The sequence below is a fragment of the Mycobacterium sp. 852014-52144_SCH5372336 genome (genome assembly GCF_001665615.1).
Taxonomy (GTDB): domain Bacteria; phylum Actinomycetota; class Actinomycetes; order Mycobacteriales; family Mycobacteriaceae; genus Mycobacterium; species Mycobacterium neumannii_A.
Genome location: NZ_LZSW01000057.1, coordinates 223,743 through 265,354 on the forward strand (window position 1 = coordinate 223,743; position 41,612 = coordinate 265,354).

Genomic DNA, 41,612 nt, shown 5'->3' on the forward strand with positions numbered 1-41,612 from the left:
CCACGGTGGCGCGCAACGGACAGGACGTGGTGATCGAAACCGACGACGGAATCCGTTTGGACGCATGGTATTTCCCGGTTGAGGGGGACGGTCCCGCCGTGCTGGTACTGCCGGGCAACGGCGGAGACCGGTCGATGCGCGCGCCGCTGGCCGTGGCGCTCAACCGAATGGGCTCCTCGGCGCTGCTCGTGGATTACCGCGGCTTCGGGGGCAATCCGGGCCGCCCGTCGGAAGACGGTCTGGCCGCCGACGCGCGGGCCGCGCAGTCGTGGCTGGCCGCACAGGACGGGGTTAACGAGATCGCCTACTTCGGCGAATCTCTCGGCGCCGCAGTCGCTGTCGGCCTCTCCGTCGAGCGACCGCCGCATGCGTTGATGCTGCGTTCACCGTTCACCTCGCTACCCGACGTCGGGGCGGTGCACTATCCGTGGCTGCCGGTGCGGTGGCTGCTGCTGGATCGCTACCCGTCGCTGGAGCGGATCCCGTCGGTGCGCGCGCCGCTACTGGTGATCGCGGGGGACCGCGACGACGTCGTGCCCGAGCCGATGAGCCGACGGCTTTACGACGCCGCCAACGAGCCGAAGAGCTACGAGCTGGTGCCCGGCGCCGGGCACAACGACCTCGAGCTGCTCGCCGGCAAGCAGATGCTCGACGCGATCCGGCGGCTCCTGTCTCGGGGGTGACCCGGGGTAGCCATACTGGCCGGGTGAAACCAGCGATTTGTGAGCAGTTCGGCATCGACTTCCCGTTGTTCGCGTTCAGCCACTGCCGCGACGTGGTGGCCGCGGTGTCCAGCGCGGGCGGCTTCGGCGTGCTGGGCGGAACGGCGTACACACCCGAGCAGCTCGACCAGGAGCTGTCCTGGATCGACGACCACGTCGGGGGCAAGCCGTACGGCGTCGACCTGATCGTCCCGGCCCGCTACGAGGGCAAGGGCGAGGATCTGACGATGAGCGACCTCGCGGGCCGGATCCCCGACGAATACCGCGGCTTCGTCACCGAGCTGCTGGCCGCACACGACATCGAGGCCGAGGAGGCGCCGCGGTTCGGCAACGCCGCCCTCTCGGGCAACACGGGCAAAGACCTGCTGGACGTGGCGATGAACCACCCCATCCGGTTGATCGCCAACGCGCTGGGCGTCCCGCCTGACTACATGATCAAGGCCGGCAAGGAGAACGGCGTGCCGGTGGCCGCGCTGGTCGGTGCCAAGGAGCACGCCGTCAAGCAGGCGCATGCCGGCGTCGATGTGATCGTCGCACAGGGCACCGAGGCCGGCGGGCACTGCGGTGAGGTGACGACGCTGGTGCTGGTGCCCGAGGTGTTGGAGGCGCTGGCGGCGATCGGCAGCGACATCCCGGTGCTCGCCGCGGGGGGAATCGTCACGGGCAGGCAGATGGCCGCGACGGTGGCGATGGGCGCGGCCGGCGCCTGGACCGGTTCGGTCTGGCTGACGACCGAAGAGGCCGAGACCGCGCCCTACACCAAGGAGAAGTTCCTCGCCGCCTCGTCACGCGACACCGTCCGTTCGGCGGGCAGGACAGGAAAGCCTGCGCGCCAACTGGTTTCGGATTGGACCCAGGCGTGGTTGCCGAACGAAGGCGGCCAGAAGCCGCTGCCGCTTCCTCTGCAGTCGATGCTCGCCGAGCCCGTCGTGCGTCGCATCGATGTGCTGGCCGCGCAGGGGCATCCCGGCGCCCAGGCGCTGGCGACGTACTTCGTCGGACAGGGTGTCGGGCTGATGAACAAGGTCAAACCGGCGCGCGAGGTGGTGCGTGAGTTCATCGAGGACTACGTCGCCGCGACCGAACGGCTGAGCAACTCGCTACCCGACTAGTGGGGTGATTTCGGTGCGCTACGTATCGCAGAGCGATCGATAATGCACCGAAATCACCGAGCATCGAAGGTGATCCGCACCGAGATCGGGTCGCTTTCCATAGCCCGCATCGTCAACGCGGTTGCCGACTGGCCGAGCCTGCCCGCGCCGCCGAAGGTGCGGGCGCGGGCGCGCACGTCGTCGTCGGGCTCGAACGTCGCGGTGCCCGTGCGCCATTCGCCGTTGATGCGGACGCGCACCCTGGGGTTCGACGCGATGTTGTAGGCCCAGCCCGCGCGGCGACCGTGTTGCGAGATCACCCATACGCCGGTGTCGTCGGAGCGGCCGGCCAGCGGTACGAGCCGCGGCTGCCCGCTCTTGCGTCCGATCGTCTCGAGGTCGACCACAAGCGACGACCGGATACCCACGCGGTCGAGCGCGGCGACCACGGGGTTCATCAGGACGCGTCCCAGCTGCCGCTCGAACTTGAACTTGCGCACCGCCTTGTCGGCACTTCGTGTAGTCATCGCGAACCTCCTCGGGGGATGAGGTCAACGACTTTACTTGAGTGATCACTCAAGAACAAGGCCCCAAGCGGTCGAGCGAGAAGCCACGGTCGTCGAACGCGCCGCTCAACGACCAGCGACGGTGTAAATCAGTCCGTCGCCAGCGGCAGCCGCACCTCGAAGCGTGCGCCCGTGCCCAGGTTGCGGGCGGAAAACGTCCCGCGATGGGCCTGCACCAGGCCCGCGGCGATCGCGAGCCCCAGCCCCGACCCACTGGGCAGCGACGAATCGGCACGCGGCACGCGATCGTTGGACCCGCGATAGGCGACGTCGAAAACCCGCGGGAGGTCGGCCTCGTCGATGCCGACGCCGGTGTCGTCGACGCGCGCCCACGCACCGTTCTCGTCCGAGCCCAGCGACAGCGACACCCGGCCCCCCTCCGGGGTGTGGGCGATCGCATTGGCCACCAAGTTGGACAGCACACGCACCAACGCGCGGTCGCTGCCCAGCACCCGCACCGGCGCCTCCGGCAGTTCGGCCGTCAACGCCACTCCCGCGCGCTCGGCGGTGATCCGGTGTGCGGTGAGCACATCGTCGACCACCTCGTCGAGCGCCACCTTGTCGAACACCGGTTGGACCGCACCCGCGTTGATTTTCGACATCTCGAACAGGTCGTCGACCATCTCGGAGAGCCGAACCGACTCTTGCTCAATGGTTTTGGCGTGTACACGGACCTCGGCGTCGGGCACCACGCCGTCGGCGATCGCCTCGGACACCGCCCGTATCCCGGCCAGCGGGGTCCGCAGATCGTGGCTGACGAACGCGACCAGCCTGCGGCGCGACTGCTCGGCGGCCCGTTCGGACTCGCGGATCTCCTGCTCCCACACGGTGCGACGGGCCTGATAGCGCGCGAGCATCACCGCGGCGGGGATCGTCACCACCGAGACGATCACCAGGACGATCGCGGTCTTCTCGAAGGTTTCGGTGATCATGAAGCGGCTTGCGCCGAGCACACCGGTGAACGTCGCCAACACCGGGATGAGCACCAGCGCCACCATGCTCACCGCCAGCGACCACGACCGGGCCAGGCGAATGACCAGTGCGCCCGCGAGCACCACGGGAACCGAACATGCCAGCGCCAACCCGATGATGTCCCAGAGGTCGGACGGCACTAGGCGCTCTGCCCTTCCGGCGAGCGGGCCTCGCTGCTCCACAGATAGCCTCGGCCCCACACCGTATGCACCCTGTGGTGCTCACCGAGCTTCGACCGCAACCGCTTGACGTGCACGGTCACCGTCGACAGGTCGCCGAAATCCCAGTGCCACACCTGTTTCAACAGTTCCTCGCGGCTGAACACGACGTCGGTGTGGGTGAGGAAGAACAGCAGCAGGTCGAACTCGCGGTTGGTCAGTGACACCGGCTGCCCGGCGACGGTCACGGTGCGCGCGGCCGTCGACACGGTCAGGCCGCCGACCGCGATGTCCAACGCCCGCCGGCCCGTCGGTGCGGGCGCGCGCCGCAGCACCGAGCGCACCCGCAGCGCCAGTTCGCGCGGGCTGAACGGTTTGGTCAGGTAGTCGTCGGCGCCGGCCTCCAGGCCCGCGATGCGGTCGTCCTCCTCGCCGAGCGCGGTCAGCAGGATCACCGGCATCGTGTATCCGCCGCGCTGGCGCAAGTTGCGGCACAGCGTCAGCCCGTCCGGGCCCGGCATCATCACGTCAAGCACCGCGACATCGATGTGCTGGGAGCCGAGCAGCCGCAGGGCCTCGGCTCCGTCGTGGGCGATTGCGACGTCGAGCCCGTCGCGCTCGAGGTAGCGACGCACGACATCACGCACGACGCTGTCGTCGTCGGCGATCAATACCCGCGTCACAGTTTCCGAGAGTAGTCCCGTGCGGCGACTACCTGCGCCGATGTCACGGATCCGTCATTGATCCACTGGTCGGCGCGGTCAGGGGCTGGTTAGCCTCGAACCCATGCCCGACTGTTCGGTGACCGTGGTGCTGCCGTGTCTCAACGAGGCGCAGTCGCTGCCGGGCGTGCTTGCGGCAATCCCGGACGGATATCGGCCGCTGGTGGTCGACAACAACAGCACCGATGCGACCGCGGACGTCGCCCGGGAGCATGGAGCGCAGGTGGTACCTGAGAAGCGGCCCGGTTACGGCGCCGCAGTGCACGCCGGGGTGGTAGCGGCGACGACGCCCATCGTGGCGGTGTTGGACGCCGACGGTTCGCTGGATCCCCGTGACCTGCCCGCTCTGGTCGACGACCTCCACCACGGGGCCGACATGGCGATCGGGCGGCGCCGGCCGGTGCCGGGGCTGAAGTGGCCGTGGCATGCCCGCCTCGGCACCGCGGCGGTGTGCTGGCGGCTACGGCAGCGCCACGGCCTGGCGGTACACGACATCGCCCCGATGCGGGTCACCCGCCGCGACGCCCTGCTCGCTCTCGGCGTCAGCGACCGCCGCTCCGGGTACCCCCTCGAAATGCTGGTTCGGGCGGCGGCCGCCGGGTGGCGCGTCGTCGAGCGCGATGTCGACTACCGCGCGCGCACCGGCGGCAAGTCCAAGGTCAGCGGATCGGTGCGCGGCAGCGCTGTGGCCGCCTTCGACTTCTGGCGTGTGATCTCGTGACGGTGCTGGCGGTGACGGTGTTGGTGGTGGCGAAGGCGCCGGTGGCGGGGCTGGCGAAGACCCGGCTCGCGGCGACGATCGGCGACGCCGCCGCGGCCGACCTCGCCGCCGCCGCGCTGCTCGACACCCTCGATGCCGTCACCGCCGCGCCGGTCGGACGCAGGGTCGTCGCGATGACCGGCGATCTCAGGCAGGCGAGCCGAGGTGACGAAATAGCCTGCAGTTTAGCGGGATTCACGGTGATACCTCAACGTGGCGCGGACTTCGCCCAGCGACTGGCCAACGCGCACGCGGACGCTTTTGCCGGCGACCCGGTACTGCAGATCGGCATGGACACCCCACAGGTCACCGCCGGGCTACTCGCCGAATGCGGCCAAGCGCTGATCGGAAGCGACGCGGTCCTGGGACCCGCTACCGACGGCGGGTGGTGGGTGTTGGGTGTCTCGCACCCGTCCATGGCCGAATGCCTGCAGAGCGTGCCGATGTCGCGGTCCGACACCGGCGCTTTGACTCTGGAGGCGTTGCGCGGCAATGGCATAGACGTCGGTCTGCTCGACGAGCTCGCCGATTTCGACACCATCGCCGACATCGACGCGGTGCGCCGGCGATGCGCGCCGGACAGCCGGTTCGTTCTGGCCGCCGAGTCGGTGCTCGCCTGATGCTGGGCAACCTCTACGACTGCGCGCTCGACGGTGAGCAGTGCTGGATCCGAAGCGACGACGGTGAGGTACGTGCCCTTCCCGTGCATCGTTGGATCGGAGGCGTGCACGCCGATTGCCGCTTCGACCGCGCCGTCGTCGGGCTGTGCGAAGGGCCGACGATCGACTTGGGCTGCGGCCCAGGACGATTGGTGATAGAGCTGATCCGCCGGGGCATACCTGCGCTCGGTGTCGACCAGTCCGCGACCGCGGTCGGGCTCGCGCGACGCAACGGCGCGCCCGTCCTGCGCCGCGACGTGTTCGGGCAGCTGCCCGCGACCGGGCGGTGGCAGACCGTGCTGCTGGCCGACGGCAACGTGGGCCTCGGCGGCGACCCGTTCCGGATGCTGCACAGGGCAGCGGAGTTGTTGCGCCGAGGCGGTCGATGCATCGCCGAGTTCGAGGCTCTGACACAGGGTGTGCGCAACCGCTGGGTCCGGCTCGAGTCGTCGCGTGTCGTCGGCCCGTGGTTTCCGTGGGCGTCGGTGGGCATCGACTGCGCCGCCGAGGTCGCCGAGACCGCGGGCCTGGCGTTAACCCGCGTCCATCCGATCGGCAAGCGGGTGGTCGCCAGCCTGACGCTGGCTTAGTTCCTGGCCGTCGCCAGCCGTACGGCATAGACGACGGCGCCGACCCCGAACATCGTGGACGTTCAAGAGCGACCAGCCGGGCTACGCCAGCGGATAACCCGCTGCACCCGGGCGGCGCCGGGTTGCACGGTTCCAGGGTCCCGGCAATGTCCTACGGATGTGCGTGGCGACCAGCGTCCGTTACCAATTCGTCAGAATGAAGTGGTTGAGCAGCAGGGCGCCCACCACGTTGACGCCGAGCCACCAGCGGTGTGACCGCGGCGGTAGCAGTGCGCCGGCGGCGGTCAGCCAGACGGTGAACGGCAGCCAGATGCGTTCGGTCTCGGCCTTGCTCAGCATCGACAGGTCGGCGAACAGGATCGCCAGCAGCGCGCCGAGAAGAAGCATGGGCAGGCCGGGCCGACGCCGGATCGCCGCGATGTCGAACACCCTGCCGAGACCGGCCACACTGCCGAGGCCGATCGCGCACACGACGGAGGCGAAGTTCGCCCACCCCCAGTACTGGAACGGCCGGTCGTTGGCGATGCCCTGCCAATAGCGTTCCTGCACCAGCTGATAGCCGTCGAACCACCAGAACCCCATCACCGCGAAGGCCGCCACCACGGCGAGGACGACCCCGACCGCCGGAACCGCGGCACGGGCCGCGGCCCGCCAGTCGGTCGCGCACATCAGCACCGCGAGCGCGGGTAAGGCCATCAGAACCAGGCCGTAGTTGAGGAACACGCCCCAGCCCAGCAGCAGACCGGCTCCTGCCGCAGCGAGGACGGGCCATCTCGCGGTGCCCCCGACGGCGATCGCCAGCAGCGCGATACCCCACGCCGCGACTCCCGCGAAGTAGCCGTCGGCCGACACCGCGATCCAGATCGCTGTGGGCGCAACGGCGACGAACGGGGCAGCCAGCCGCGCGGTCGCTTCCCCCGACAGTGCGCGCACCGCGACGAGGATGGCGGCTGCGGCGCTGGACCCCACCAGCAGGCACAGCAGGCCGGCCCACGCGCCGCCACCGAGGCCGATGCGGTCAAGCCAGACGAAGCTGAGCAGCGCCCCAGGGGGATGGCCCGACACATGGGTGATCCACGAATCCGGTTGGTAATCAAGGATTCTGTCGGAGAATGTGCGCAGCGCATGGGGTATGTCAGTGACGGTGGGAACCTGACGCAGATACTCGTGGCGAGCGACCAGCCTGCCGGCGAAACCACGCTGCCAACCGTCGATCATGGCCAGCGAGAACGCCCATCCGCACGCCGTCACCCATGTCGCCCACGGCAACGCACGCCACGACATCCGTTGCGCGGCCTTCGGCCCCCACCACACCACCGCGGCGCCGATCACGACCGCGGGGACCGTGCCCCACCCGACGTGTGCGTTCCACCATCCGAAGATCGGCGCGGTGTCGGCGAACTGGCGTAGGCGCCCTGGCGTCGCGTTGATCAGTGGCGTGACGATCCCCAGGTCGAGATGCGGCACCACGAACGCGGCGACCACCAGCAACACACCGACGGCGACCGCCACGATTTCCTTGCGACTGGTCGGCATTCCATCACCCTATTCGCCGAGCCGCACCCAGATCTGAGTGATTTCGGTGTAGTTTCGTCGCATTCACCGCGACGGACTACACCGAAATCAGTACAGCCGGGTGCGGGTGTTGGCCTCGCTGTAGTACTCGTCGAGTTTGGCCTGGGTCCATTCGGGCCGGATCGCCTTGAGTAGCTGCGCGACGCTCGGCAGCGCCGATGGGTTCCACGTCGACGGGTCCCAGGTCTCCGAACGCAGAAAAGCCTTGGCGCAGTGGAAGAACACCTCTTCGACCGCAACCTCCAACGCAAGGATCGGACGCTTGCCCTTGACCGCGAGCGCGTCGAAATAATCGGCGTCCGAGACGATTGTGGCGGTGCCGTTGATGCGCAGGGTGTCGCCACGGCCGGGGATCAGGAACACCGTGCCCACATGCGGATTCTGCAGGACGTTGAGATAGCCGTCGACACGTTTGTTGCCCGGCCGCTCGGGGATCGCGATCGCGGTGTCGTCAATGACGTGCACGAAGCCGGGCGGATCGCCCTTGGGTGACACGTCGACTCGACCGCGCGCATCCGTCGTCGCGACGAAACCGAGCGGCGAGTGGGCAAGCCAGTCGCGCTGTACCGGCGACAGGCGGTCCTTGACCTTGTTGGCGACGTAGTGGTCCGGTCGCCCGACGACGGCTCGCAACTCGTCGACCGTGTTGACTTCGCGACGCATGGGTCCATCATGCTCGACCGCGCAATGGGTTAACCCCGTCGGTCGCCGGGTAGCCGAACGGGCGGAGGTGAGTGCAATGGCACACCACGTCGAGGTCGATGCCGCGCTGTGGGACGAATTCCACCGCGTGGTCAACATGACGTCCCGCGAACTACTGGACTGGCTGCGCACCCGGTCGGCCACTGAAGACTCCGAAGAGATGCCCGACCAGGCGGGCACCGAGACCGGCCGCGCCGTGCTCGAGATCCTGCAGAAGCGCTCGGTCGACCTCACCGACGAGGACGTGCGCGTGATGCGCAAGGTCGTCGACCGCGTCCACGCCGAACGCGGCGTCGACCTAGAGCCCAAGGCCGGTCAGGAGAACTGGCGGCACAGGCTCATGACGATCGGTCACGACCCGCTCAAGCCTGTGGCTTAACTGGAGAACTCGGCCGCCAGCGCGCGCCGGTCGACTTTGCCGATGCCGCGGCGCGGTATTTGGTCCACGACGTGGAACTCGCGCGGTGCCGCGGTGGCGTCCAGGGTCGCGGTGACATGCTCGCGCAGCTCGGCGGGCGTCGGGCAGGCGTGTCCGGTAGCGAGCACGACGGCCGCGGCCACCCGCTGGCCCAGCCGCTCATCGGGCACCCCGAACACCGCGCATTCGGCCACCGCATCGTGGGTTGCAAGGGCGGCCTCCACGATCTGCGGCATGATCGTCAACCCGCCGCTGCCGATCGCGTCGTCGACCCGGCCGAGCACCGTCAACCGGCCCTCGGAGTCGACGGCTCCCACGTCGTCGGTGCGAAACCAGCCCGCATCGGCGAAGGGATCGGGGTCAACCGGGTTGCGGTAGCCCTTCGCAAGCGTCCGGCCGCCCAACACGATTCGGCCCCCATCGGATGTCACCGGCCGCGTGCTGTCGCGAATCCGGACCCGCACACCGTCCAACGGCACACCGTCGTACACGCATCCGCCTGCGGTCTCGCTCATCCCGTAGGTGCGGACGATCGAAATCCCCGCCGCGGCAGCACGTTCGGCCAGGCCCGCCGGCATCGGCCCCCCGCCGATCAGGACGGCGTCCAGCGTGGCCAGTGCGTCGGCCGCCCTCTCGTTGCGCAGAGCTTTGTCGAGTTGCACGGCCACCAGCGAGGCGTAATGCCGTCCGGGGCCCAAAGCGTCGACGGCAGAGGGCAATTCGTCCGGATCGAACGTCGGCGCCAAGGCCACCGGGGTCGTACCTGCAACGACGCTGCGGACCAGCACCTGAAGCCCCGCGATGTGATGGGCCGCCAATGCCAGCAGCCAGCGCCCCTGCCCGCCGAGCCGGTGATGTGTCGACTCGGCGCTGGCGGTCAATGCGGCAGCGGTCAGCATCGCACCCTTGGGCGTCCCGGTAGTACCCGATGTCGGCACCACCACCGCCACGTCGTCGTCGATCTCCGCGCCGCACCGCAACGCCTCTGACAGAAAAGATGATTCGCGATCGTCTCCGGCAGGCACCGGCAGCACGGCGGCACGGCCAGCCAGCATGTCGTGCACGACGGGCAGCAATGACAACGCCGCGGCACCGGACCCGACCGCGACCGCGCGCAGGACGCCTATGGGTCACCCTCCCCGTCGCGTGGATCATCGAGGGGCCAGCCGCGGACCGCCAATCGTTGGCGAACTCGCTCCACATCCTCAGACGTCGGCAGCGCATCGGTGATCTGGGTGATGAGGACTCCGATATCGGCGTCGTCGAAGTCGCCGTTCCGCTTGAGCTCCATGGCGACGGTTCGCACCTCGTCCTCGGTGAGGCGCCGCCGCAGGAGCGAGAACAACGGCACCCGGTCCGGACCGGGCACCCCTTCGGGGTATCCCGCTGTGATCCACGCGACAATTTTGGCCAGAAACTTCGTCACTGCGCCCTCCCGCGTGTCGCATCGGGTCTACCCACTTCCGATTGGATGATGCTAGTGCGCGACCGGACAAGACGAGTTCGGCGTCGCCGGCAAACGCTCGACCGCCGGCGGGTGAACAATGGATGAACACATGGCCCGAGAAGGCGAAATGCCAGATGACACGCTGGTCCAAGAGCGTTGCAGATTAGGTGAATCGAACTCTATGGCCGCAGAATTAACGCCGTGAGCGCTGAGTTGATCGTCCTCGTGCTGTTGATCACAACCGCACTGGCCTTCGACTTCACCAACGGCTTCCACGACACCGGCAACGCGATGGCCACGTCGATCGCCACCGGTGCGCTCAAGCCCAAGACCGCGGTCCTGTTGGCGGGCATCCTCAACCTGGTCGGCGCGTTCCTGTCGGTCGAGGTCGCGGTCACGGTGACCACCTCGGTGCTCAACGTCCAGGATGGCCAGACCGGCGCCCTGCTGCCGTCGATCGATGCGTCGACCGGTTTGACGATCATCTTCGCCGGGTTGATCGGCGGCATCCTGTGGAACCTGCTGACGTGGTTGTTCGGCATCCCGTCGAGTTCCTCGCACGCGCTGTTCGGCGGGCTCATCGGCGCAGGCCTGGCCGCCATGGGCACCGCAGGCGTCAACTGGAGCGGCATCAGCCAGAAGGTGCTCATTCCCGCGATCGCCGCGCCGCTCATCGCGTGCCTGGTGGCCGCCTGCGGCACCTGGCTGGTGTACCGGATCACCCGCAAGGTGACAGAGCGCCGCCGCCGGGAGGGCTTCCGCTGGGGCCAGGTCGCGACGGCCTCGCTGGTCGCGCTGTCGCACGGCACCAACGACGCGCAGAAGACGATGGGTGTCATCGCGCTCGCGCTCATCACCACCGGGCACCTGAGCGGCGACGTCAAGGAGAACGGCCTGCCGTTCTGGGTCATCTTCAGCTGCGCGGTCGCGATCGGGCTCGGCACCTACCTCGGTGGCTGGCGCGTCATCCGCACCCTGGGCAAGGGTCTGGTGGAGATCCAGTCACCGCAGGGCTTCGCCGCCGAAGCATCCTCGGCCGCAATCATTCTCAGCTCGAGCGCCGCCGGTATGGCGTTGTCCACCACCCACGTCGCCACCGGTTCGATCCTGGGCAGCGGCGTCGGCAAGCCGGCCGCCGAAGTCCGCTGGGCGGTGGCGGGCCGGATGGCTGTGGCCTGGCTGATCACCCTGCCGGCCGCGGGACTCGTTGGCGCACTGTCCTTCTGGCTGGCCCATGGCGTCGAGGCGCTCACGGGATCGGGCCTCGCGGGTGACGGGTTCATCTTCCTGGTGTTGGTGGGCCTGTCGTTCTACATGTGGTGGCGCGCTCAGCAGCAGAAGGTCGACCACACCAACGTCAACGCCGAGTGGGACGGTGCGACCAACTCCGTGGTCCCCGCCGAACTGCGGGCCGCCATCGAGGAAGCAATGCCCGAGCCCGTCAGGCCGCCGGCGACGGTGTAGCGGAGGAACATCGATGACCTATCTCGAGAGCATTCTGAAGGTACTGGTGGTCGGGCTGGTCCTGGGCGCGGGACTGCCCGCGTTGTTCGCCACCGGCTTGATGGCCTTTTCGAGCGGCGCCGGGGACGAGTCGGCCGACGGCACCGTGACCGCACCCAACCGGGTCCGCAAATACCTCGGCATCGGTCTGTTCGTGTTCGTCGGATGGGTGATCGTCACCGCGGTGCTGTGGATCACCAGGGGCACGATCATCCACCACACGGGGATCGACCTGTTCCCCTTCATGCCGCAGAAATGAGTTGCGCCACAACATGACCGAGAACCGCACCGTGCTGGACAGCGTGCTCAACTGGCTGCGCCGCGGGTATCCGGAGGGCGTGCCGCCCACGGATTACTTCCCGCTGCTCGCGCTGCTGAAGCGCTCGCTCGCCGAGGACGAAGTGGTCAGCGCCGCGCAGGCGGTGCTCAGGAGCGCGAACTCGGACATCGTCACCGAAGCCGACATCCGCGCGGCGATCCACCAGGTCACCGCGCAGGAGCCGAATCCCGAAGAGATGCATCAGGTTGCGTCGCGGTTGGCCTCGGTCGGCTGGCCGCTGGCCCCCGCGCGCTGAACTCTAGGGCGTCACCGCCGGGTGTCGCGGCGCAGCGGGTGCGTCTCGGGCACCTGAACGAAGATCAGCAGCACGCCGTCGGGATCCTCGATGTGCATCTCATGCAGGCCCCACGGTTCCTCACGTGCCTCACGCGCGATCGGTACACCCCGGCCCGACAGTCCCTTCTCGGTGGCGTACACGTCGCGCACCTGAAGCCACATCGTGCCGCCCGCCCGCGGGCCACCGTGGCCGGCGAGTTCGATCAACGACTGGCCGGCGTAGAAAACCGTGCCCGCACCGTAGTCGCGGGCGATCGCCAGCCCCAACTCGTCGCGGTAGAACGTCAGGGAACGCTGATAGTCCGCCGGCCGAATGAGCATCCGGCTGGCCAGAATCTCCATGACATCGTGTCTATCACGCTCAGCCGATCCGCCGCCCGACACCTTCCCAATAGGGTTCCCGCAGCGCACGCTTGAGGATCTTGCCGCTAGGGGTGCGGGGCAGGTCCTCGGCGAACGACACCGACTTGGGTAGCTTGAACCCGGCCAGCCGCTCGCGGGCGTACGCGATGAGGTCCGCCTCGCCGGGGAAGCAGCCCGCCGCGGGCACCACGACCGCCTTCACCGCCTCACCCCACGTCGGGTCCGGAACGCCGATCACCGCGACGTCGGCGACGTCCGGATGTGTCATCAGAACGTTCTCGATCTCGGTCGGGTACACGTTCTCGCCGCCGGACACGATCATGTCCTTGACCCGGTCGTGCAGGTACACATAACCCTCGGCGTCGACGTAGCCGGCGTCGCCGGTCTTCAACCAGCCGTCCGGGGTGACGGTGGCGGCCGTCGCAGCGGGGTTGTTCCAGTAGCCGCGCATGTTCTGGCGCGAGCGGGTCCACAGCTCGCCGACGGTCCCGGTGGGGACGTCGCGGCCGGCGTCGTCGACGATGCGTACCTCGACCCACCCGAACGGCTTACCGCACGAGCGCAGCAGTTCGGGGTCGTGACGGTCGAGTTGGGTGATGGATCCGGTGGTTTCGGTCTGCCCGTACACCTGCAGCAGATCGCAGTTGAACCGCTCCAGCGCCCGGACCAGGACGTCGTCGGTGATCGGCGATGCGCCGTAGACGATGGCGCGCAGGGCCGAGAAGTCCGTCTGCTCGACGCCCGGGGTTTCCAGTAGGCGCTGGATCACCACCGGCACCAGCAGCATATTCGTAATACCGTGCTGTGCAACGGCTTCGAGGATGGCGGTCGGGTCGACGTCGCGCAGCACGACCGTGCGCGCGCCCTCGCACAGACCCACCAGTGCCCAGCCGGAGCCCGCCATGTGAAACATCGGCATCACGGCCAGGCTCACACTGTCGGCGTCGAAGCGCCATTTGTCGGCGATCCCGGTGGCCTTGCAGAAGTAGTTGTCGTTGGTCAGCATCACGCCCTTGGGCGCTCCGGTGGTGCCGGAGGTGTACATCAGAAACGCGACATCGTCTGGTTGCGTTGCGACGCAGGGGTCGTCGGCGGGATAGGCGCCCATCCAGCGATCGAACTCCGGCCACCGGGGGTGCTCGCCGACGGCGACGACCAGTGCCGTCAGCCGGTCCTCGATCGCCTCGACGTGACAGAAGAAGTCGGCGCCGACGATCACCACCTTTACGTCGGCGTCGTCGATGATGTGCAGCATCTCAGGTGGTGCCAGTCGCCAGTTGACCGGCACCACGACCGCGCCGAGTTTGGACAGCGCACAGGCGACTTCGAAGAACTCGATGCCGTTCTTCTCGATGAACGCGACCCGGTCGCCGAACCCCACACCCGCCGCGCGCAGCGCCTGGGCTACCCGGCTGGACCGGGTATCGAGGTCACCGAACGTCGTGGTGCGATCACCGGCGATCAATGCGACCGCGTCCGGACGTTCGGCGCCGAAGACGCGTGCGATGTCGGCGACGGTCGCGATGTCGGGGTGGGGCATTTACTTGTTCGGTTGTAGGCGTTGCCGTTTCATCACGGCGTCGACGACCGCGGGTGCGAAGCTGTTGAGCACCTGGGCGCTGACAGCCATCCGCGGCGCGATCCGCACGGGCCGGGTCTTGGCGGCCGTGACCATCCACTCGGCGGCCTCGTCGGAGGACAGCCCCGGCAATCCGTCGTAGGCGCGAGTGGGGGCGATCATCGGCGTGCGCACCAGCGGATAGAACAGCGTGGTCGAGTGCACTCCGTCAGCGCTCCACTCGGTTTCGATGACTCGGCTCACCGCGGTCAGCGCCGCCTTCGACGCGTTGTACACCGAGAACAACGGCGACGACTCGCTGAGCACACCCCAGGTGGACACGTTGATGATGTGGCCGTCGCGCCGCTCGCGCATGCCCGGCGCCAGGCCGCGGATCAGTCGCAACGGCCCGTAGTAGTTGATCGCCATGGTGCGTTCGACGTCGTGCCAACGGTCCAGCGACTCGGCCAGCGGTCTGCGGATCGACCGGCCGGCATTGTTGATCAGGATGTCGACGCCCCCGAGCTCAGTGACGACACGTTCGACCAGCCCGTCGACCGCGTCGAGATCCGACAGGTCGCAGGCGTGTGCCCTGGCGTCCCCGCCGTCGTCGGCGATCCGGTCGACCAGCGCGTCCAGCAGCTCCTGTCGGCGTGCCGCCACCACGACGGTGGCGCCGCGGCGGGCGAACTTCTCCGCGGCTGCCTCGCCGATCCCCGATGACGCGCCCGTGAGCAGGATGCGCTTACCCCGCAGGTCAACGATGTCGCGGCCGGGCTGGTACTGCAGCAACTCGGGGACCACGGGCGGGCGCATGGTGGTCAGGACGAGTTGGTCGGCCAACCGCCGCAACGGGCTCTTGCTCACGAGCGGTGAGTCTAGGCGAGCGGCTTGTGCACGAAAACGCGCGCTCACCGCTCCAGAACGTGCACAAATCGCTCAGTTGCGGCCGGCGGCCAGCAGACCCGACGACGCGAACTTCAGCCCGGCGCGCAGTTCGTCCAGGCGGATCGGGTCGTCGGACTCGATGTACCGCAGGGTCGTCGCCACCGCCATGTTGAAGAACAACCACGCCAACGCTTTTGGGCTCAGCTCGTTGCGATACTGGTCGCGGTAGTGGTTCATGTGCAGCGTCGACATCGCCACGAGCGTGGCATTCAAACCCGAAATGCTCTCGAAAGCGCGCACGTGGTCCGGACGTTCGGCGAGGTACCGAAGCAGGCCGCGGTTGGCGATCGTGACGTCGATGAGGAAGTCGATGGAGGCCGCCATCGCCTCGGCGGGCTGGGCGAGCGTCACGGCCCGGAGGCGTTCCTCGATGGCCGGGGCCTGCGAGAGGGCGAGATGCTCGATGGCCGCTTCGAGGATCTCGTCCTTATCGGCGAAGTACTGGTAGATCGATCCTTTACTGACGCCCGCCCGGTCGGCGATCAGGTTCGTCGTCACCTGGGCAGGATCGGTGGTGAGGAGCAGACCGGCCGTCGTCTCGACGATTTTTGCGACCATCTCACGAGAGCGCTGCTGCTGCGGCGTCTTTCTCCGTGCTGACCTGTGCATATTCACGCTCACCAACGCCCCTTATGCGACTTGAATGCGACCTGTCGGTCATATTAGCCTCGCCGAACGACCTGAAATGGAGGTGGACGCCGCCCATGACCGCCACTTCGGACATCGATCTGTCTGTCGACGACGAACCGATCGAATTGGTACCGCCGGATTCGCTGACCGCCGAGCACACGGGCCGTTGGACGTTCCTGATCTTCGAGGGCGCGGCGTTCATGATGCAGGCGATGCATCCCGTCATCGCCGAGGTCACCGGCCGCTATTCCGCGTCGTTCCACGGCGATCCGGGCGGACGGGCGATCCGGTCCATTGACTCGGTGCTGCGGTGGACCTACGGCGGCACCGAAGCCGTGGCCGAAGGAAATCGGGTCCGGGCCATGCACCGGCCGATGACGATGAAGAGCGCGGAGACCGGCAAACAGATCAGCGCCCTGAATCCCGAGGCGTACCAGTGGGTTATCTGCACCGGCTACATCGTCAACGTCCACGGTGCTCGCTTGTTGATCGGGCGGGACTTCACCGACGACGAGAAGACCCAACTGCTGCGCGACAACCGCCGACTGGCGCGCCTGTTGCATGTGCCGATGCGCGACTATCCCGAGACCGATCAGGAGATGACCGACTACTTCGAGTCGATGATCGACAAACTCGAGGCCACGCCGCAGGCCCGGAAGCTGATGGACGACTTGATCACCGGCACGATGGAGCTGCCCCCGTCGGTGCCGAAGGTGTTCTATCCGCTGATCAAAGCCATGCTGCGGCCCGCATTCCGCTTCAATTACCTGTCGATCGTCGGGTTGCTCGACCCGCGTCTGCGCACCAAGCTCGGCGTGAGTTGGAGCCCCGAAGAGGAGCGCCAGCTCAACCGCATCTACAAGGCCATCCGCATCGCCTACCGCGTACTTCCCGACCGGCTGACGTACTTTCCGCTGGCCTACCACGCCCGCAAGCATCACCAGTGCCTGGAGAAGATGGCCGAGCGGCAGAAGAAGTCGTGGGCCTACCGGGTGCCGGGCGCCGTCGCACCTGAGTAGCGATTCCGGTGCGCTACCAGTCGCTCAGCGATTGCTAGTGCACCCAAACCGCCGCCTAAAAGTAGCGCGGGAAGCCGCTCCAGTCGGGGTCGCGCTTCTCCAGGAACGCGTCGCGGCCCTCGACTGCTTCGTCGGTCATGTACGCCAATCGTGTTGCCTCACCGGCGAACAGCTGCTGACCGACCAGACCGTCGTCGGTGAGGTTGAACGCGTACTTGAGCATCCGGATCGCCTGCGGTGACTTGCCGTTGATCTCCGAAGCCCACTGCAGAGCGACGGTCTCCAGTTCGGCGTGGTCGACAACGGCGTTGACCGCACCCATCGCGTGCATCTGCTCGGCGGTGTAGGGGCGGCCCAGGAAGAAGATCTCGCGGGCGAACTTCTGGCCGACCTGTTTGGCCAGATATGCGCTGCCGTATCCGCCGTCGAAGCTGCCGACGTCGGCGTCGGTCTGCTTGAACCGGGCGTGCTCGCGGCTGGCCAGCGTCAGGTCACACACCGCGTGCAAACTGTGTCCGCCGCCGGCGGCCCACCCGTTGACCAGACAGATCACCGGTTTGGGCATGAACCGGATCAGCCGCTGCACCTCCAGGATGTGCAGGCGCCCGGCGCGCGCCGGGTCGACGGTCTCGGCGGTCTCGCCCGACGCGTACTGGTACCCGCTGCGGCCGCGGATCCGCTGATCCCCGCCGGAGCAGAACGCCCATCCGCCGTCCTTGGGCGAGGGCCCGTTGCCGGTCAGCAGCACGACACCGACGTCCGATGACATCCGCGCGTGGTCGAGGACGCGGTACAGCTCGTCGACGGTGTGCGGCCGAAACGCGTTGCGCACCTCGGGCCGGTCGAACGCGACGCGCACCGTGGGCCGCGGAACGCCGTCGACGACGTGGCGGTGATAGGTGATGTCGGTCAGTTCGACGCCCTCGATGGACTGCCACAACGACGGGTCAAAGGGGTTGTCACTCACGGGGTTACCTTATCGATGCGGAAAACCGGGCAGCGACCGGCGAGCGCCTCGAACTCGTCGGGGTCGGGTCCGGTGACCAGTCCGGCGCTCTTGATGAAGTCGACCCCGGTGGGCACCTTCGACGGGAACTCCCGCAACAATGGTCGCGCCTCGTCGACGGGCATCTCCACCATCCGCACACGTTCGCTGCGGCGGCCGATGTGCAGCGTGACCTCACCGGCCGCCCTGACATTGGCGGCCCAGTCGGAGCCGGGTACCCCGCCGACCACATAGCGCTGACCGTCGACCTCCATCGGCGTGACCGGGGTGGACCGCATCTTGCCGGTCTTGCGTCCCGGTACGGACAGCACAACGGGTCCTTTCTCCCCGAGGATGCCGAGCTTCTGCAGGCCGATCATCACCTTGTTGACGTACTTCAGCCACCACGGCAGGCGAATGTCAGACATGGCGCAAACGCTACGTGATCGGATCGACGCGGAACACCGGCAGGCGGCCCGCCATCCCCTCGAGCTCGTCGGGTGTCCCGGTCTCCAATACCCAGTCCGCGCCATCCGTTGATGACGTAGCGGGCGCCGTCGACGAACATCGGCGTGATCGGCGTCGACCGCGGCTTGCCCGTCCTACGGCCCGGCACCGTCAACACCACGGGCGACTCGTGCCGCGAGATCGGCAGCCCGAGGCGCAGCAGCACCATCACCAACTTGTTGGCGTATTTGAGCCACCGCGGGGGCGTCATCCGATCGCCCATGCCGTGAGGCTATCGCTCAGATCGCGACGCCGTGGCCGGACAGCGCGGTTCGCAGACCGTCCGGGCGCTCGGTGGTCGGCAGCGGATCGACGAGGGCGAACCGGCAGCCCACCGCGCGGGCGCCACCGTCGGCCTCGTCGCTGTCCCCGATCATCAACGCGGACACGGCTTCCGCGCCCAGCCGGTCCAGCGCGATCTCGAAGATCGCCGGGTCGGGTTTGACCGCGCCGACTTCGAAGGACAACACGAACTCGTCGACGAATTCGGCCGCACCGAGGGAGACGAACGCCGGTCGCACGTCGAAGGCGATATTCGACACCACCGCCGCCCTGATGTGCCTGCGATGCAAACCCTGCAGCACCTCGGCGGTGTCGGGATACGGAGTCCAGTTCATCGGATCGATCAACAGCCCGTACAGCGACTCGGCGTGCTCGTTGGCCAACCCGGACTCGCGCAGCACGTGCAGATACGCCTCGCGATGGAGATGCGGGGCCAGATCGCGGTTCACCCATACGCGGTGAGCCTCCGGAGTCATCTCGACGTGCTGGCCCGTCGGCGCGGTCATCCGGCGCATCAACTCGGCCTGGACGTGGCCGTCGACCTCGCGGTCGTCGACCTCCATCCCGTGAAACCAGCTCTCGTCCTCCTCGAGCCGGAACAACGTACCCGAAAAGTCGAACAGGACGGCGTTGATCTCACTCATGGCACCGATGCTACCGACCAACTCGACTTGCCTTGTCGCGCAGCACTTCCCGTTCCCGCTCGTTGTCGGTCATGGCGGCTGCCCGGTCGAATTCGCCGGCGGCCTCTGCGCCGCGGCCCAGCCGGGCGAGCAGTTCGCCGCGCACGCTCGGCAACAGATACGAGCCCTCCAACCCAGTCAACGAGTCGACGATCTCCAGCCCTGCCTCGGGGCCGTCGGCCATCGCCACCGCCACCGCCCTGTTCAATTCGACGACCGGCGACGGCGCCGCGCGAGCCAACCCGTCGTACAGCGCGACGATGCGGTGCCAGTCGGTGTCGGCGGCGGTGGGCGCGGTGACATGGCACTCGGCGATCGCCGCCTGCAGCGCATAAGAGCCCCATCCAGCGCCCTTGCGCCGCAATGTGTTCGCGGCGCGCTCGAGCGCGGCCACCCCGCGTCGGATCTGCGCTCGATCCCATTTCGCCCGGTTCTGGTCCTCCAGCAGGATCGGCCTGCCGTCGCCGTCGGTGCGGGCGGCGAAGCGCGACGACTGCAGCTCCATCAGCGCCACCAGGCCGTGGACTTCCGGTTCGTCGGGCACCAGCGCGGCCAGCACCCGGCCGAGGCGAAGCGCCTCGGTGCACAACTCGTCGCGGATCCAGCGCTGACCGAACGACGCCGAATATCCCTCGTTGTAGATCAGGTAGATCACGCTCAGCACCGCCGACAGCCGCTCCGGATACTCCGAGCGATCCGGCACCTCGAACGGCACGTTCGCGGCCGCGAGGGCCTTCTTGGCGCGGGTGATCCGCGCGGCGACCGTCGCGGTGGACGTCAGGAAGGCGCGGGCGATCTCCTCGGTCGTAAGCCCGCCGACGACCCGCAATGTCAACGCGATACGGCCTTCGCGCGGCAGCACCGGATGCGCAGAGATGAAGATCAGCCGGAGCACGTCGTCGTCGATGCGGTCGGGGTCCCACGATTCCTCGACGTGGCTTTCGAGCTCGCGAGCCATCGCGGCGTATTTGCTGTCGAGATTGTCCTGACGGCGCCACAAGTCGATGGCCTTGCGTTTGGCAACGGTGGTCAACCATGCGCCGGCGTTGCGCGGTACACCCGTCGTCGGCCACTGCTCGAGCGCGTCGACGAGCGCGTCGGCGGCCAGGTCTTCGGCGAGCCCGACATCGCCGACCGAGCACGTCAGAGTCGCGACGATTTTCGCCGCTTCCATGCGCCACACCGCGTCGACGGTCGCCTGCACGTCGCTCACGCGTTCATTGTGCCGACGCGGGCCTCACGCCGGAGTTCGGGACGCGTAATCTACGTTTTCCTGCGGCGTGTCGCAGCGCTTTCGCCGAGCTCGCGACGGAAAGTTAGAAGGTATGACCCACAGGTTGGTCACAGCGTATTGGGAAGGCCGCAAGGCATTCCCGCACACGCTCGTCAACCCGTACGCGGGGCTGGGGGATCGGGCGATCGCGCGGATGTGGCGGCTGGGCTGGCAGCGGGCCGCCGACGAGCAGCGGGGCATTCCGAGCGAAGAGGAGCGACTTGCTCGCTTCGCCGCGGAAATCGATGCCCTCCTGGGCTAGTCGCCTCGACGCGCTGCGGCGCCGACAGCCCCGCGTCGTTCTCGGCGTCACGGGTGCGCCGGGCGCTGGCAAGTCGACACTGGCCGAGGCGGTCGCGACCGCGGTCGACGATGCGGTCTACGTGCCGATGGACGGCTACCACCTCGCCGACGCCGAACTGCAGCGGCTCGGCCGCCTCGACCGCAAAGGCGCCATCGACACGTTCGATGCCTACGGGTATCTCGCTCTGCTGCAACGCATCAGGGCACAGGGCGACGAGACCGTCTACGCGCCGGCGTTTCACCGCGATCTCGAACAGCCCATCGCCGGCAGCATCGCCGTGATGCCCGACCATCGCCTGATCGTGACGGAGGGCAACTACCTTCTCGACGACGAGCCCCCATGGCCGACGATCCGCGCCCTGCTCGACGAGGTCTGGTTCGTCGACGCCCCGCCCGACGTTCGCCGTCGTCGCCTCATCGCCCGCCACGTCGAGTTCGGTAAGTCACCCGAACAGGCCGAGGCGTGGGTGCGCGCCGTCGACGACCCCAACGCCGCGCGCATCGAAGCCGTCTGGGACAGAGCAGATTTCGTGGTCACTCCGTAGCGAACCCCCGCGAGCGACCGTGTCTGCCCGCCGACACGCCGTCAACCCGCGGGCAAAAGGGGTCGCTCGCAGCAAGAAAAGCTAGCCGACAGCGCGTTCAGAACCCTCCCAGAACTGCGCGCGCACGGCCTTCTTGTCCGGCTTGCCCAGCGCGGTCACCGGCACCGAGTCCACGACGATCACCTGCTTGGGTGACTGCACCGATCCCTTGCGCTCCTTGACCGCCGCCTGGATCTCGGAGGTCATCTGCGCGACGGCCGCCTCGGAGCGGTCGGCCTCGGGGCGCAGCACCACGACAGCGGTCACCGCCTCGCCCCACTTCTCGTCGGGCGTTCCGATCACACACACCTGGGCAACCGAAGGGTGCTCGGCCACAACGTCTTCCACCTCGCGGGGGAACACATTGAACCCACCGGTCACGATCATGTCCTTGGTCCGGTCGACGATGTAATAGAAGCCGTCCTCATCCTCGCGGGCCAGATCGCCGGTGTGCATCCAACCGTCGCGAAACGTCTCGGCCGTCGCCTCCGGCTTGTTCCAGTAGCCACCGGACACCAGCGGCCCGGACACGCAGATCTCGCCGACCTCGCCCTGGGACACCGGGTTGCCGTCACCGTCCAACAGCGCCACCCGCGCAAACACCGTCGGCCGCCCGCAGGACGTCAACCGCTTCTCGTCGTGATCGCCCTTGGCCAGGTACGTGATCACCATCGGCGCCTCGGACTGGCCGTAGTACTGGGCGAAGATCGGGCCGAACCGGTCGATCGCCTCGCGCAGCCGCACCGGGTTCATCGCCGAGGCGCCGTAGTACACCGTCTCCAACGACGACAGGTCGCGGGTGCGCGAATCCGGGTGGTCCATCAACGCGTAGATCATCGACGGCACCAGCATCGTCGCGGTGATCTTCTGCTCCTCGATCACCCGCAGCACCTCGGCCGGGTCGAACTTGGTCAGCACGACCAGCTCGCCGCCCTTGATGATCGTCGGCACGAAGAACGCCGCACCCGCATGCGACAGCGGGGTGCACATCAAGAACTTCGGGCGTTCCGGCCACTCCCACTCGGCCAACTGGATCGTCGTCATCGTCGTGATCGACTGCACGGTGCCGATCACGCCCTTGGGCTTACCGGTCGTCCCGCCGGTGTAGGCCATGCCGCCGATGTGATCGGGCGGCAGGTCCGCCGCCACCAAGGCCTGCGGCGAGTACTTGGCGGCCTCGGCGGTCAGGTCGACGCCGACGCCCTCCAACTCGGCAGGCACCGGACCGATCGTCAACACCTGCTTGAGCGTGGGCACCTTCTCCAGCAGTCCCTGCGCCCGCTCGACGAACATCGGGTTCGGGTCGATGATCAGCGACGTGACCCCGGCGTCGTTCAACACATACGCGTGGTCGTCCAGAGAGCCGAGAGGGTGTAGTGCGGTGCGGCGGTAGCCCTGGGTCTGCCCGGCGCCGATGATCATCAGCACTTCCGGCCGGTTCAGCGACAGCAGGCCGGTGGCCGTTCCCGAACCCGCGCCCAGCGCCTCGAACGCCTGAATGTACTGGCTGATCCGCTCGGCGAGCTGTCCACCGGTGAGCGTGGTGTCCCCGAGGAACAGCACCGGCTTGTCCTTGTTCCGCTTCAGTGCCCCGACGGTGAGATGGCCGGAGTGGATGGGATGGCGCAGCAGGTCGCCTGATGAGCGCTCGCGCGAAGAAGCAGCAGCCTGAGTCATGACCATCAGACTAGAACGTGTTCCAGTTCCAGTCACCAGGTCCCCGGGAATCGCCGCGCGAAGCGGTTCATCGACGAGCTCTCGCTGACGGCGAGCAGTCTACGAAACTCGAATGAACGAGAGCTCTCGCTCGTGTTGGTGATAGGTGCGGTAACGGCCTCCCCAATCGTCATAAGTTGACGTCCATCCTCTTCGAGTCATGTGTGGTGACGGATCCCGTCGTTGAAGCAACGGCGACAGCCACATCCGGCTGCTATCGGACATCGCGACGGCCAACGTCCGCGGAGGGGTGATCCGCGACTCCGGGGTCTGCGCGGGCGCGTAACGCGTAGGGTTCGGCCGGTGGGCACCGATGCCAGGCAGCGGCTGCGCGAGACGATCCTGAGCCTCGCCCGTGAACGCGGCCCGGACAAGACGATCTGCCCGTCCGACGCGGCCCGCGCCGTCGGCGGTGACGACTGGCGCGAGCTGATGGACGACGCCCGCGGGACCGCTCGCGACCTTGCCCGCGACGGTGACGTCGAGATCACCCAGAAGGGTGAGGTGCTCGACCCTAACGCGACGTGGCGCGGACCCATCCGGATCCGCGCCACCTAGCGACCGTTCAGCCCAACTTGTCGGCCTCCGCCCGTGCCTGCGCCGCGATCTTCTCGGCCAACTCGGCCTTCCACTGGATTTCCTTCTTGATCCACGGATTGTCTTGCGGGAACTGGTCGGTCTCGCCGACCAGCCGCACCTCGAGCTTGACGCCAGGTCCCAGGGGGCACTTCTGAGCCCACTGCTTGGCCTCCTGCTTCGAGGAGACGTCGATGATCCAGAAGCCATTGAACAACTCCTTGGCCTCGGTGTACGGGCCGTCGGTCACCACCGGTGGATCGGAGACGAAGTCGACGACGAAGCCGTCCTCCGGCCCGGTCAGGCCCTCGCCCGCGAGCATCACACCGGCCTTGATCAGCTCCTCGTTGTAACGGCCCATCGACTCGATGACCTCGCTGAAGTCGACATCGGCCTCGGCGAACGCGGCCTCGGCCTCCGGGGTGACTCGCATGATCAGCATGTATCGCGCCATTGTTCTTCACCTTTCGTCGGGAAGGGGCCGGCCGTGTCGTGGGGTGCCCCTCATGACTACGTCGAACGACCCTTCACCGAAATCGACACGCGGCGCGACATTTTTTCATCGGACTTCTCCTGCGACTGAGAAGATTGCCGTATGCCTGCCGCTGACCTGGCCATCCGCGGAACCGTCCTGACGGTCGACGACAACCAGCCGACCGCCGAGGCGCTTGCGGTGAGCGACGGCCGCATCGTCGCGGTCGGTAGCCGCAGCGATATCGACGGCTGGGTCGGCCCCGACACCGAGACTGTCGACGTCGACGGCTGCGTGATGCCCGGATTCGTCGAGGCGCACGGCCACCCGCTGATGGAGGCCATCGTGCTGTCGGAGCGGATGGTCGACATCCGACCGGTCACCCTGCCCAATGCCGATGACGTCGTTGCCGCGATCCGGGCCGAGGTCGCCAATTGCGGCGCCGATGGCGCGTACCTCAACGGCTGGGATCCGCTGCTGCAGGCGGGATTACCGGATCCGACGTTGGCCTGGCTCGACGACGTCGCACCGGACAACCCGCTGGTCATCGTGCACAACTCCGGGCACAAGGCTTACTTCAACACTGCCGCCGCCCGACGCTTCGGTCTCACTCGCGACACTCCCGACCCCAAAGGCGCCCGGTACGGTCGCGACGAACACGGTGACCTCGACGGCACCGCCGAGGAGACCGCCGCGGTGTTCAGCCTTCTGGCCGGCGTGATCGATCCGGCCGCCTACCCGGCGATGCTGCACGCCGAACTGCAGCGGCTCAACGCGGCAGGGCTGACCACGTGCTCGGAGATGGCCTTCGACCCGGTGTTCCGGCCCGTGATCGAAGCACTGCGCGGTGAATTGAGCGTGCGACTGCGGCTCTACGAGATTTCCAATGCCGAGATGTCCACCGACGCAGCACCGGCCGACGGCGACGACCTGCTCCGTCAGGTCGGCATCAAGATCTGGGTGGACGGGTCGCCGTGGATCGGCAACATCGACCTGTCGTTCCCGTACCTGGACTCCGACGCCACGCGCACCATCGGCGTCGCGCCCGGATCGTGTGGGCACGCCAACTACACCCGCGAACAACTCACCGAGATCGTGCACGCCTACTTCCCCAAGGGGTGGCCGATGGCGTGCCACGTGCACGGTGACGCCGGTGTCGACACCATCCTCGACGTGTACGAAGAAGCGTTGCGGCGCTGGCCCCGCGACGATCACCGGCTGCGGCTCGAGCACGTCGGCGCCATCCGTGACGATCAGCTGCAACGCGCACACGATCTCGGCGTCGTCTGCAGCGTGTTCGTCGACCAGATCCACTACTGGGGCGACATCATCGTCGACGGGCTGTTCGGTGCCGAACACGGAAGCCGTTGGATGCCATGCGGATCCGCGGTCGCCACGGGTATGCGGATTTCGCTGCACAACGATCCGCCGGTCACCCCGGAGGAACCCCTGCGCAACATCAGCGTCGCGGCCACCCGCACGGCGCCCAGCGGGCGGGTGATCGGCCCGGAGCAGCGCATCTCCGTCGAGCAGGCGATCCGCGCACAGACGGTGGATGCGGCCTACCAGTTGTTCGCCGACGATGTGGTCGGATCGCTGGAGGTGGGCAAGTATGCCGACATGGTGGTGCTGTCGGCCGATCCGCGCTCGGTGGCAGCCGAGGACATCGCCGACCTCGAGGTTCAAGCCACATACCTTGCCGGACGGCAGGTTTACCGGAAAGGCGCCTGATCAGACCGCGACGGTCGCTAGGCTTCGCCCATGTCTGACCTGCAAGACCCGCGATTTCTCGACGAACGGCTCGCGCATTGGGCCGAAACCAAACCCGACGCCGAGGCGATGACCTTCCTCGACCGCAGCTGGACATGGTCGGAATGGAACGAGCGGGTTCGCCGCCTGGCGGGCGCACTACAGCAGCGTGGCGTCAAACGCGGCGACGTGGTGGCCTTCCTCGACAAGAACCACCCGGCCTGCGTCGAGTTGACCATCGCCGCAGCGTCGCTGGGCGCCGCGACCGCGATCATCAACTTTCGGCTGGCCGCCGATGAGATCGACTACGTGCTCACCGACTCGGGAGCCAAGCTGTTGATCGTGGGCACGGAGTTGAAGCCGACGATCGAGAAGATCCGCGACAAGCTCACCCACGTCGAACATCTCATCGAGGTGACGCCCGAGGGCGGTGACGGTGACGAGTACGAGGCGATGCTCACCGACGCGACACCGGTCAACCGCAGCGCCGATGTAGAACCCGACGACGTCGCGATCATCATGTACTCCTCAGGGACGACGGGGCGCCCGAAGGGTGTGCAGATCACACAGGCCAACCTGATCGCGCACACCATCAACGCGCACAACGGCTGGGGCTTCGACGAAGGCGACAAGAGCATGGTGTCGATGCCGCTCTTCCACGTCGGCGGATCGTCCTACGTGCAGTTCAGTATTCACGACGGTGTGCCGGCGGTGATGACACGCGAGGTCGACGGCGCGGCGCTGGCCGGCGCAATCCTCAACGGCGCCAACCGAACGTTCTTGGTGCCCGCGGTGCTGGCCAAAGTGTTGGAGTCCGGCGAGGACGCGGTCAAGCTGTTCGGCGCACTGAAGACCTACGTGTACGGTGCGTCGCCGATGCCGTTGCCGCTGCTGCGCGCGGCGTTGCAGGCTTGGCCCGACACCGACTTCATCCAGGTGTACGGGCTGACCGAGGTATGCGGGGTGATCAGCCAGCTGCTGCCCGACGACCACCGCTCCGGTCCCGAGGACCGGCTGGTCAGCGCGGGACGGGTGATCCCCGGCGCCGAGGTTCGCGTGGTCGACCCGGACACACTGAACGACGTACCGGCCGGTGAGCAGGGTGAATTGTGGTTCCGCACACCGCAACTGATGAAGGGCTACCACAACAAGCCCGAGGCAACGGCAGAAGCGATCACCGACGACGGCTGGTTCCGCACCGGAGACATCGGCCGCATCGACGAGGACGGTTACATCTTCGTCGAGGACCGTCTCAAGGACATGATCATCTCCGGCGGCGAGAACATCTACTCCATCGAGGTCGAGCGCGTCATCGCCGAACATCCCGCCGTCACCGACGTCGCGGTGATCGGCGTGCCCGATGAGAAGTGGGGCGAGGTGGTCAAGGCCGTTGTGTCGGTCGAGGATCCGGTGGCGCCGGAAGACCTCATCGCGTGGTGCCGGGAACGGCTCGCGGCGTACAAGTGCCCGAAGACGGTCGACATCACCGATGAGTTGCCGCGCAATCCGACGGGCAAGATCCTGAAGAAGGAGCTGCGCAAGCCCTACTGGGAGGGCCGCGACCGCGCGACGGTCTAATCGGTGGGCCGCACCGGGATCGCGATCTCGTTGCGGCGACGGAACGGCAACGTCCAGGGCGGGTCGTAGAACCAGGACTGCGGCGGCCCTACGGCCTCGATTCCGTTGGCGCGCAGCGTCGCCGAGAGCTCCCGCGTGCGCTCGGCGACCGCGCGCGGACTGCGGTCGCCGGTGAACCTCAGCACCGCGACCGTTTCGCCCGGCACCTCCACCAACCGCACCTTGTCGTCGTCCGGAGTGGGCAACGTGTCCATCGTCCACTTCGACGGCATGTAGAAGCGGATCGTCGAGTTCTCGCCGTCGCGGGCCTGTGCGACCGGCGCCGTCATCGCGATCTTCTCGCGCGCCTGCTGGCTGACCGGGGCGGTCATCGCGATCGTCTCGTCGCGGTGGTTGCCACCGAAGATGTAGCCGGCAAGGCGCCGGAACCCGATGTTTCTGGCGCGGTCCTCGTCGGCGCTCACGGTGGTCTCGGCCGCGATCCGGGGGCCGTATCGGCGTATCTCCACCTGCTCGGACAGCTTTGTGGCCAGATAGTGCGGCTCCTCGGTGCCCACCCGGATCCCGACCATCGAGAACACCGACTCCGCGACCTGGCGGGGGATCTCCAGTAGCCGCATCATCGGCGGTTCAGGAACCAGATGTGCGACGACAGCACGGTCGCGAACGCACACCACAGCGGATACAACGCCAGCGGCGCCGCCTTGGCGCCCCGCACCTGCACGGCACGACGGGTGAGGTCGGCGCTGCTGAGCGTCAGTGCGCCTGCCGCCACCGCCGACGTGGCGAGCTTGCCCTGGTTGAAGAACAGCCACGACCAGCTGCCGTTGAGCACCAGGTTGATCGCGAGAGCGGCGAGGTAGCGTCGACGTTCCTCGGTCTGGCCTCGGCGCTCGAGCTCATCGAGCGTTGCCGACGAGGTCACGGCGATGTCGGCGTACAGGATGGGCCACACGATCGGAAAGGCTTGTGCCGGTGGCTGATACGGTGGCTTTCGCAGCTTCGCGTACCAGAGGGACTGCGAGTCCTTACTGGCCAGGCCGCCGGCAACCGCCGTCGCCGTCACCGCCAGCGCCGAGGGGACCAATGTCTTCAGTTGCACCATGTGCTCCTATGACGAATCACAATTAGTTAAGCAACTGAAAGGTAGCCGGATTCGCGAGCGCTAAACCTCTCGGTCCGCAACCGGCAGGATGGTGCGCATGCCGCAGCTCGACGACGTCCTCGACCGTATGCACGTGGTCGCGCTCCCGATGCGGGTGCGCTTTCGCGGCATCACGATCCGCGAAGTGGCGCTGATCGAGGGCCCGGCCGGGTGGGGCGAGTTCGGTGCGTTCCCCGAATACGAGCCGCCGGAGGCGGCGCACTGGCTGGCATCGGCGCTGGAGGCGGCCTATGAGCCACCGCCGCAGGCGCGTCGCGACCGGATCCCGATCAACGCGACCGTGCCCGCCGTCGACGCCGCCCAGGTGCCCGAGGTGCTCGCGCGCTTCCCCGGTGCGCGCACCGCGAAGGTCAAGGTCGCCGAGCCGGGCCAGACCTTGGCCGACGACACGGCGCGGGTCAACGCGGTGCGGGCGATCGTTCCAACGGTGCGGGTCGACGCCAACGGAGGCTGGAGCGTCGACGAAGCGGTCGCTGCGGCGGCGGCGCTGACCGCTGACGGGCCGCTCGAATACCTCGAACAGCCGTGCGCCACGGTGGCCGAACTGGCCGAGTTGCGCCGCCGCGTCGACGTCCCGATCGCCGCCGACGAAAGCATCCGCAAGGCCACCGACCCCCTGCGGGTGGTGCGGGAGAAGGCGGCCGATGTCGCAGTGCTCAAGGTCGCACCGCTGGGCGGGGTGCGCGCGCTGCTCGCGATCGCCGTGCAGATCGACATCCCCGTCGTGGTCTCCAGCGCGCTGGACTCGGCGGTCGGCATCGGCCGCGGGCTACTGGCCGCCGCGGCGCTGCCGGACCTGCGCCACGCCTGCGGGTTGGGCACCGGCGGGTTGTTCGCCGAGGATGTCGCCGAACCCGTTCCCCCGGAAGACGGATATCTCTCGATCGGTCCGGTGGTCCCCGATCCGGCGCGGCTTTCGGCGCTGGCCGCCCCTGCCGAGCGTCGCCGATGGTGGATCGACAGGGTGCGCGCCTGCCACCCGTTGACACGATGACACAAATCACTAGTCTTTGTGTCAACGCGTATCGGAGGCGACATGACGCAGACGGCCGAAGCTCACCATGTCCATCAGGCCGGCGGCGAGGTGCGCCCGAAGGTCATGCGCGAGTTCCGCAAACACAGCGGCAGCGCGTTCGGCGGGTTCTTCGGCGCGGCCGCATTCGACGAGGTCGCGTTGGTGCCGGTGGCTGCGGCCGTCGACAAAACCGGTCGATTCGAGGCCAACTTCGCCGATCGAGGGGTGCGAAGTGGGTTCTCGGCGTTCCTCGCGATCTGGGGCGACCCGTGCGACCGCGCCGCCGAGGGGGAGCGGCTCAAGCGGATGCACCGGGAGGTCCGCGGCCGCGGGGACGGGAGCTTCGCCGACGTGCGGTACAGCGCTCTCGACCCGCGGCTGTGGAACTGGATCGCGGTCAGCGGGATGTTCATGGTGCTGAACTCGTTCACCCCGTGCACCGGCATCACCATGACCCCGGCCGAGAAGGACGCCGCATACGAGCAGTTGCTCGAGGCCTTCCGCTCTCTCGAGCTCCCTGGCAACAACGCCAAACTGCCCGCCAGTTACGGCGAAGCCGTGCGGTACTACGACGCCATGGTCGAAACCCGACTCGCCGACAACGAATTCCTCAGGCGTGTCACCGATGACCTAACCAAGCTCCCGCTGCCCACCCTGTTGCTCCCACCGGCCATGCGGCGCGCGTTGACCCCGCCGTGGCTGCTCGCGCGACCCGTGGTCGGCCGGATCGTCAAGATCTGCTCGTTCGGAATCATGCATCCCGGTGTCCGTGAGCTGACGGGGTTCCGCTGGGAGGATCGCCACGATCGGGAATTCGAGGTGTACACCCGCGTGCTGCAGCTGGCGTGGCGGGTGCTTCCGGAGAAGCTGACGTTGATTCCCTTGGCGCGCAACCGCCTGGAGTACGAGAAGCTGGTCCGGTTTCACCGCTCGGTCGGCCTGGACTCGTTCGCCCCGCCTGCGGCGTGCCCGGCCGGTCGGCAGGCCTAACCTAAACCGATGCGACGGCTCCGCAACACCGACAGCCGCACCGAACAGGAGGCCGCGATCCTCAAGGCGGCCGCCGAGGAGGTGGCGCTCGTCGGCGTCGGCAGGGCGAGCATGGACGTCATCGCGCGCCAAGCCGGTGTCAGCCGCAGCACGCTGTATCGCCGCTTTCCCAGCCGCGACGTGTTGATCACCGAACTCGGAAGGCAGACATTCGATTTCGCGATGGCACGCCTGCAGACCGTCGGCATCGAGTCCGGCGCGAAAGAGGCTGCCGTCGCAGCCTTCTGTGAGGGCCTGCGGCTGCTGACCGCCGAACCGGTCATGCGTCGGTTCCTGCGGCTCGACGGCGACCTGTCGGCGATGTCGGGCATGTACGACGAGGCCCAGGAGTTCCTCGAGAGCGCCTCCGCGGCCATGGCCCGGGCGCTGAGGGCCGCAGGCGCGACGATGCCCGACGACGACCTGCTGGCGGTCAGCGAGTTGCACATCCGGCTGGCCGCATCGCTGGCCCAGGTACGCACACCGGCGCTCGACGTCACCGACGATGACGCGGTACGCGCCTACGCGCTCAAACACCTCGCCCCGCTGGTGTGGTGATCCACCGACCGTCGATGTCCTGATCTGTGGGGTGCCTGGCCTAGACGCCATCGACCGGGTGGCCAACACTGGGTTCATGCGATCGGTGGTGATCCTCGGTTTTGCCGGTGTACAGGCTCTCGACCTGGTCGGTCCCTTTGAGGTGTTCACGGGAGCGTCCCGATATCTGCAGGACAAGGGTCGCGAGGGCTACGACGCCAAGGTGGTGACCCTCGACGGCGAACCCGCGACCACCGGCACGGGTCTCGCGCTCGTCGCCCAACCGCTACCGGACCCGCGCGAACCGATCGACACCCTCGTCCTTCCGGGCGGCATCGGGGTTCACGACGCCAAGACCAACCTCGACCTGGTCAACTGGATCCAGACCGTCGCGCAGAATTCCCGACGGGTCGTCACCGTGTGCACCGGCGCGTTCCTCGCCGCCGAGGCCGGTCTGCTCGATGGCTGTACCGCCACCACGCACTGGGCCTTCACCGAACAGTTGGCGCGTGAATATCCGACGGTGACAGTCGATCCCGAACCGATCTTCGTGCGCAGCAACGACGGGATATGGACCGCGGCCGGTGTCACCGCGGGCATCGACCTCGCACTGTCGCTCGTCGAGGACGACCACGGCACCGATGCCGCGCAGACGGTTGCGCGCTGGCTCGTCATGTACCTGCGCAGGCCGGGAGGGCAGACGCAGTTCGCCGCACCGGTGTGGATGCCACGCGCCAAGAAAGCCCCCATCCGCGAGGTGCAGGAGGCCATCGAGACCGAACCCGGTGGCGTGCACAGCATCACGGAGTTGGCTCGCCGCGCGGCGATGAGCCCGCGTCACTTCACCCGGTTGTTCACCGAGGAGGTGGGGGAGGCGCCAGGCGCCTACGTCGAGCGGATCCGCACCGAAGCCGCGCGCCGTCAGCTCGAGGAGACCGACGACACCGTCTCCGTCATCGCCGCGCGTTGCGGGTTCGGCAGTGCCGAGTCACTTCGGCGCAACTTCGTTCGCCGACTTGGTATTTCACCCGACCAATATCGCAAGACCTTTGCCTGAGACAGGAGACGACCCATGACCCAGATCGCCATCATGGTGTACCCCGGCTACACCGCACTCGACTTCATCGGACCCTACGAGGTGTTGCGCAACTTACCGGGCGCCGAGGTGCGGTTCGTCTGGCATGAACCGGGACCGATCGAGGCCGACTCGGGCGTGCTGCTCATCGGCGCCACCCATTCGTTCGACGAGACGCCCTCGCCCGACATCATCCTGATCCCCGGGGGACTGTCGAGCTTCCAGCACGCCCGCGACGAGAAGGTGCTCGACTGGGTGCGCACGGCCCACGAGACGTCGACGTGGACGACATCGGTGTGCTCGGGTTCGGTCATCCTCGCCGCGGCGGGTCTGCTCGACGGGCTCCGCGCGACGTCGCATTGGCTGGCGCTGCCGATGCTCAAGCCGTTCGGCGTCGACACGGTCTCCGATGAACGCGTGGTGCACGAGGGCAAGATCGTCACCGCCGCCGGGGTGTCGGCCGGAATCGACCTCGGCCTGTGGCTCTACGGGCAGATCGCCGGTGACGCGAAGGCCAAGGCGGTGCAGCTCGTCATCGAATACGACCCGCAGCCGCCCTACGACTCCGGGCACCTGTCGAAGGCGTCGGCCGCCACCAAGGCGACGGCATCGGCGCTGCTGAGCCGCGACACCGTCAAACAGGGACAGCTCGTCCCGACGGCGGCGTTGCTGTGGACCGCCGCAGTGCAACGGGTCCGTGGGAAGGCGGTCTCGGCGCGTTAGCGGTCGGCGATACCCTCGCACCCGTGGGGATTCCTGAAGTACGACCCGATCCGCCGACACCGTTCATCCGTGCGGGCGCGCGTTTGATGGGGCTGGGGCCGTCACGGTGGTTTCTGCGTCGCATCGGATGGCGGCTGGACCGCGCGGTGATCAACCTGACCAACGGCCGCGTGTCGATGTCGTTGGTGATGCCCGAGGTGCTGCTGACTCACACCGGCGCCAAGACCGGCCAACAGCGCAGCACGCCGCTGACCTACTTCACCGATGCCGGCCGTGTGATCGTCATCGCCTCCAACTACGGCGGCGACCGGCATCCCGCGTGGTTCCACAACGTCAAAGCCAGTCCGCGAGTGACGCTGTCCGCGCGTGGCTACCGGGGCACCTTCATCGGCGAGGAGGTCACCGGAGCCGAACGGGACCGTCTGTTCGGCCTGGCCAAACAGTTCGTGCCGAACTACGCCGATTACGAGAAGCGCGCCGGAAAGCGGCGCATCCCGGTCGTCGCGTTCACCGAAGCGGCGGATTCGGCGTAGTTCGTCGCGGCCTCAGCGGCCGTCGGCCTGTGACCGCTCGGTCAGCTCCTGATAGGCAGCGGTGAAGGCGCCCGCGCCCTGCATCAGCGCCGCGATGTCCGCCTCGGTCATGTGCCGGATCACCGGGCCGAACGCCTCGACGCGCAGCCTTATCAGCTCGTCGAGCACCGCGCGTCCCGCGTCGGTCAACTCGAGCAGCGTGGCGCGGCGGTTGGTGGGAGCGACCCGACGGGTGATGTAACCGGCATCGGCGAGGCGGTCGCTGAGCCTGCTCGCGGTGGACGGCAGGAGTCCTAGGTCGTCGCCCAACCCCGTGACCAGGCTCGGGCCCAGCCGCTCCAGGGCCTGCAGCGCGCGCAGCGGCGCGAGCCCGATGCGTTGCTCCATCTGCTCGAGCGCGGATACGTTCAGCGCGAGTAGCCCGCGGGTCGCGCGCTCGAGTTCCGACAGTTTGGCCTCGACGGCCCGGTTGGTCGACGGCACCGCTTCCTCCCGTCCCGCAACGGTATTCGACCCTGTGCCGGCGTGTGTCATCGTCGCGGCTTCATATCGGGCAGCTCGTATTCTGGCAGGACGATGTCGTCGCGCAGGATCCGGCCCATCACCAGGTTCCCGACCGGCGGAATGTCGATGGTGCGTACCGTCAAGTTGCGCAACCAGATACCGAGCTTGGTCCGGGTCGCGAAGAAGGAGATGAAACGTTGCGCGCCGTCCTGTTTGGCGTCGATGAAGCCGCGCAACCGGTTCTCGTAAGCTTCGAACGCGGCCCCGATGTCGTCGCCCGCCCGGGTCAGCTCACCGGCGAGGACGTAAGCCTCGGCGATGGCCAACCCGGTGCCCTCGCCCGCCAACAGCGAGACACACGCCGCCGCGTCGCCGATCAGCCCGACGCGGCCGATCGACCATTTGTCCATGCGGATCTGGCTGACCACGTCGAGATAGATGTCTTCGACGCCGTCGAGGGCCTCGAGAATCCGCGCAGACTCCCAACCGGTGTCGGCGAACTCCCTGCGCAGCAACGCTTTACAGGAATCGAGGTCTGTGGGCAGGGTGGGTGTCGGCGAGCGGAAGATGAACAGCACCAGGGTGCGGTCACCGCACAATGTGAACCTGCCGATCTGACGGTCGGGCACGTTGTGCGTCACGTACACCAGATCGTCGCACGGTCGGTAACCGTCGAGCACGCACGCCGCGACCTGGCAGCCGAGATAGTGCTCATAACGCGCATCCGGTCCGAAGGCCAGCGCCCGGACGTTGGAGTGCAACCCGTCCGCGCCGATCACCATGTCGAATTGCCGTGGTGGGCGGTGCTCGAACGCGACCGTAACGCCGTCGGCCCGGTTGTCGAGTGCGGTGATGCTCTCGGAGTAGACGGTCTCGATGTCGGGCCCGACGGTCCGATAGATCGCAGCCGCCAGGTCGCCGCGGGTCAGGCTGATGTAGCGGTCGCGCAACGCGCGGCGCATGGGATCGACCCGAAGCCGGGCCGACGCCCGGCCGTTGTCGTCGGCGATGCGCAGTTCGCGTACGCGATAGCCGGCCGCATGGAGGTCGTCCTCGATACCCATCTTCTGGGTGATGGCGTAGCCGAGGCCCCAGAAGTCGATCAGATAGCCGCCGGTGCGAAAGGCCGGCGCCTTCTCGATCAGGGTGACGTCGTGGCCGGCGCGCACCATCCAGTGGGCGAATGCGGGTCCGGCGACACCGGCGCCGCTGATTGCGATCTTCATTTGTCTTCCTCCTCGGAGTCATCGAGGGGTTCAGATGTTCATGCTATGCGCATGTCGTGCATGATGCACGATCTTCCGAAGGGCCCGGACCGGCCTCGGCTCGCGGACTTGAGTACCGTCGTTCGGGTGAATTTGGCCTTCGACGATCGCGGTAGCGGCCCATCGGTACTGTTCATCGCCGGTCACGGCGGTGCGGGCCGAACCTGGCACCTGCATCAGGTGCCCGAGTTCCAGCGCGCCGGTTACCGCTGCATCACGTTCGACAACCGCGGGGTGGGCGCCACCGAGAACGCCACCGGCTTCACCACCGAGACGATGGTGGCCGACACGGCGGCGCTGATCGAGAAGCTCGACGCGGCGCCGGTGCGCATCGTGTCGGTGTCGATGGGCTCATACATCGCCCAGGAACTGATGGTGGCCCGGCCCGACCTGGTCGACCGGGCGGTGCTGATGGCCACCCGCGGCCGCGAGGACCGCACCCGCGAGTTCTTCCGCGACGCCGAGCGCGAGCTCGCCGCTTCCAACATGGTGCTGCCCACCAAATACGACGCGAAACTACGCCTGCTGGAAAGCTTCTCGCCCAAGACGCTCAACGACGACGCCAAGGTCCGCGACTGGATCGACATGTTCGTCATGTGGCCCACCAAGCCCACACCCGGCGGGCGCGCGCAGATCGAGGTCCGGCCGCAGGGCAACCGGCTGCCTGCTTACCGAAGTATTACGGCGCCCACACTGGTCATCGGGTTCGCCGACGACCTGGTCTTGCCCCCGCACCTGAGCCGCGAGGTCGCCGACGCGATCCCGAAGGGCCGCTACCTGGAGATTCCCGACGCCGGCCACCTCGGCTTCCTCGAGCATCCCGAGGCGATCAACAAAGCGGCGCTCGATTTCTTCGCCGATAAGCTGTAGTGGTGAACCCCTCGACCGCGCAGGCCCGCGTGGTCGTCGACGAACTGATTCGCGGCGGCGTACGGGACGTCGTGCTGTGCCCCGGATCGCGCAACGCCCCGCTGGCCTTCGCGTTACAGGACGCCGACCGCGCAGGACGGCTCCGGCTGCACGTCCGCATCGACGAGCGCACGGCGGGCTTTCTGGCCATCGGGTTGGCGATCGCCGAGCGCGCCCCGGTCTGCATCGCGATGACGTCGGGGACCGCGGTGGCCAACCTCGGACCCGCGGTGGTCGAGGCGAACTACGCGCGGGTGCCGCTGGTCGTGCTGAGCGCGAACCGCCCCTATGAACTTCTGGGCACCGGCGCGAACCAGACCTTCGAGCAGCTGGGGTATTTCGGCACGCAGGTCCGGGCGTCGATCAGCCTCGGCCTGGCCGAGGAATCCCCGGAACACCTCGACGTGCTCAACGCGCAATGGCGTTCGGCGGTATGTCGGATTCTCGTGGCGGCCAAGGGCTCTCGGTCCGCTAATGCGGGCCCCGTGCAGTTCGACATCCCGCTGCGGGAGCCGCTCGTGCCCGATGCCGACGAGACGGTGACCTACGTGCCGCAGGGCAGGCCCGGCGGCAAGCCGTGGACGTACACGCCGCCGGTGTCATTTGACCAGCCGCTCGACATCGACCTAACACCCGACACCGTCGTGATCGCTGGGCACGGCGCGGGCGAGCATCCGAATCTGGCCGCGCTGCCGACCGTCGCCGAACCGACCGCGCCACCCGCCGACAACCCGCTGCACCCCTTCGCGCTGCGGCTACTGCGGCCAAAACAGGTCATCATGCTCGGCCGCCCGACACTGCACCGGCCGGTCTCGGCGCTGCTGGCCGACCCGTCGGTGCCGGTGTATGCGCTGACTACGGGTCCGCGCTGGCCCGACGTGTCGGGCAACTCGCAGGCCACCGGCACCCGCGCCGTCACCACGGGCGCACCGGACCCCGCGTGGCTCGCCAGGTGTGCCGAGGTGCACCGCCACGCGATGGAGGCGGTCCACTCCCAACTGCGCGCGCATCCGCTCAAGACCGGCCTGCACGTGGCCGCCGCGGTGGCCGAGGCCGTTCGGCCCGGTGACCAGTTGGTGCTCGGCGCGTCGAACCCGGTGCGTGACGCCGCGTTGGTCGGCCTGGACACCCACGGGGTCAAGGTGCGCTCGAATCGCGGTGTGGCGGGTATCGACGGGACGGTGTCGACAGCGATCGGGGCCGCGCTTGCCCACGAGCGGGCGGGTGGCGGGAGCGGGTCGAACCGCACGATCGCGCTGCTCGGTGATCTGACGTTCGTCCACGACAGCTCGGGGTTATTGATCGGGCCGACGGAGCCGACGCCGCGCAACCTGACCATCGTGGTGTCCAACGACAACGGCGGCGGCATCTTCGAACTGCTCGAACAGGGCGACCCGCGGTTCTCCGACGTGTCATCGCGGATCTTCGGTACCCCGCACGACGTCGACGTGGGCGCGTTGTGCCGGGCGTACCACGTCGAGAGCCGACAACTCGAGGCCGACGATCTGGCCGAGGCGCTCGACGAACCCCACGACGGGATGCGGGTGCTGGAGGTGAAGGCCGACCGGTCGTCGCTGAGGGCGCTGCACGCGTCGATCAAGGCTGCCCTGTGAGCGGAGCGAACGATTCAGCTTCGGTGAGCGGAACCGGGTTGAGGCGGACGGCCGTGGACCGCTTGAGGAAACCGATCCGGTGGGCGCGTAGGTTCCTGCCACGGCTGACCGCCGACCCGGACGAGTCGCGCCGTCAGCGGGTGTTTCGCCGGATCCGCGTCGGCATCGTGATCGCGGCATGCCTGGTGACCCTGCAGTCGGTGCTGATGGTGTTGGGCGCGTGGCGCAATGACCGCCAGATCGAGCGGCACATGGGCGTCGCCGCCGCCGAGGTGCTCGACGCCGGACCCCGGCGGTCGACGATCGAGTTCGTCACCCCCGACCGCGTCACCTACCGTCCCGAACTCGGTGTGCTCTATCCGTCGGAGCTCGAGACGGGGATGAACATCTACGTCGAATACGACACGAACAACCCGGATCTCGTTCGCGTGCAGCACCGCAACGCGGCCTTGGCGATCATCCCGGCGAGTTCGATCGCCGTCGTCGGCTGGCTCATCGCCAGTGCCGCACTGGCCGGTGTGACGCTGATCGAGCGCAGGACCTCACCGCGTCTGACGTCGGATCGGGAAGCCGAGCTGTCGAGCGCAAGCTGATCGATCAGGACTGGATCAGCTTGTCGAGCCAGTCGTTGTCGTAGATGTCGACCTTCTCGCCGGTGACGAGGTCATAGACGGTCGGCGTGCCGGTGGCCAAGGGATCGACATCGAACAGGAAGCCGAAGTTGCTCTCGTCCATCTCGGCGATGTTCACCGCGGATCCGCCGCTGGCAACCCGCTTGACGGCCTTGTCGGGCATGCCAGCCACGCTGGCCATGTCGGCCATCTCCTCGTCGCTCGGGCCCTGTCCGCCCGGATCCTGGTTGGCCCAAAGCTCTTCGACGAACCTCTGGAACTGGGTGCCGGTCGCGCCGCTTCCGGTGGCGAGGAACAGCGCGTTGCTCACCCGCGACGAGTGGCCGTCGGTCGCCTCGTCCAGGAAGATCAGCGGCCGGTACGTGACGTTGAGTTGGCCGACCCCGATGTAGTAGGCGAGCTGATCGCCGAAATCGGCTTGTAGATCCGCGCAATGGGTGCATTGCGGCTCGGTGAAGATCTCGATTCTGACCGGTGCGTCGTCGAATCCGGCCACCACTCCGAAACCGTCTTCGCTGACCTTCAGCGGGGCCTGGGCGGGATCGCGTTTGGCGGTGCCGGCGACATGGTTGGTGCAGCCGACGGCGGCGAGCAGCACAGTGAGCGTCAAAACCACCAGTGCCCGCGAGAACCGCATGTCAACCGCCCTTTCTCTGGTGCGCACGATACTCGACGTGAGCGCGCCGCAGCACCCGTTGGCGCACCAGCTTTTCGCGTGCCATATTCCTGGGCGCAACCTTGGCGACAGGCTGCGCTGAGACTATTCGGTCGTGCGCGTGGCAATCGTCGCAGAATCGTTCCTCCCGAATATCAACGGCGTCACCAACTCGGTCCTGCGGGTGATCGAGCATCTGCGCCGCACCGGACATGAAGCCCTTGTCATCGCTCCCGACACACCGCGCGGTGAACCGCCCGCCGAACGCGTGCACGACGGCGTCCGCGTTCACCGCGTGCCCTCGCGGATGTTTCCGAAGATCACCTCGCTGCCCCTCGGCGTACCCAGGCCCCGGATCGTCGGTGTGCTACGGGGTTTCGATCCCGACATCGTGCACTTGGCGTCACCTGCATTGCTCGGGTACGGCGGCCTGCACGCCGCGCGCCACCTCGGTATCCCGACCGTGGCCGTATTCCAGACCGACGTCGCCGGATTCGCCGAGAGCTATGGTGTCGGCTTCGCCTCCCGCGCCGCGTGGGCGTGGACACGGCATCTGCACAGTCGAGCCGACCGGAATCTCGCACCGTCCACCGCCGCGATGGAAGACCTGACGGCGCACGGTATTCCGCGTGTGCACAAGTGGGCACGGGGTGTGGACATCACCGGTTTTGTGCCGTCGGCGCGCGACGACGCGCTGCGGCGGCGGTGGTCGCCCGACGGTAAGCCGATCGTCGGGTTCGTCGGTCGCCTCGCGCCGGAAAAGCACCTCGAACGGCTGGCGGTGCTCGCACGCCGTGACGATATGCAGCTGGTCGTCGTCGGCGACGGTATCGACCGCACCAAGCTTCAAAGCCTTCTTCCCTCAGCGGTTTTCACCGGCGCCCTGTACGGCGGGGAACTGGCCGCGGCGTACGCGAGCATGGATGTGTTCGTGCATCCCGGCGAGCACGAGACCTTCTGCCAGGCCGTGCAGGAAGCGATGGCGTCGGGCCTGCCGGTCATCGCCCCGGACGCTGGTGGTCCGCGAGATCTCGTCGTCCCCTATCGCACCGGATTGCTGCTGGCGGTCGACGAGTTCGAGGCCCGCCTGCCCGATTCCGTCGAGCATCTGATCGCCGAGCGGCACCGGTATTCAATCGCTGCGCGCCGCAGCGTGCTGACCCGCACCTGGCCGGCGATCTGCGACGAACTCCTCGGTCACTACCAGGACGTGATCGCCGTATCCGGCCCTCCCCATTCCCGCGACGGTGCGCGTCTGCACCCGACACGCCGCGGAAATTCGTCACTTCGCGCACGGTCGCGCCCCAGCGAGAGTGCGTAACCGTCGACCTCGGGTGCTGATCAATCGCGCGACCGTTCTGCAGGCCTGTTTTGTCAGTGGTCGAATGTATGTTCGAGGTATGTCGGGAAGCGACCTGCAGGACGCGATCACCGCGTTGCGTGCCGCCTACGAGAAGGTGGCCGCCTGTGAGGTCGACTTGCTGACCCGCCCCGATCTGGTCACCGCACTTGATGAGCTCGAAGGTCTCGGCTGCCAGTTCCCCGCGATGAGTCACCGCTTGCTCGCCCGCCTGCAGACCGAGGCGACGCCGCAACAGATGGGTGCCAAATCGTGGAAAGAGGTGTTGAGGGTCCGCTGGCGGATCTCGACCACCGAGGCCAACCGGCGTCTGACCGAAGCTGCCCTGCTGGCGCCCCGTCAATCGTTGACCGGACCGTCGCTGCCGCCGGCGTTGCCCGCGACGGCGGTCGCGCAATCTCACGGACTGATCAACGGCGAGCACGTGGAGGTCATCCGCAAGGCCGTTGACAGGTTGCCGGGCTGGGTGGATGCGGCCACCAGGGAGCAGTTCGAGGTCGACCTGGTCCGCACGGCGGTCGGCGTGGGTCCCAAGGAACTCAAGGACAGCGCCGATCTGACGCTGTTCTTGCTCGATCAGGACGGGCCCGAACCCGATGACGCCGAGCGCGCCCGCAAGCGCGGGGTCACCAAGAAAAAACAGCGCTCCGACGGGATGATTGACATCTTCGCAACTTTGACCCCCGAAGCGTGGGCGGTGTGGGAAGCGATCTTCGCCAAGTACGCCGCACCGGGTATGTGCAATCCCGACGATCCCGAACCCTGCACATCGGGAACCCCGACACAGGCTCAGATCGACAACGACCACCGCAGTCTGGCCCAGCGTCAACACGACGCGATGATCGCCGTCGGGCGCATCGCCCTGATGAG

General features: G+C 67.6%; 49 protein-coding genes (1 of these 49 only partly in view). 26 read left to right on the forward strand and 23 right to left on the reverse strand.

From position 1 onward, the window contains the following. A protein-coding gene (locus A5759_RS19670) for an alpha/beta hydrolase (RefSeq protein ID WP_064419893.1) crosses the window boundary here: on the forward strand, positions 1–683 show its 3' portion. It extends 124 nt beyond the left edge of the window; the window shows 683 of its 807 coding nt (coding positions 125–807); its start codon lies off the left edge, out of view; the stop codon is at positions 681–683. A 23-nt stretch (positions 684–706) separates the two neighbouring features. Next, entirely contained in the window at positions 707–1,834 is a 1,128-nt protein-coding gene (locus A5759_RS19675) for a nitronate monooxygenase family protein (protein ID WP_066810725.1), read from the forward strand. 53 nt (positions 1,835–1,887) lie between these two features. On the opposite strand, the gene A5759_RS19680 is transcribed toward A5759_RS19675, so the two are convergent. The 3 genes from A5759_RS19680 to A5759_RS19690 form a co-directional block, all read right to left on the reverse strand. Next, positions 1,888–2,340, reverse strand: a complete 453-nt coding sequence (locus A5759_RS19680) for a nitroreductase family deazaflavin-dependent oxidoreductase (RefSeq protein ID WP_068200573.1) — start codon at positions 2,338–2,340, stop codon at positions 1,888–1,890. Between the two features lie 128 nt (positions 2,341–2,468). Then, positions 2,469–3,491, reverse strand: a complete 1,023-nt coding sequence (locus tag A5759_RS19685) for a cell wall metabolism sensor histidine kinase WalK (protein WP_064399649.1) — start codon at positions 3,489–3,491, stop codon at positions 2,469–2,471. Further along, positions 3,491–4,192, reverse strand: a complete 702-nt coding sequence (locus tag A5759_RS19690; protein ID WP_064419889.1) for a response regulator transcription factor — start codon at positions 4,190–4,192, stop codon at positions 3,491–3,493. The genes A5759_RS19685 and A5759_RS19690 overlap by 1 nt, the downstream gene beginning before the upstream one ends. Before the next feature lie 103 nt (positions 4,193–4,295). On the opposite strand from A5759_RS19690, the gene A5759_RS19695 reads away from it, so the two are divergent. From A5759_RS19695 to A5759_RS19705, 3 genes are read left to right on the forward strand one after another with little or no spacing between them, the layout of a single operon-like run. After that, the gene (locus tag A5759_RS19695) at positions 4,296–4,952 is read left to right on the forward strand and encodes a glycosyltransferase family 2 protein (protein ID WP_064419888.1); all 657 of its coding nucleotides are present in this window, start codon (positions 4,296–4,298) and stop codon (positions 4,950–4,952) included. Next, on the forward strand, positions 4,949–5,611 hold the full coding sequence (locus A5759_RS19700) for a DUF2064 domain-containing protein (protein WP_068200575.1): 663 nt from the start codon (positions 4,949–4,951) through the stop codon (positions 5,609–5,611). The genes A5759_RS19695 and A5759_RS19700 overlap by 4 nt, the downstream gene beginning before the upstream one ends. Continuing rightward, positions 5,611–6,240, forward strand: a complete 630-nt coding sequence (locus tag A5759_RS19705) for a class I SAM-dependent methyltransferase (RefSeq protein WP_064419886.1) — start codon at positions 5,611–5,613, stop codon at positions 6,238–6,240. The genes A5759_RS19700 and A5759_RS19705 overlap by 1 nt, the downstream gene beginning before the upstream one ends. Positions 6,241–6,420: 180 nt before the next feature. Here A5759_RS19705 and A5759_RS19710 read toward each other — a convergent pair whose 3' ends face one another. Together A5759_RS19710 and A5759_RS19715 are read right to left on the reverse strand one after the other, a co-directional pair. Next, positions 6,421–7,776 carry a hypothetical protein gene (locus tag A5759_RS19710; RefSeq protein WP_068200577.1) on the reverse strand — a complete coding sequence of 452 codons (1,356 nt, stop codon included), beginning with the start codon at positions 7,774–7,776 and terminating at the stop codon, positions 6,421–6,423. 87 nt (positions 7,777–7,863) lie between these two features. After that, entirely contained in the window at positions 7,864–8,478 is a 615-nt protein-coding gene (locus A5759_RS19715) for a pyridoxamine 5'-phosphate oxidase family protein (RefSeq protein WP_064425321.1), read from the reverse strand. A gap of 76 nt (positions 8,479–8,554) precedes the next feature. Here A5759_RS19715 and A5759_RS19720 point away from each other — a divergent pair, with 76 nt between their 5' ends. Further along, a complete protein-coding gene (locus A5759_RS19720) occupies positions 8,555–8,896 on the forward strand; it encodes a DUF3140 domain-containing protein (protein WP_064399642.1) in 342 nt (113 codons plus the stop codon). On the opposite strand, the gene menE is transcribed toward A5759_RS19720, so the two are convergent. Next, positions 8,893–10,011, reverse strand: a complete 1,119-nt coding sequence (gene menE, locus A5759_RS19725) for an o-succinylbenzoate--CoA ligase (protein WP_207544979.1) — start codon at positions 10,009–10,011, stop codon at positions 8,893–8,895. The two genes, A5759_RS19720 and menE, sit on opposite strands and share 4 nt — an antisense overlap. 47 nt (positions 10,012–10,058) lie before the next feature. Beyond that, positions 10,059–10,361: a DUF3349 domain-containing protein gene (locus A5759_RS19730; RefSeq protein WP_064399641.1), complete on the reverse strand. Its 303-nt coding sequence runs from the start codon at positions 10,359–10,361 to the stop codon at positions 10,059–10,061. 222 nt (positions 10,362–10,583) lie between these two features. On the opposite strand from A5759_RS19730, the gene A5759_RS19735 reads away from it, so the two are divergent. Genes A5759_RS19735 through A5759_RS19745 form a run of 3 tightly spaced genes read left to right on the forward strand, consistent with a single transcriptional unit; the run spans position 10,584 to position 12,460 of the window. Further along, a complete protein-coding gene (locus A5759_RS19735; protein WP_066842117.1) occupies positions 10,584–11,846 on the forward strand; it encodes an inorganic phosphate transporter in 1,263 nt (420 codons plus the stop codon). Between the two features lie 13 nt (positions 11,847–11,859). Continuing rightward, positions 11,860–12,144 carry a hypothetical protein gene (locus A5759_RS19740; protein ID WP_068200579.1) on the forward strand — a complete coding sequence of 95 codons (285 nt, stop codon included), beginning with the start codon at positions 11,860–11,862 and terminating at the stop codon, positions 12,142–12,144. A 13-nt stretch (positions 12,145–12,157) separates the two neighbouring features. Next, positions 12,158–12,460, forward strand: coding sequence for a DUF3349 domain-containing protein (locus A5759_RS19745; protein ID WP_064399847.1), 303 nt, complete (start codon positions 12,158–12,160; stop codon positions 12,458–12,460). Between the two features lie 11 nt (positions 12,461–12,471). On the opposite strand, the gene A5759_RS19750 is transcribed toward A5759_RS19745, so the two are convergent. The 4 genes from A5759_RS19750 to A5759_RS19765 all read right to left on the reverse strand — a co-directional run bounded on the left by A5759_RS19750 (position 12,472) and on the right by A5759_RS19765 (position 15,928). Continuing rightward, the gene (locus A5759_RS19750; RefSeq protein WP_068200580.1) at positions 12,472–12,843 is read right to left on the reverse strand and encodes a VOC family protein; all 372 of its coding nucleotides are present in this window, start codon (positions 12,841–12,843) and stop codon (positions 12,472–12,474) included. Positions 12,844–12,862: 19 nt separating this feature from the next. Continuing rightward, on the reverse strand, positions 12,863–14,404 hold the full coding sequence (locus tag A5759_RS19755) for a long-chain-fatty-acid--CoA ligase (RefSeq protein ID WP_068200582.1): 1,542 nt from the start codon (positions 14,402–14,404) through the stop codon (positions 12,863–12,865). Then, a complete protein-coding gene (locus tag A5759_RS19760; protein WP_068200583.1) occupies positions 14,405–15,289 on the reverse strand; it encodes an SDR family oxidoreductase in 885 nt (294 codons plus the stop codon). It lies immediately after the preceding gene. Positions 15,290–15,361: 72 nt separating this feature from the next. Then, a complete protein-coding gene (locus tag A5759_RS19765; protein ID WP_066842107.1) occupies positions 15,362–15,928 on the reverse strand; it encodes a TetR/AcrR family transcriptional regulator in 567 nt (188 codons plus the stop codon). Positions 15,929–16,074: 146 nt separating this feature from the next. Between A5759_RS19765 and A5759_RS19770 the strand changes: the two genes are divergently transcribed. Beyond that, complete coding sequence (locus A5759_RS19770) at positions 16,075–17,019, forward strand: oxygenase MpaB family protein (protein WP_068200585.1); 945 nt, start codon at positions 16,075–16,077, stop codon at positions 17,017–17,019. A 55-nt stretch (positions 17,020–17,074) separates the two neighbouring features. Here the strand turns inward: A5759_RS19770 and A5759_RS19775 are convergent, their stop codons facing one another. The 5 genes from A5759_RS19775 to A5759_RS19790 are packed head-to-tail and all read right to left on the reverse strand — an operon-like array spanning position 17,075 to position 20,650. Beyond that, positions 17,075–17,986, reverse strand: a complete 912-nt coding sequence (locus A5759_RS19775; RefSeq protein WP_068200587.1) for a 1,4-dihydroxy-2-naphthoyl-CoA synthase — start codon at positions 17,984–17,986, stop codon at positions 17,075–17,077. Beyond that, positions 17,983–18,432, reverse strand: coding sequence for a nitroreductase family deazaflavin-dependent oxidoreductase (locus A5759_RS19780; RefSeq protein ID WP_068200589.1), 450 nt, complete (start codon positions 18,430–18,432; stop codon positions 17,983–17,985). Before A5759_RS19780 ends, A5759_RS19775 begins: the two co-directional genes overlap by 4 nt. Continuing rightward, positions 18,402–18,734 (reverse strand): hypothetical protein, encoded by a 333-nt coding sequence (locus A5759_RS25725; RefSeq protein WP_369816240.1) that lies wholly within the window; start codon positions 18,732–18,734, stop codon positions 18,402–18,404. Before A5759_RS25725 ends, A5759_RS19780 begins: the two co-directional genes overlap by 31 nt. 16 nt (positions 18,735–18,750) lie before the next feature. Beyond that, positions 18,751–19,437 (reverse strand): HAD family hydrolase, encoded by a 687-nt coding sequence (locus A5759_RS19785; protein WP_068200591.1) that lies wholly within the window; start codon positions 19,435–19,437, stop codon positions 18,751–18,753. 10 nt (positions 19,438–19,447) lie between these two features. After that, entirely contained in the window at positions 19,448–20,650 is a 1,203-nt protein-coding gene (locus A5759_RS19790) for an RNA polymerase sigma factor (RefSeq protein ID WP_068200669.1), read from the reverse strand. A 151-nt stretch (positions 20,651–20,801) separates the two neighbouring features. On the opposite strand from A5759_RS19790, the gene A5759_RS19795 reads away from it, so the two are divergent. Together A5759_RS19795 and A5759_RS19800 are read left to right on the forward strand one after the other, a co-directional pair. Further along, entirely contained in the window at positions 20,802–21,011 is a 210-nt protein-coding gene (locus tag A5759_RS19795; protein ID WP_064398109.1) for a hypothetical protein, read from the forward strand. Continuing rightward, positions 20,995–21,597, forward strand: coding sequence for a nucleoside/nucleotide kinase family protein (locus tag A5759_RS19800; RefSeq protein WP_068200593.1), 603 nt, complete (start codon positions 20,995–20,997; stop codon positions 21,595–21,597). The genes A5759_RS19795 and A5759_RS19800 overlap by 17 nt, the downstream gene beginning before the upstream one ends. A gap of 81 nt (positions 21,598–21,678) precedes the next feature. Here the strand turns inward: A5759_RS19800 and fadD8 are convergent, their stop codons facing one another. Further along, positions 21,679–23,319: a fatty-acid--CoA ligase FadD8 gene (fadD8, locus tag A5759_RS19805; RefSeq protein WP_369816241.1), complete on the reverse strand. Its 1,641-nt coding sequence runs from the start codon at positions 23,317–23,319 to the stop codon at positions 21,679–21,681. 336 nt (positions 23,320–23,655) lie between these two features. On the opposite strand from fadD8, the gene A5759_RS19810 reads away from it, so the two are divergent. Further along, the gene (locus tag A5759_RS19810) at positions 23,656–23,910 is read left to right on the forward strand and encodes a DUF3253 domain-containing protein (protein WP_064425313.1); all 255 of its coding nucleotides are present in this window, start codon (positions 23,656–23,658) and stop codon (positions 23,908–23,910) included. Between the two features lie 7 nt (positions 23,911–23,917). Here A5759_RS19810 and A5759_RS19815 read toward each other — a convergent pair whose 3' ends face one another. Then, entirely contained in the window at positions 23,918–24,382 is a 465-nt protein-coding gene (locus A5759_RS19815) for a YciI family protein (RefSeq protein ID WP_064425312.1), read from the reverse strand. A gap of 141 nt (positions 24,383–24,523) precedes the next feature. Between A5759_RS19815 and A5759_RS19820 the strand changes: the two genes are divergently transcribed. Both A5759_RS19820 and A5759_RS19825 read left to right on the forward strand, forming a co-directional pair. After that, positions 24,524–26,131, forward strand: coding sequence for an amidohydrolase (locus A5759_RS19820; protein ID WP_068200596.1), 1,608 nt, complete (start codon positions 24,524–24,526; stop codon positions 26,129–26,131). Between the two features lie 30 nt (positions 26,132–26,161). After that, entirely contained in the window at positions 26,162–27,727 is a 1,566-nt protein-coding gene (locus A5759_RS19825) for a long-chain-fatty-acid--CoA ligase (protein ID WP_068200598.1), read from the forward strand. On the opposite strand, the gene A5759_RS19830 is transcribed toward A5759_RS19825, so the two are convergent. Both A5759_RS19830 and A5759_RS19835 read right to left on the reverse strand, forming a co-directional pair. Continuing rightward, complete coding sequence (locus tag A5759_RS19830) at positions 27,724–28,347, reverse strand: heme-binding protein (RefSeq protein WP_082695040.1); 624 nt, start codon at positions 28,345–28,347, stop codon at positions 27,724–27,726. The two genes, A5759_RS19825 and A5759_RS19830, sit on opposite strands and share 4 nt — an antisense overlap. Continuing rightward, a complete protein-coding gene (locus tag A5759_RS19835; protein WP_064398159.1) occupies positions 28,347–28,829 on the reverse strand; it encodes a TspO/MBR family protein in 483 nt (160 codons plus the stop codon). Before A5759_RS19835 ends, A5759_RS19830 begins: the two co-directional genes overlap by 1 nt. A gap of 91 nt (positions 28,830–28,920) precedes the next feature. Here A5759_RS19835 and A5759_RS19840 point away from each other — a divergent pair, with 91 nt between their 5' ends. From A5759_RS19840 to A5759_RS19865, 6 genes are all read left to right on the forward strand, one after another. After that, complete coding sequence (locus A5759_RS19840) at positions 28,921–29,886, forward strand: o-succinylbenzoate synthase (RefSeq protein WP_068200600.1); 966 nt, start codon at positions 28,921–28,923, stop codon at positions 29,884–29,886. 42 nt (positions 29,887–29,928) lie between these two features. Then, positions 29,929–30,897 carry an oxygenase MpaB family protein gene (locus A5759_RS19845; RefSeq protein ID WP_064419106.1) on the forward strand — a complete coding sequence of 323 codons (969 nt, stop codon included), beginning with the start codon at positions 29,929–29,931 and terminating at the stop codon, positions 30,895–30,897. A gap of 9 nt (positions 30,898–30,906) precedes the next feature. Beyond that, a complete protein-coding gene (locus A5759_RS19850; RefSeq protein WP_064398148.1) occupies positions 30,907–31,494 on the forward strand; it encodes a TetR/AcrR family transcriptional regulator in 588 nt (195 codons plus the stop codon). A 76-nt stretch (positions 31,495–31,570) separates the two neighbouring features. Continuing rightward, complete coding sequence (locus tag A5759_RS19855) at positions 31,571–32,530, forward strand: GlxA family transcriptional regulator (protein ID WP_064419127.1); 960 nt, start codon at positions 31,571–31,573, stop codon at positions 32,528–32,530. Positions 32,531–32,545: 15 nt separating this feature from the next. Beyond that, the gene (locus A5759_RS19860) at positions 32,546–33,271 is read left to right on the forward strand and encodes a DJ-1/PfpI family protein (protein ID WP_064419105.1); all 726 of its coding nucleotides are present in this window, start codon (positions 32,546–32,548) and stop codon (positions 33,269–33,271) included. Positions 33,272–33,294: 23 nt separating this feature from the next. After that, positions 33,295–33,804 (forward strand): nitroreductase family deazaflavin-dependent oxidoreductase, encoded by a 510-nt coding sequence (locus A5759_RS19865; RefSeq protein ID WP_068200603.1) that lies wholly within the window; start codon positions 33,295–33,297, stop codon positions 33,802–33,804. 12 nt (positions 33,805–33,816) lie between these two features. Here the strand turns inward: A5759_RS19865 and A5759_RS19870 are convergent, their stop codons facing one another. Together A5759_RS19870 and A5759_RS19875 are read right to left on the reverse strand one after the other, a co-directional pair. Beyond that, positions 33,817–34,287 (reverse strand): MarR family winged helix-turn-helix transcriptional regulator, encoded by a 471-nt coding sequence (locus A5759_RS19870; protein WP_068200605.1) that lies wholly within the window; start codon positions 34,285–34,287, stop codon positions 33,817–33,819. A 47-nt stretch (positions 34,288–34,334) separates the two neighbouring features. Further along, positions 34,335–35,534 (reverse strand): FAD-binding domain, encoded by a 1,200-nt coding sequence (locus tag A5759_RS19875; RefSeq protein ID WP_068200607.1) that lies wholly within the window; start codon positions 35,532–35,534, stop codon positions 34,335–34,337. 126 nt (positions 35,535–35,660) lie between these two features. On the opposite strand from A5759_RS19875, the gene A5759_RS19880 reads away from it, so the two are divergent. The 3 genes from A5759_RS19880 to A5759_RS19890 are packed head-to-tail and all read left to right on the forward strand — an operon-like array spanning position 35,661 to position 38,688. Further along, positions 35,661–36,443, forward strand: a complete 783-nt coding sequence (locus tag A5759_RS19880; RefSeq protein ID WP_068200675.1) for an alpha/beta fold hydrolase — start codon at positions 35,661–35,663, stop codon at positions 36,441–36,443. 2 nt (positions 36,444–36,445) lie between these two features. Further along, the gene (menD, locus tag A5759_RS19885) at positions 36,446–38,095 is read left to right on the forward strand and encodes a 2-succinyl-5-enolpyruvyl-6-hydroxy-3-cyclohexene-1-carboxylic-acid synthase (RefSeq protein WP_068200677.1); all 1,650 of its coding nucleotides are present in this window, start codon (positions 36,446–36,448) and stop codon (positions 38,093–38,095) included. Between the two features lie 53 nt (positions 38,096–38,148). Continuing rightward, positions 38,149–38,688, forward strand: a complete 540-nt coding sequence (locus tag A5759_RS19890; protein WP_068200608.1) for a DUF3592 domain-containing protein — start codon at positions 38,149–38,151, stop codon at positions 38,686–38,688. 4 nt (positions 38,689–38,692) lie between these two features. Here the strand turns inward: A5759_RS19890 and A5759_RS19895 are convergent, their stop codons facing one another. Continuing rightward, on the reverse strand, positions 38,693–39,364 hold the full coding sequence (locus tag A5759_RS19895; protein ID WP_068200611.1) for a thioredoxin domain-containing protein: 672 nt from the start codon (positions 39,362–39,364) through the stop codon (positions 38,693–38,695). 133 nt (positions 39,365–39,497) lie between these two features. Between A5759_RS19895 and A5759_RS19900 the strand changes: the two genes are divergently transcribed. Continuing rightward, entirely contained in the window at positions 39,498–40,703 is a 1,206-nt protein-coding gene (locus tag A5759_RS19900) for a glycosyltransferase family 1 protein (RefSeq protein WP_082962206.1), read from the forward strand. Between the two features lie 64 nt (positions 40,704–40,767). After that, positions 40,768–41,612, forward strand: an 845-nt coding sequence (locus A5759_RS19905; RefSeq protein ID WP_082962213.1) for a DUF222 domain-containing protein, incomplete at its 3' end; no start/stop codon positions are given.

Excerpts from the sequence above, each read along its gene's own strand:
- A5759_RS19680 (WP_068200573.1), bottom strand. The coding sequence starts at position 2,340 with ATGACTACACGAAGTGCCGACAAGGCGGTGCGCAAGTTCAAGTTCGAG.
- A5759_RS19695 (WP_064419888.1), top strand. The coding sequence starts at position 4,296 with ATGCCCGACTGTTCGGTGACCGTGGTGCTGCCGTGTCTCAACGAGGCG.
- A5759_RS19705 (WP_064419886.1), top strand. The coding sequence starts at position 5,611 with ATGCTGGGCAACCTCTACGACTGCGCGCTCGACGGTGAGCAGTGCTGG.
- A5759_RS19710 (WP_068200577.1), bottom strand. The coding sequence starts at position 7,776 with ATGCCGACCAGTCGCAAGGAAATCGTGGCGGTCGCCGTCGGTGTGTTG.
- A5759_RS19715 (WP_064425321.1), bottom strand. The coding sequence starts at position 8,478 with ATGCGTCGCGAAGTCAACACGGTCGACGAGTTGCGAGCCGTCGTCGGG.
- A5759_RS19720 (WP_064399642.1), top strand. The coding sequence starts at position 8,555 with ATGGCACACCACGTCGAGGTCGATGCCGCGCTGTGGGACGAATTCCAC.
- A5759_RS19740 (WP_068200579.1), top strand. The coding sequence starts at position 11,860 with ATGACCTATCTCGAGAGCATTCTGAAGGTACTGGTGGTCGGGCTGGTC.
- A5759_RS19745 (WP_064399847.1), top strand. The coding sequence starts at position 12,158 with ATGACCGAGAACCGCACCGTGCTGGACAGCGTGCTCAACTGGCTGCGC.
- A5759_RS19750 (WP_068200580.1), bottom strand. The coding sequence starts at position 12,843 with ATGGAGATTCTGGCCAGCCGGATGCTCATTCGGCCGGCGGACTATCAG.
- A5759_RS19755 (WP_068200582.1), bottom strand. The coding sequence starts at position 14,404 with ATGCCCCACCCCGACATCGCGACCGTCGCCGACATCGCACGCGTCTTC.
- A5759_RS19765 (WP_066842107.1), bottom strand. The coding sequence starts at position 15,928 with ATGGTCGCAAAAATCGTCGAGACGACGGCCGGTCTGCTCCTCACCACC.
- A5759_RS19770 (WP_068200585.1), top strand. The coding sequence starts at position 16,075 with ATGACCGCCACTTCGGACATCGATCTGTCTGTCGACGACGAACCGATC.
- A5759_RS19780 (WP_068200589.1), bottom strand. The coding sequence starts at position 18,432 with ATGTCTGACATTCGCCTGCCGTGGTGGCTGAAGTACGTCAACAAGGTG.
- A5759_RS25725 (WP_369816240.1), bottom strand. The coding sequence starts at position 18,734 with ATGGGCGATCGGATGACGCCCCCGCGGTGGCTCAAATACGCCAACAAG.
- A5759_RS19785 (WP_068200591.1), bottom strand. The coding sequence starts at position 19,437 with ATGAGTGAGATCAACGCCGTCCTGTTCGACTTTTCGGGTACGTTGTTC.
- A5759_RS19790 (WP_068200669.1), bottom strand. The coding sequence starts at position 20,650 with ATGGAAGCGGCGAAAATCGTCGCGACTCTGACGTGCTCGGTCGGCGAT.
- A5759_RS19795 (WP_064398109.1), top strand. The coding sequence starts at position 20,802 with ATGACCCACAGGTTGGTCACAGCGTATTGGGAAGGCCGCAAGGCATTC.
- A5759_RS19800 (WP_068200593.1), top strand. The coding sequence starts at position 20,995 with ATGCCCTCCTGGGCTAGTCGCCTCGACGCGCTGCGGCGCCGACAGCCC.
- fadD8 (WP_369816241.1), bottom strand. The coding sequence starts at position 23,319 with ATGGTCATGACTCAGGCTGCTGCTTCTTCGCGCGAGCGCTCATCAGGC.
- A5759_RS19815 (WP_064425312.1), bottom strand. The coding sequence starts at position 24,382 with ATGGCGCGATACATGCTGATCATGCGAGTCACCCCGGAGGCCGAGGCC.
- A5759_RS19820 (WP_068200596.1), top strand. The coding sequence starts at position 24,524 with ATGCCTGCCGCTGACCTGGCCATCCGCGGAACCGTCCTGACGGTCGAC.
- A5759_RS19825 (WP_068200598.1), top strand. The coding sequence starts at position 26,162 with ATGTCTGACCTGCAAGACCCGCGATTTCTCGACGAACGGCTCGCGCAT.
- A5759_RS19830 (WP_082695040.1), bottom strand. The coding sequence starts at position 28,347 with ATGCGGCTACTGGAGATCCCCCGCCAGGTCGCGGAGTCGGTGTTCTCG.
- A5759_RS19840 (WP_068200600.1), top strand. The coding sequence starts at position 28,921 with ATGGTGCGCATGCCGCAGCTCGACGACGTCCTCGACCGTATGCACGTG.
- A5759_RS19845 (WP_064419106.1), top strand. The coding sequence starts at position 29,929 with ATGACGCAGACGGCCGAAGCTCACCATGTCCATCAGGCCGGCGGCGAG.
- A5759_RS19850 (WP_064398148.1), top strand. The coding sequence starts at position 30,907 with ATGCGACGGCTCCGCAACACCGACAGCCGCACCGAACAGGAGGCCGCG.
- A5759_RS19855 (WP_064419127.1), top strand. The coding sequence starts at position 31,571 with ATGCGATCGGTGGTGATCCTCGGTTTTGCCGGTGTACAGGCTCTCGAC.
- A5759_RS19860 (WP_064419105.1), top strand. The coding sequence starts at position 32,546 with ATGACCCAGATCGCCATCATGGTGTACCCCGGCTACACCGCACTCGAC.
- A5759_RS19875 (WP_068200607.1), bottom strand. The coding sequence starts at position 35,534 with ATGAAGATCGCAATCAGCGGCGCCGGTGTCGCCGGACCCGCATTCGCC.
- A5759_RS19895 (WP_068200611.1), bottom strand. The coding sequence starts at position 39,364 with ATGCGGTTCTCGCGGGCACTGGTGGTTTTGACGCTCACTGTGCTGCTC.